Annotated in this window: 43 protein-coding genes, 1 rRNA gene and 1 pseudogene (1 of these 45 only partly in view); 35 read left to right on the top strand and 10 right to left on the bottom strand. The window is 38.1% G+C overall.

The features are described 5' to 3' along the window. From rrf to hisC, 8 genes are all read left to right on the top strand, one after another. Nucleotides 1-107, top strand: a 5S ribosomal RNA gene (rrf, locus tag A7A69_RS06845); the annotation flags it as partial. Between the two features lie 215 nt (nt 108-322). Next, the gene (locus A7A69_RS06840; protein ID WP_152876689.1) at nt 323-1,771 is read left to right on the top strand and encodes an RNA polymerase factor sigma-54; all 1,449 of its coding nucleotides are present in this window, start codon (nt 323-325) and stop codon (nt 1,769-1,771) included. A gap of 166 nt (nt 1,772-1,937) precedes the next feature. Continuing rightward, the gene (hpf, locus tag A7A69_RS06835) at nt 1,938-2,276 is read left to right on the top strand and encodes a ribosome hibernation-promoting factor, HPF/YfiA family (RefSeq protein ID WP_120370875.1); all 339 of its coding nucleotides are present in this window, start codon (nt 1,938-1,940) and stop codon (nt 2,274-2,276) included. A 132-nt stretch (nt 2,277-2,408) separates the two neighbouring features. Next, nucleotides 2,409-2,660, top strand: a complete 252-nt coding sequence (ibaG, locus tag A7A69_RS06830) for a BolA family iron metabolism protein IbaG (protein ID WP_044437304.1) — start codon at nt 2,409-2,411, stop codon at nt 2,658-2,660. A 6-nt stretch (nt 2,661-2,666) separates the two neighbouring features. Beyond that, nucleotides 2,667-3,923, top strand: coding sequence for a UDP-N-acetylglucosamine 1-carboxyvinyltransferase (gene murA, locus A7A69_RS06825; RefSeq protein WP_120370874.1), 1,257 nt, complete (start codon nt 2,667-2,669; stop codon nt 3,921-3,923). Then, nucleotides 3,923-4,612, top strand: a complete 690-nt coding sequence (hisG, locus tag A7A69_RS06820) for an ATP phosphoribosyltransferase (RefSeq protein WP_120370873.1) — start codon at nt 3,923-3,925, stop codon at nt 4,610-4,612. Before murA ends, hisG begins: the two co-directional genes overlap by 1 nt. A gap of 214 nt (nt 4,613-4,826) precedes the next feature. Next, nucleotides 4,827-6,131 carry a histidinol dehydrogenase gene (hisD, locus tag A7A69_RS06815; protein ID WP_151982512.1) on the top strand — a complete coding sequence of 435 codons (1,305 nt, stop codon included), beginning with the start codon at nt 4,827-4,829 and terminating at the stop codon, nt 6,129-6,131. Between the two features lie 164 nt (nt 6,132-6,295). After that, nucleotides 6,296-7,378, top strand: coding sequence for a histidinol-phosphate transaminase (gene hisC, locus A7A69_RS06810; protein WP_152876688.1), 1,083 nt, complete (start codon nt 6,296-6,298; stop codon nt 7,376-7,378). 19 nt (nt 7,379-7,397) lie between these two features. On the opposite strand, the gene pabB is transcribed toward hisC, so the two are convergent. Next, entirely contained in the window at nt 7,398-8,729 is a 1,332-nt protein-coding gene (gene pabB, locus A7A69_RS06805) for an aminodeoxychorismate synthase component I (protein ID WP_187349186.1), read from the bottom strand. 261 nt (nt 8,730-8,990) lie between these two features. On the opposite strand from pabB, the gene filA reads away from it, so the two are divergent. From filA to filF, 6 genes are all read left to right on the top strand, one after another. Further along, nucleotides 8,991-9,968: a putative pilus system protein FilA gene (gene filA, locus A7A69_RS06800; RefSeq protein ID WP_152876687.1), complete on the top strand. Its 978-nt coding sequence runs from the start codon at nt 8,991-8,993 to the stop codon at nt 9,966-9,968. Nucleotides 9,969-10,187: 219 nt separating this feature from the next. Further along, nucleotides 10,188-11,021 carry a putative pilus system C39 family peptidase FilB gene (filB, locus tag A7A69_RS06795; RefSeq protein WP_120370868.1) on the top strand — a complete coding sequence of 278 codons (834 nt, stop codon included), beginning with the start codon at nt 10,188-10,190 and terminating at the stop codon, nt 11,019-11,021. Nucleotides 11,022-11,050: 29 nt separating this feature from the next. After that, nucleotides 11,051-12,220 carry a putative pilus system protein FilC gene (filC, locus tag A7A69_RS06790; protein ID WP_152876686.1) on the top strand — a complete coding sequence of 390 codons (1,170 nt, stop codon included), beginning with the start codon at nt 11,051-11,053 and terminating at the stop codon, nt 12,218-12,220. A 14-nt stretch (nt 12,221-12,234) separates the two neighbouring features. Continuing rightward, nucleotides 12,235-13,899 carry a putative pilus system OmpP1/FadL family transporter FilD gene (gene filD / locus A7A69_RS06785; RefSeq protein WP_120370866.1) on the top strand — a complete coding sequence of 555 codons (1,665 nt, stop codon included), beginning with the start codon at nt 12,235-12,237 and terminating at the stop codon, nt 13,897-13,899. A gap of 2 nt (nt 13,900-13,901) precedes the next feature. Next, nucleotides 13,902-15,179, top strand: a complete 1,278-nt coding sequence (gene filE, locus A7A69_RS06780; protein ID WP_241675224.1) for a putative pilus assembly protein FilE — start codon at nt 13,902-13,904, stop codon at nt 15,177-15,179. Nucleotides 15,180-15,198: 19 nt separating this feature from the next. Further along, complete coding sequence (filF, locus tag A7A69_RS06775; RefSeq protein ID WP_152876684.1) at nt 15,199-17,133, top strand: putative pilus system protein FilF; 1,935 nt, start codon at nt 15,199-15,201, stop codon at nt 17,131-17,133. A gap of 72 nt (nt 17,134-17,205) precedes the next feature. Here the strand turns inward: filF and A7A69_RS06770 are convergent, their stop codons facing one another. Continuing rightward, the gene (locus tag A7A69_RS06770; protein ID WP_120370863.1) at nt 17,206-17,754 is read right to left on the bottom strand and encodes an NUDIX hydrolase; all 549 of its coding nucleotides are present in this window, start codon (nt 17,752-17,754) and stop codon (nt 17,206-17,208) included. A gap of 122 nt (nt 17,755-17,876) precedes the next feature. On the opposite strand from A7A69_RS06770, the gene A7A69_RS06765 reads away from it, so the two are divergent. From A7A69_RS06765 to fghA, 7 genes are all read left to right on the top strand, one after another. Beyond that, entirely contained in the window at nt 17,877-18,482 is a 606-nt protein-coding gene (locus A7A69_RS06765) for a CoA pyrophosphatase (RefSeq protein WP_152876683.1), read from the top strand. Nucleotides 18,483-18,515: 33 nt separating this feature from the next. Then, the gene (locus A7A69_RS06760; protein ID WP_171500791.1) at nt 18,516-19,043 is read left to right on the top strand and encodes a gamma carbonic anhydrase family protein; all 528 of its coding nucleotides are present in this window, start codon (nt 18,516-18,518) and stop codon (nt 19,041-19,043) included. A 125-nt stretch (nt 19,044-19,168) separates the two neighbouring features. Beyond that, nucleotides 19,169-19,840: a tRNA (adenosine(37)-N6)-threonylcarbamoyltransferase complex dimerization subunit type 1 TsaB gene (gene tsaB / locus A7A69_RS06755; protein ID WP_152876681.1), complete on the top strand. Its 672-nt coding sequence runs from the start codon at nt 19,169-19,171 to the stop codon at nt 19,838-19,840. An 8-nt stretch (nt 19,841-19,848) separates the two neighbouring features. Next, on the top strand, nt 19,849-20,673 hold the full coding sequence (locus tag A7A69_RS06750; protein WP_151981514.1) for an undecaprenyl-diphosphate phosphatase: 825 nt from the start codon (nt 19,849-19,851) through the stop codon (nt 20,671-20,673). Nucleotides 20,674-20,695: 22 nt separating this feature from the next. Further along, nucleotides 20,696-21,496 carry a class I SAM-dependent methyltransferase gene (locus A7A69_RS06745; RefSeq protein ID WP_152876680.1) on the top strand — a complete coding sequence of 267 codons (801 nt, stop codon included), beginning with the start codon at nt 20,696-20,698 and terminating at the stop codon, nt 21,494-21,496. A gap of 119 nt (nt 21,497-21,615) precedes the next feature. Next, the gene (locus A7A69_RS06740; protein ID WP_152876679.1) at nt 21,616-23,052 is read left to right on the top strand and encodes a C13 family peptidase; all 1,437 of its coding nucleotides are present in this window, start codon (nt 21,616-21,618) and stop codon (nt 23,050-23,052) included. Further along, nucleotides 23,021-23,860 (top strand): S-formylglutathione hydrolase, encoded by an 840-nt coding sequence (fghA, locus tag A7A69_RS06735; RefSeq protein ID WP_152876678.1) that lies wholly within the window; start codon nt 23,021-23,023, stop codon nt 23,858-23,860. Before A7A69_RS06740 ends, fghA begins: the two co-directional genes overlap by 32 nt. A 35-nt stretch (nt 23,861-23,895) precedes the next feature. Here the strand turns inward: fghA and A7A69_RS06730 are convergent, their stop codons facing one another. Next, nucleotides 23,896-24,171, bottom strand: a complete 276-nt coding sequence (locus A7A69_RS06730) for a DUF2218 domain-containing protein (protein ID WP_152876677.1) — start codon at nt 24,169-24,171, stop codon at nt 23,896-23,898. Nucleotides 24,172-24,364: 193 nt separating this feature from the next. Here A7A69_RS06730 and rpe point away from each other — a divergent pair, with 193 nt between their 5' ends. From rpe to A7A69_RS06690, 8 genes are all read left to right on the top strand, one after another. Continuing rightward, entirely contained in the window at nt 24,365-25,051 is a 687-nt protein-coding gene (rpe, locus tag A7A69_RS06725; RefSeq protein ID WP_120370854.1) for a ribulose-phosphate 3-epimerase, read from the top strand. 635 nt (nt 25,052-25,686) lie between these two features. Next, nucleotides 25,687-26,142 carry a hypothetical protein gene (locus A7A69_RS06720; protein WP_152876676.1) on the top strand — a complete coding sequence of 152 codons (456 nt, stop codon included), beginning with the start codon at nt 25,687-25,689 and terminating at the stop codon, nt 26,140-26,142. A 47-nt stretch (nt 26,143-26,189) separates the two neighbouring features. Further along, nucleotides 26,190-28,013 carry a copper resistance system multicopper oxidase gene (locus A7A69_RS06715; protein ID WP_152876675.1) on the top strand — a complete coding sequence of 608 codons (1,824 nt, stop codon included), beginning with the start codon at nt 26,190-26,192 and terminating at the stop codon, nt 28,011-28,013. Continuing rightward, nucleotides 28,000-28,878 carry a copper resistance protein B gene (locus tag A7A69_RS06710; RefSeq protein ID WP_152876674.1) on the top strand — a complete coding sequence of 293 codons (879 nt, stop codon included), beginning with the start codon at nt 28,000-28,002 and terminating at the stop codon, nt 28,876-28,878. Before A7A69_RS06715 ends, A7A69_RS06710 begins: the two co-directional genes overlap by 14 nt. A gap of 82 nt (nt 28,879-28,960) precedes the next feature. Further along, nucleotides 28,961-29,905: a hypothetical protein gene (locus A7A69_RS06705; RefSeq protein WP_152876673.1), complete on the top strand. Its 945-nt coding sequence runs from the start codon at nt 28,961-28,963 to the stop codon at nt 29,903-29,905. 148 nt (nt 29,906-30,053) lie between these two features. Beyond that, nucleotides 30,054-30,374: a DMT family transporter gene (locus tag A7A69_RS06700; RefSeq protein WP_120370849.1), complete on the top strand. Its 321-nt coding sequence runs from the start codon at nt 30,054-30,056 to the stop codon at nt 30,372-30,374. An 11-nt stretch (nt 30,375-30,385) separates the two neighbouring features. Beyond that, on the top strand, nt 30,386-30,880 hold the full coding sequence (locus A7A69_RS06695; protein ID WP_152876672.1) for a methylated-DNA--[protein]-cysteine S-methyltransferase: 495 nt from the start codon (nt 30,386-30,388) through the stop codon (nt 30,878-30,880). Between the two features lie 17 nt (nt 30,881-30,897). Further along, nucleotides 30,898-31,527: a nuclease-related domain-containing protein gene (locus A7A69_RS06690; RefSeq protein WP_152876671.1), complete on the top strand. Its 630-nt coding sequence runs from the start codon at nt 30,898-30,900 to the stop codon at nt 31,525-31,527. 59 nt (nt 31,528-31,586) lie between these two features. Here the strand turns inward: A7A69_RS06690 and add are convergent, their stop codons facing one another. From add to A7A69_RS06650, 7 genes are all read right to left on the bottom strand, one after another. Further along, nucleotides 31,587-32,603, bottom strand: coding sequence for an adenosine deaminase (add, locus tag A7A69_RS06685; protein ID WP_152876670.1), 1,017 nt, complete (start codon nt 32,601-32,603; stop codon nt 31,587-31,589). A 167-nt stretch (nt 32,604-32,770) separates the two neighbouring features. After that, on the bottom strand, nt 32,771-34,054 hold the full coding sequence (locus A7A69_RS06680; protein WP_152876669.1) for a carbohydrate porin: 1,284 nt from the start codon (nt 34,052-34,054) through the stop codon (nt 32,771-32,773). A 512-nt stretch (nt 34,055-34,566) separates the two neighbouring features. Next, nucleotides 34,567-35,793 carry an acetamidase/formamidase family protein gene (locus tag A7A69_RS06675; RefSeq protein ID WP_152876668.1) on the bottom strand — a complete coding sequence of 409 codons (1,227 nt, stop codon included), beginning with the start codon at nt 35,791-35,793 and terminating at the stop codon, nt 34,567-34,569. Nucleotides 35,794-36,340: 547 nt separating this feature from the next. Next, nucleotides 36,341-38,533, bottom strand: a complete 2,193-nt coding sequence (locus A7A69_RS06670) for a S8 family peptidase (protein ID WP_152876667.1) — start codon at nt 38,531-38,533, stop codon at nt 36,341-36,343. Between the two features lie 2 nt (nt 38,534-38,535). Next, a complete protein-coding gene (locus A7A69_RS06665) occupies nt 38,536-39,636 on the bottom strand; it encodes an AAA family ATPase (protein WP_152876666.1) in 1,101 nt (366 codons plus the stop codon). Between the two features lie 101 nt (nt 39,637-39,737). Then, entirely contained in the window at nt 39,738-40,031 is a 294-nt protein-coding gene (locus A7A69_RS06660) for a hypothetical protein (protein ID WP_152876665.1), read from the bottom strand. Nucleotides 40,032-40,452: 421 nt separating this feature from the next. Then, entirely contained in the window at nt 40,453-41,331 is an 879-nt protein-coding gene (locus tag A7A69_RS06650; RefSeq protein ID WP_152876664.1) for a TIR domain-containing protein, read from the bottom strand. Nucleotides 41,332-41,636: 305 nt separating this feature from the next. Between A7A69_RS06650 and A7A69_RS16790 the strand changes: the two genes are divergently transcribed. The 6 genes and pseudogenes from A7A69_RS16790 to A7A69_RS06620 form a co-directional block, all read left to right on the top strand. Further along, nucleotides 41,637-41,807 carry a hypothetical protein gene (locus A7A69_RS16790; RefSeq protein ID WP_241675223.1) on the top strand — a complete coding sequence of 57 codons (171 nt, stop codon included), beginning with the start codon at nt 41,637-41,639 and terminating at the stop codon, nt 41,805-41,807. Nucleotides 41,808-41,816: 9 nt separating this feature from the next. Continuing rightward, nucleotides 41,817-42,260 carry a hypothetical protein gene (locus A7A69_RS06640; RefSeq protein ID WP_152876662.1) on the top strand — a complete coding sequence of 148 codons (444 nt, stop codon included), beginning with the start codon at nt 41,817-41,819 and terminating at the stop codon, nt 42,258-42,260. A gap of 82 nt (nt 42,261-42,342) precedes the next feature. Further along, nucleotides 42,343-42,822, top strand: a complete 480-nt coding sequence (locus A7A69_RS06635; RefSeq protein WP_152876661.1) for a hypothetical protein — start codon at nt 42,343-42,345, stop codon at nt 42,820-42,822. Next, nucleotides 42,819-43,238 carry a hypothetical protein gene (locus A7A69_RS06630; RefSeq protein WP_152876660.1) on the top strand — a complete coding sequence of 140 codons (420 nt, stop codon included), beginning with the start codon at nt 42,819-42,821 and terminating at the stop codon, nt 43,236-43,238. The genes A7A69_RS06635 and A7A69_RS06630 overlap by 4 nt, the downstream gene beginning before the upstream one ends. After that, nucleotides 43,238-45,289: a hypothetical protein gene (locus A7A69_RS06625; RefSeq protein ID WP_152876659.1), complete on the top strand. Its 2,052-nt coding sequence runs from the start codon at nt 43,238-43,240 to the stop codon at nt 45,287-45,289. Before A7A69_RS06630 ends, A7A69_RS06625 begins: the two co-directional genes overlap by 1 nt. Before the next feature lie 7 nt (nt 45,290-45,296). Continuing rightward, nucleotides 45,297-46,120 (top strand): annotated as a pseudogene (locus A7A69_RS06620) (lytic transglycosylase domain-containing protein); it runs 1,639 nt beyond the window's last position.

Genomic DNA, 46,120 nt, shown 5'->3' with positions numbered 1-46,120 from the left:
CAATAGCAAGAGTGAACCACCTGATCCCTTCCCGAACTCAGAAGTGAAACCTCTTCGCGCTGATGGTAGTGTGGCCTTGGCCATGTGAGAGTAAGTCATCGCCAGCTTTTAAATCTAAAGCACCCTAATCTTTAAACAGGTTAGGGTGCTTTTTTTTGTTCAGATGGTGAGTCGAGAATGGAAATATAATTTTAAAAAATGACTTATCAGGGTAATGGAATGTTATTCGATCATATTGTTTGTGTAGGATATCGTTAAAAATTATGCTATAAATAACTTCATAGGCACATTTTTTGCTTGTTAAATATAGTTAGGATGTCGTATGAAGTTATCTGTTGGATTGAAAGTTGCGAATAGTTTATCGCTCACCCCTCAATTACAACAAGCAATTCGTTTATTGCAATTGTCTAGTCTTGAACTGGAACAAGAAATCCAAATACAACTTGATAGTAATCCATTACTCGAAAAAATAGAAGATGAAAGTATCGCAGAAAGTTTAAATCATTTGGAAACCAAAGATACTAACGATTTAACACAAGATTTGAATGCAGATCATTTACCTAATGACCTTCCTGTCGATACAGATTGGGATGATGTTTATACCCATCAATCAACAGCCTTAGCTTCACCAGAGTTTGAAGAGCGTGAAGATAATCGTCAAGCTCATCATACTTTAAAAGAACATATTCTAGAGCAGGTCAATTTATTGCATTTTTCTACAGTCGATAAGTTGATTGCCTATTGCATTATCGATTGTTTGGATGAAAAGGGTTTTCTTGATGCAGAAATTGAAGAGGTGTTATTGGCAGCACAGCATTTACTTGCTGAAGCTGATTATGACGAAGAAATTGAGCATGATGAAATATTAGTCGTTATTAAACATATACAACGACTTGACCCAGTCGGTGTTGCCTCAGTAAATTTGGCTGAATGTTTAAAAATTCAATTAGAAGTGATGGATGCACACACACCATCAAGAAAAGAAGCTTTAAGTCTGTTGCAAAACTATGAATTATTTATTGCCAATGATTTAAATAAGCTTTTAAAAGCTTCAAGTTTAAATATGAATCAATTAAAAGAGGCGATTGGTTTATTAAAAACATTAAAACCTTATCCCGGCGCGGATTTTGAAAATCAGGAATCTGACTATCAAATTCCTGATGTAGTGGTTAATAAAAAAGACAATAGCTGGCAAGTGCAATTAAATCCAGATGTTTTGCCAAAGTTGAGAATAAATTCTTTTTATTCAAATATGATTCGAAGAGCAGATCAGAGCGATGAAAATCTTTATCTGCGTAACCAAATGCTTGAAGCCAAAAATTTTATTAAGAGTATTGATGAACGTCATAAAACTTTATTAAAAGTTGCGACTTGTATTGTAGAACATCAACGCACTTTTTTTGAAATTGGTGCAGAAGGGATGAAGCCACTTGTACTACGTGATGTGGCGGAAGAGGTTGAGTTACACGAGTCCACAGTTTCAAGGGTTACGACCAATAAATATATGTTAACGCCACGTGGTTTGTTTGAATTGAAATATTTTTTTTCAAGTCACGTGGGCACAACATCTGGCGGCGAATGTTCGTCAACCGCTATTCGTGCGCGTATTAAGAAAATGATTTCAGCGGAAAATCCACGTAAGCCTTTGTCTGATAATGCGATTGCAGAATTATTAAAAGAAGAAGGTATCGATGTTGCCCGTCGAACAGTAGCAAAATATCGCGAATCGTTACATATTCCTTCATCTTCTGAACGAAAAGTCTTGATCTGATTTTTAAAGTATGACTATTCTAGATGTTCATTGTTGCAAAATAATGAATTTTTTTTACCAAAGGAGTAGCTGAAATGATTTAATGATTGTGATGCAGAATTCTGTTTTGTCATTAGATCGTCTTGGCTATGACTTTATATCCTGAAAGAAGGTGAGGGATAGAATTATGCAAATAACAATTCGTGGACATCATTTAGTTATTACCCCTGCAATTGAAAACAGTATTAAAACCAAGTTTGATCAATTGACCAAACATCTGGATCAGGTCAATAGTATGCAGGTCAAGCTTTCTAAAGATCATCAGATCGATAAAAGAACACATAAAGGAAGTTCAAATCATATTGCAGAAGCAATTGTACGATTGCCTGGTGTTGAACTTTTTGCACAGGCTTCAGCGGATGATATGTATATGTCGATCAAAAAACTGACTGAAAAGTTGAAGCGCCAATTACAAAAACATCGAAAAATACAGTGTAATCATCAGCAAGTTATTGTTGATATGTAGTTTTTTCTTTAAAAGAGGCTAATAATTAGCCTCTTTTTTTATTTGTAAAATATCAACATGTGCTGAATTATATCGATGATTTATAGTAAAATAATGCGTTTTTACGCCTAAGCTTGTATATGAGGTCTAGCAATGAATAGTGAGCAGCTCACTCAAATTTTACAAGAAGCTTTTCCAGATGCGGAAGTGGCTGTCACTGGTCAGGCGGGAAAATTTGACCTGCGTATTGTAGATGATCAATTTGAAGGAAAGCGTAGTGTTGCACGTCAGCAAGCCGTTTATGCGCCTTTGAATTCTTATATTGCAAGTGGTGCAGTCCATGCAGTTACAATTCGGGCAATGACCAAAGACGAATGGCGCAAAGCAAGCCTTTTCGGAGCATAATAATTAATGGATAAATTTTTAATTACGGGCGGTGTTAAGCTCGAGGGTGAAGTACGCATTTCAGGTGCAAAAAATGCGGCATTACCATTACTGGCTGCTATGATTTTAGCGGATTCGCCAATTACTTTGACGAATGTTCCAAATCTAAAAGATGTAAATACGCTGGTAAAATTAATTGCTGGTTTAGGCATTACCATGGAATATCAAGGGGATACGGTTAAGGCTGACACTTCAACTTTATCTAATCAGTTTGCACCGTATGAATTAGTCAAGACAATGCGCGCTTCTATTCTGGTTTTAGGACCTTTATTGGCACGTTATGGTAATGCTCAAGTGTCTTTGCCAGGTGGCTGTGCGATTGGTTCTCGTCCTGTTGATCAGCATTTGAAGGCATTAGAAGCTTTGGGTGCACATATCGAAGTTGAAAATGGTTATGTGCATGCGACCGTCAATGGTCGTTTAAAAGGTGCAGATATTACCTTTGATATGGTCACAGTTGGTGGAACGGAAAATATCTTGATGGCTGCTGTTTTGGCAGAAGGCGTGACTATACTACGTAATGCGGCCCGTGAACCTGAAATTACTGACCTAGCTAATCTGTTGGTGAAAATGGGTGCAAAAATCGAAGGGATCGATACTGATACACTTGTAATTACAGGTGTTGAAAGTTTACATGGTTGCGAATATGCGGTGGTCGCAGATCGTATTGAAACAGGTTCTTATTTAGCAGCAGCAGCGATTACAGGTGGTCGTATTAAGACCACACATACTGATCCAAGTCTATTGGAGTCAGTACTTGAGAAGTTTGAAGAAATGGGTGCAGAAGTAACCCGTGGCGATGATTGGATCGAGCTAGACATGCAAGGCAAACGTCCTAAAGCCGTGAGTTTTAGAACCTTACCGCATCCAGAATTTCCAACTGATATGCAAGCACAACTGATGGCTGTCAATGTGATTGGACGAGGTTTTGCTACAATTTCTGAGACGATTTTTGAAAATCGTTTTATGCATGTACCTGAGCTTGCGCGTATGGGTGCTAATATTCAAGTTGAAGGTAATGATGCTGTGGTAACTGGAGTTGAAACTTTACAGGCTGCTCCTGTGATGGCAACAGATTTACGTGCTTCTTTCTCTTTGGTTTTAGCAGCATTAGTTGCAGAAGGCGATACGCTTATTGACCGTATTTATCATATTGATCGCGGTTATGAAAATATTGAACAAAAATTGCAAAGTTTAGGCGCGAATATTAAGCGAGTCAGTTAATGAATGATATGAGAAACGATGATCCAAACTTTAACGTCATGGGAAATTTTGATCATGGTTTAACATTGGCACTCAGTAAAGGTCGAATTTTAAAAGAAACTCTGCCTTTGCTGGAAGCAGCGGGCATTAATTTGCTTGAAGATCCTGAAAAATCACGTAAGTTAATTTTTCCAACCACGCACAAACAAGTTCGTATTCTAATTTTACGGGCTTCCGATGTGCCGACTTATGTAGAAAATGGTGCAGCCGATATTGGTGTGGCGGGTAAAGATGTGCTGATGGAACATGGCGCACAACACGTTTATGAGTTGCTGGATCTGAAAATTGCGAATTGTAAATTGATGACAGCAGGTAAGGTTGGCATGCAACGTCCGCAAGGTCGATTAAAAATCGCCACAAAGTATGTCAATTTAACTCGTCAATACTATGCAAGCTTAGGTGAGCAAGTTGATGTGATTAAGCTGTACGGTTCTATGGAATTAGCGCCTTTAGTGGGTTTGGGTGATTATATTGTCGATGTAGTCGATACTGGAAATACCTTGCGTGCTAATGGTTTGGAACCACTTGAAGAAATTATGAAAGTTTCTTCACGCTTGATTGTTAATAAAGCAAGTTTTAAGCGAAAGCAGGCTTTACTCGATCCGATTTTGTCTCAAGTTGAGCAAGCGGTAAGTGATCGCCAGAAATAATCTTTTTATAATTAAAACCGCTGCTCACAACAGCGGTTTTTCTTTTGGGGTTTAATTACTGATAGCGATTAAAGATGATTAGCAGTTTTTCCTATTTTCTTGTTCATGATTTCCTATAAAACTAGATACGAATAAGCACAGAACTTGCCCACAAACCACATGAAACAGGGTAAACTAAGTTTTTCTTTTCACTCAAAACCTTGTAGGTAAATTGATGCGACGTTTATCGACTCAAGATCAAAACTTCAAACAAGTCTTTTCTGATTTGTTGGCGTTTGAGACTGTTAATGACCCTGAACTTTTAAAAACTGTAGACCAAATCATTGCTGATGTTCGTCAGCATGGTGATGATCATGTTCTTAAGCTCACTCAACAGTTTGATCGACATCCAGCGCATCAATTTTCAGACCTAGAACTGACTCAAGAGCAATTAAAAGCAGCATTTGATGCTTTAAATCCTGAAATTCGTGAAGCATTAGAACTTGCTGCCGAGCGTATTCGTAGCTTTCATCAGGTGCAAAAGCAGGAAGGCTGGAGCTATGTGGATGCTTTAGGCAATACACTAGGTCAGAAAGTCACGCCTTTAGATCGAGTCGGAATTTATGTCCCTGGTGGCTTGGCTTCTTATCCTTCTTCGGTTTTGATGAACGCGATTCCTGCACACGTTGCAGGCGTACCCGAAATTATTATGGTTGTTCCAGCACCGAATGGTGAACTCAATCCATTGGTTTTAGCAGCGGCATATTTGGCAGGTGTGAGCCGTATTTTTACCATTGGCGGCGCTCAAGCGGTAGCAGCATTGGCTTATGGAACTCAGACTATTCCTGCTGTCGATAAAATCACAGGACCGGGTAACCGTTTTGTGGCTGCTGCAAAACGTGCGGTTTTTGGTCAGGTTGGCATTGATATGATTGCAGGGCCTTCAGAAATTTTGGTTTATGCTGAAGGTCAAAATAACGCTAAATGGTTAGCGATGGATGTTTTATCTCAAGCCGAACATGACACCGTTGCACAGGCAATTTTTATTACTCCAGATGCCGATTTGCTCGAAGATGTAGCTCAGGCTATAGAAGAACATTTAGCTGCATTGCCAAAAGCGGATATTGCGCGAACTTCAATTGCCAATCGTGGTGCATTGGTTTTAGTGAAAGATCGGGCGGAAGCTGTTGAACTGATCAATCAGGTTGCACCTGAGCATTTAGAGCTTTGTCTGGATGATGCTGAAGCCATGAGTCAAGAGATCCGTCATGCAGGTGCAATTTTTATGGGGCGCTATACACCAGAAGCGATTGGTGATTATTGTGCAGGGCCTAATCATGTTTTACCAACATCAGGTACAGCACGGTTTTCCTCACCTCTAGGTGTATATGACTTTCAGAAACGTTCAAGCCTGATTATGTGTTCAGAAGCGGGTGTTAAAACACTAGCCAAGACAGCAGATCTATTGGCACAACAAGAAAATTTGGATGCCCATGCGCGTTCTGCACGTTATCGATATTGCCCTGAAACAAATTTTTAAAGATTAAAGGGCTGAAAATTCAGCCCTTTTTAAAGAGATGACAATAGTGAAATTTATAAAGTTGATTTGCTTGAGTAGATAATCTTAAAGATGGTGTTATCTGTCCATCACCCATTAAGATAAAAAAAGCGAGTCGATTTTGATGAAATGGAATGAATATCTAAATGAAAATTAGCAATGAACAAATGCGTTTCTGGAGTCCAGAAGTTCGTGAATTAGAACCTTATACGCCAGGTGAACAACCTAAAATCCAGAATTTATTGAAATTAAATACGAATGAAAATCCATACCCACCTTCTCCAAACGTGGTAGAAGCTGTGCAAGCAATACTTAGCCATCAAGCAGATGTATTGCGTTTATATCCAGATCCTGATGTAACGCAACTCAAACAGGCGATTGCAACACAGCAGAATGTCACGGTTGAACAAGTATTTGTTGGCAATGGTTCAGATGAAGTGCTAGCACATATTTTTAAAGCATTTTTTATTCAAGATGAACCGATTCTCTATCCAGATATTACTTATAGTTTTTATCCCGTATATAGTCAGTTTTTTGCGGTAAAAACTCAGCAAATTCCGCTGAATGATGATTTCGAGATTGAAGTTGATGATTATCGTCAAGCCAATGGCGGTATTATTATTACTAATCCAAATGCGCCGACAAGTATTGCACTGTCACTTGTAGAAATTGAACAGATTTTGAAAGCAAACCCTGATCGCGTAGTTGTGATTGATGAAGCTTATGTTGATTTTGGTGCTGAAACTGCGGTCGCTTTAGTTGATCAATATGATAATTTGGTTGTTTGCCAAACCACTTCAAAATCACGTTCATTAGCGGGTCTGCGAGTTGGTTTTGCAATTGCACAACCACATTTGATTGCTGCTTTAGAGGCGGTAAAAAATAGCTTTAATTCATATCCAATCGATCGTTTTGCCATTGCAGCGGCAGTCGCATCTTTTCAAGATCAGGCATATTTTGAAGCACAGTGCCAAAAAGTCATTCAAAGTCGGGATCGGTTGGTGGAACAATTGCAAGGCATTGGTTTTAAAGTGTTACCATCTAAAGCCAATTTTATTTTTGCAACGAATCCCGCACATGATGCTGCTGAATTAGCGTTAAAATTGCGCGAGCAAGGCGTGATTGTGCGCTACTTTAATAAACCACGTATTGATCAATATTTACGAATTACCATTGGTACAGATGAACAAAATCAGCGTCTGGTAGATACCTTAAAAAATCTGCTTTAGGATCAATTACACCTGAAATTTAATCTTTGAGCTGCCATGTATTCAGTAAATTTAACATGGCAGACACTTTATCAAAGCACTCCTGATATTCTGCATCACAATCAGATGCAATGGTAATTCCGCCACCTGCCCAAACCGAAAGTTCATCCTGAAATTTTTGGATACTGCGAATGAGGATATTCCAGCGACCAGAACCATCGAAATTAAAATAACCTAGTGAACCACAGTAAGCACCACGTGGAGCACCTTCGAGTTCATCAATAATTTGCATTGCACGGATTTTAGGTGCTCCCGTAATAGAACCTCCTGGCAGAGCAGACATTAATACTTCAAATGGATGGACTTCAGGCTTTAATCTGGCCTCAATTTCACTCACCATATGATGAACCTGATTAAAGCTTTCAATTTCAAATAGTTTAGTGGTTTTTACAGAGCCAGTTTCAGCATAAACACTTAAATCATTACGTAATAAGTCCACAATCATGACATTTTCAGCTTGATCTTTTTCAGAAGATTGCAGTTTTTGTTTCGATAATGCATCTAATTTAGGATCAGCAAAACGTGGCATCGTACCTTTAATTGGGCGTGTAATAAGCTGCTTTTGATTAAACTCAATAAAGAGTTCAGGAGAACAACTAAGCAGTTCAAAATCATCCAGTTTTAAATAACCTGCATAAGGAGCATCGGTAAGATTCCATAATTCTTCAGCACGACTTAATAACTCACCTTTACAGCTTGTTGTAAATTCCTGTGTGAGATTAATTTGATAGCAGTCACCTGCGAGAATATAGTCTTGAATGCGTTGGAAGGCATCGGCATACTGTGATTTTGACCAACGCGAATGGCAGGCTTGATTCAATACTAGGTTTTCAGTTTTTATCGGTTGGGAAAGTAATATTTCCAACTCATTCAATTGTTGTTTGGCATTATTTGCATGGCTATAAAAGTACCAGCCGTCATCTTGCTGCTTTAAAAAACTTTCATATTGTCCTAAATAAAAAGCAGGTTGGGAACGTTCTTTGCTTGAGACAAATTGTTTAGCTGCATAGTCGTAAGAAATAAATCCGATATAGCCACCCGAAAAAGTTGTTGATACTTGAATATTCTCTAAAGGATGAAATTGAGGGAAATTGTCAATAGTGAATTTATCCATCATTTCATAAAGATTGTTTGCATTAATTTTAAAATATTTAAATTGATTGTTTTGATAAACTAAATAATTTGAGGGATTAAAAGCAATGATAGGTTGGTCTTGATCTTTCAGATACACCAGTCCATGCGTACTATGAAGTTTTAATAATATTTCAGAAACAGAGCTAATGATTTGATTTAATTTACAAAAAAACTTCACTAAGATAAACCTAAAATCATAAATAGAGTCGAAACCGTGATTTTACTACATAACTTAAACTGACATAAGTTAATGAACCGTTTATCGGGTAGTTAGTCAAATTTGACTAACAGCAGTTGAACAAAAATTAACAGAGTTGTAATTTAGAGAGGCAAATTCAGCTACTCATGGATAGGACGTTTCTACTGGGGAAATTATAAAACCGTAGAAACATAGAGTAGTGAAAACCAAAAAAAATAAATGCTCTTGGGAGAGTACGGAATGAAAATGTTCACTAAACTTGCTTTAGTTTCTTCAATCGCGATCAGTGCAAATGCAATGGCAATGCAGTCAATGGATGATGCTGCGCTTAGCTCGACCACAGGTCAAGATGGTCTGAATATTGGTATCGGTATTTCTAAAATTACCATTGATAAATTAGCAATTCACGATAATGACGGTTTGGCTCAAGTAGGTAATCCTGCTACTACAAACCCTGATGCGCCTGCTTCAGCTAATTATAATGGTGGTACTTCAACTGCTGGTGCAATTGTAATTAAAGGTAATGCTATAAGTGGTGATGTCAATGAAACGAGTGGTTTGGTAATTACTGCTCCAATTAAAAATGGTGCATTAGATACAACGCGTGCTTTGGCTTCTCACAATATGGCTGATTTGGTTATTGATACAGATGCTGGTGGTGCAAACGGTGCTTTTTTAAACGTAGCTGCAGCAGTTTCAGGTCTTGATATCTATATTGGTGAAGTAGGTGTTGCAAAAAGTAAGGCTTATACTGTTGGAGCAGTAAAACGCGGTGTAGAAGATACGGGTTACAATAAAATCTTAAATGGTTTGACTTTAAAAACCGGTAAAATGGATGCGAATATTCAATTAGGTACAGCTCCACAAGGTGCGATGATCAAATTGAATACTACTATGCAAGGTGGATTAGAGTTAGCGAATTTATCCATTCATGATGGTTCTGGTAATGGTGATATCGTATTAGACAGTATCAAAGTTGCCTCTACTGGTAGCACAACAGGTGACTTAAATGTTGATGCATCTGTGAAAGTATTAACGACTGGTCTGCAAATTACTTCAAATGACGCTGCTGGTAACGATATTTATATCAAAGGTATCCATCTAGGTACTAAGACGGCTACAAATTCAATTGGTGATGTGGAAGTTAGCGGTTTAAAAACTTTCTACGGTGCAACTATGTCAACTCCTGGCTCACAAATTACAATTTCTGGTCACTAATCTAATTTAGATTAAGCCATAATAAAAAAACGCGCATTGATGCGCGTTTTTTTATTTACATCAGTTACAAAAAAAGACGCATTCCGTCAAAAAAATAAAAAAAAAGCTGTATTTTTTTATAAAAAAAGGTATCTTCAACAGACAAGGAACGTAGAGTACTTACTCTAAAAATAATAGCAACGTAAGGGCATCAGATGCCAAAAGTAGAAAAGTCAGATTATGTTAGAGATTACATTGGGGTCGGCACTGATTTATTACTTTGCGACTCAAGCCTTTGATATTAAGGAAAAGCCGCCAGGTACTGTTAACTACACAGAGGTTCTCGATTCACGTGAACCTTCATTCACTCGTTTCCACCGTGAGCAGGTCAATATTAAACCTGCGGTTGAAGATCAATTTCGTGGCATCGTACGTCAGGCCTATGATTATAGTTGTGGTTCAGCAGCGTTAACGACTTTGTTAAATGGTTATGTGGGCACGCGCTTAACTGAGCAGCAAACCATGAATGGTTTATTGCGCTTTGGTGAATATAACCGCATTGTAGAACGTCGAAGCTTTTCATTGCTGGATATGAAACGTTTCGTGACAGCATTGGGTTTGGAAAGCGGTGGTTATCGCGGAGAGTTCTCTGATCTAATTAAACAGGGGCAGCCTGCAATTGTTCCTATTTCTTACGCTGGTTTTAAGCATTTTGTCGTTTACAAAGCCTATAAAAATGGGCGTGTTTATGTAGCTGACCCCGCGCTTGGAAATATCAGCTTTGATCAGGAAAGATTTAAACAGATTTGGGAAAACAATACTTTATTCTTAATCAATGTCCCAGAAGCTCAAAGACAGAATTTATTGGCCTTACAAGATTCTGATATGCGCCATGTGGAAGATGCAACAGTCAATAAATATGCACTCGTAGATATCCAATATCCAACTTTTTATATGGAAAAGATTGCAGATAAAGCATCGACTGTACGCAGAGGGCCTGATCTAAATAAAGAATCAGATACTTATGGTCAGAACGTTAATACTTTTATGCGCTTGTATTACAAGCGTAAATAGTCAGAAAAAAAATAAGTGGTGGGAATTAGATGATGAGAGCTCAATGGATGAATAAAACTCTACTTGCAGTCAGTATTCAAATTTTTATGGTGGGTGGCGCATATGCGGCCGATGTAAAAGCACAGGATGTGCCAGCAGCATCTGAGCCAGCAACTGCATTTACAGAACCTGATCCAAATGCAACAGCTGTACAACCTGAGGATACACCTGCAATTGAACCTGCTCCAGTTGCGCCACCTCATACAGCTCAAACTGTTCAGTCAAACGGTGCGGCTGAGGCATTGCAGAAGCAAGAAGGCGATGCAACACAAGAAAGTAACCTGCAAGAAGTATTTACTTCAAATGAGCGTCAGTACTCTTTGATCAAAAGAGGCGAGATCTCGACGTATTATGATATCGATTACACCTACTATCGAGATAGTCAACTTAACCTTGCGATTCAGGATGGTAGTGTTGCGCAGTTAAGGGTTGATGAAGATGCAACCCATACTTTGACTAACACATTTACCTTGCAATATGGTCTACGTGATAATCTTACATTATCGACCTCTCTTCCTTTTGTCGCGAAGTCAGATAATTTAAAAGACACTACAACAGCAGGATTAGGTGATATTTCGTTTGGCGCGCGTTGGGAGCCGTTTCCTTTAAAAGCAGGGCGTTTACCTCTGATTTTATTTGGTAATATTTCGACTAAAACAGGTGATAGTCCATATGAAGTAAATCCAACCAAGGATTTATCAACAGGTAAGGGATATTACTCAGCAGGTATTGGTGCAAGTACACGAAAATATATTGATCCAGTTGTGTTATTCGCCTCAGTTTCAGCAAATTATGGCTTTAAGGAAACAGGTCTAAACCAAATTCGTGGTACACGAATTATCGATGAGTTTGATCCAGGTATCAGTGGTGGTTTTGCTTTCGGTTTCGCTTACTCGTTTAACTATGATGTTTCTTTGACGATGTCTTATCAGCAAAGTTTCAATACTGAGAGTGAATTTACCTACAATACAGGTGAAAGCTATAAGCCAGCAGATCAAACCAGCGCGACCTTCTCCATTGCTTTGGGTGTTCGTGTTTCCCCAGATACTATTGTGAACGGTACATTGGGAATAGGTTTAACTGAAGACACACCTGATGTTTCACTGGGGTTATCTTTCCCATTGGATATTATTGGTTTTGCTAAAAAAATTCGTAATTAAAGGGAGTAGTCGGTATGTTATACCTGAGACTACGCCCGTTAGCTGCTGCAATTTTTTTAACGGGCTTTTCAAGTGTGGCTTTCGCTCAGCTTGGACAAAACTTATCGGTTGATATTCGATCATTATCAATGGGAAATGCGGTTACGGCTGATCCACCGGGCATTAGTGCGATTCACTTTAACCCAGCAGGATTAGCTAAAATTGAAGGTTTGCAAACTGATGTACAAGGCATTGTTGCAAACTTTAATGTAAAACGTGATCTTTCTGCACCCGCAGGTTATAACGTATTTGGCTATTCTGATGATCCTATCGTGTGTAATGATGCACCTGAGAATCCATCCAGTTTATGTACCGATTTTAAAGGTACAGTTAATGCAGATGTCGAGTATGCCAGTATCTATGTACCTATTTTAAAGAAAATGGTAGATCTGGGCGAAGGTGTTCCTATTGCAGCGCCTACGGCTGGTGTCGCGTATAAACCACCAGGTTCAAAAGTAACTTATGCAACAGCGATTTATGCACCATTAATTGTGGGTTATGGCTCTGAAAATGGCAATCCTGGTAATTTTATGGGACAACAGATGGCGTTTGAGCGCATCACCTATTTATCACCGTCATTTGCTTTTCAGGTCAATGATGAATTGTCGCTTGGTGCGTCATTAGGTATGTCTTATCAGGCCATGTCTTTAAAAACTGACTTACGTTTTCCCAATGAACTCATTGGTGTATTGCGTATGGTTGATGACGTAGTCTGCTCACCATTTCGTGATAACTCAGATATTATTACTGATCTTTTACTTTTGGGTTTATGTAATGCCAATGAAGGCCTAAACCCATTTGGTAAGTTTGGACAGTTAAAAGCGACGATGGAACAATCATTAGCTCCAAGTTATAACCTAGGGTTAATGTGGGAACCATCAGATGATTTTGCTTTTGGTATGGTTTATCAGAGCGAAAGCAAAATGCGCTTAAAGGGCAAATATTATATCGATAATGCCAATGCACCACGTGAGTTAATCCGTGCATTAAATTCATCTGCAACAGGACAAATTTTTGCTGCTATTTTAGGATTTCCATCGTATATTCCAGCCAGTGAGTCTGGTTTGGTCTCAATGGATTTAAAATATCCAGCGCATTTTCAGGCAGGTATCAAATATAAAATTTTGCCAGATTTACAAATTAACTTTGATGTAGGCTGGACAGATTACAAACAGTGGGATCAATTCAAATTCGAATTTGATCGACAAGTTTCGGCACTTAAAATTGCAAAATTACTTTCAAATGGTGTAACTGACAGCACTTTAGCAGTCCCTTTAAAATTTACTTCTCCATGGAGTTGGGGAATTGGGATAGAGTACTCTGCAACGGATCGTTTAAAACTACGTGCTGGATATGAACCTCGCTCATCTGCAACACCAGATGACAAACGTAACACTATGATTCCAATTAATAACGCACAGTTATTTGGTCTGGGGTTGGGTTATCGGTTTGATGCAGATACGGATATTGACTTAACCTTAGCCTTTTTACGTAGCCGCGATAATATCCCAGCAAATACTAGTAGTTTATCGAATGCAACAGGTGTTGATAATTTAATTCTGAACCCATATGCAGGTTTAAATGTTCGTACCAATACGCAAGTCACTCTTTTAGGGATTAACTACAGAACAAGATGGTAAATATGTTTAAAAGTAAGAAATCAATTGTCTATTTATCGTTGGTACTGTTTTCAATAGGAACAGGGTCAATGGGATATGCTGCCGATTTTTTTACTATTATTGGTCCTGATGGTCGTCCGTTGGTGATTCCTCGTGATCCAACGGAACATAAAAAGACGACCAATCGCAAAGTGGTTAATGAATCTGATCAGATACCTGCATCTGTTAAATCTAGCCAATCTCAGCCTACACAAACGACTCAGCCACAATCTATAAATCAAAATCATTTACAGGAACAAGCTACCAATACAGCACAAAAAAATGTGAGTGAAGCTTTGCCAGAAGTACATGTTCAGCAAAAAAAATCTTCTGAATCAAAAATAGTCATTCCAGTCCAAACTCAGCCGAAGCAAAAACAAGAAAATAAAGCATCATCTGAACAGGCACGATATATTCAGCCTCAGCCTCAGCCTCAGCCTCAGCCTCAGCCTCAGCCTCAGCCTACGGCAAAACCAACGATGCCTTCAACTCAGAAAGCTCAGGTGGAAACTCATTCAAAGCCTATTGAACAGTCATCATCTGCCTCTGAAACAGATGAGCATATTGTTGAATTAAATGGCGAAAAATATATTGATAGCGAATATTTAGAAGACAAAGAGTTTAATCTTGAAGGTAAAAAACGCTTTTACATGATGCCAGAAGGTATTGTCGATGCCCGACTTGGTGCGGTGCGTATGCAGCCAGAGCAACGTGAAAAAGGGGTGAGTAAATCCTTTTTACAATCAATGCTGAAAAAGAATCAAGATGAAAAAGCAGAAGAAGTATTAGCTTTGTCTCCGACTTATTATCGGATTCCTAAGGAGCAAGTCGTTGAAAGTTTGGAAACAGCATGCTTCACAGGTAAAAAGATCAAAGATGCAAAATTATTTAATGTTGAAAAGCAGGTAGGTTTATGGCCAAGGAAACCGCTAAAAGACACTTTTGATTATGATGTGGTTAAGCTTTCTGCACCCTTAAAACAATTGAAACTTACTTCTTATGCTACGACTGAACAGAATCCAACCTTTTACTGGCCTTTTGTGGTATTTCTAGATCAGAAAGGATGCATACTTGAAGGTGTAAGTGGTTACAAAAATCAGGAATTTCCAGCCACAATGTTACAACATGCGGCTATTGAGGGAACGATAAGACTTCCAGATCAAACATCCTATATATTGTTAACACCGTTAGCTTCAGCATTAGATGTTCAGGAAAAATCTTTATCAAATCAAGGACAAATAAAATTAACGGCGATCCGTTAGGAAATAAAGTGATTGTATTATGAAAAAACAAATATTAATTCCTTTTACATTAACCGCTCTCATGGCTGCTTTAAGTGGATGTGGTGGAGAGGGTGGAAATATTAATGTAGATTCATCAGGCAGTAGTACTGGAGTCACGGCAAGTACCAGTTGTTCTACCACCAGTAGTGATTGTCTGGAATTTGTTTTCGATTATCCTGTGGCAGGTCTAAATTTTGATTGTAGCAGTGATACAACGAATCACTTTATTACCCAAAATAGTTCTAATGCAGTTGCAGGTGCCTGTAAATTAGGCGATACCGTGACGTTCTCCATCAAGGGGCAAGGTACGGATAAGCAGATTAAATTAGGTACGGTGGATTTAAAAACCATTACCTCTCTGAAAATTTCAGATGCACCTATTTCTTTAGTCGATATTGCAACTGCAATGGTTGGTAAAGCACCTGCCAGTCTAGATCAAAATGATGAAACCATTAAAGTCGCAATGGCTTTGGTTAAAATTTTTCAAGCTGCGGGCGTTGTGAATGAGAAAAATGCAATAGGTGATCTTCAGCCAATAACACTAGATGAAGATTATAAAAGTAATTTGAAAAATATTAGCCAATCGATTGATGTTACAAATTTCAAAGATGGTAGTTATGCTGCAATTTTAAAACCTTGGGTTGATGTTTCTGGAGTGAGCGATCAGACTGCTTTTGATGTTGTCAGCAAGATGCTCAATATGCAGAATGCAGGTAGTTTCCAATCTGATTTTTTACCGTGGCCATTACCTGCTGAAAGTGGTGTCGATCAACAATATATTGAGGGTTTCCACGGTAAGAGCTTACTAGGCAATGAAATTATAGCCAATATGTATTTATTATCTGATCGTACTGGGCATACTTTTGGTTATGGTTTGCAGTGGAAAGGTAAGCCTGATGATAAGACCAGTGCAGGAACAATCATTAGTGATTCACTAAAACGTATGACGCTCATTAGCAAAGTTGCACCACAAAAAATGAATGCTGAGTCACAAACCAATTGGATTAGTCCAATTACCAAAAAACTGGGAAGTACGCCTTATGTATTTTCAATGGCAGATCAAACGAGTGCTCCATTAAAGATTAATCAGGGACGTTTAATCAACGGTTATATTATTACGGGAACAGAAGCTGTATATAAACAAGCCACTGGTTCTAAAGAGGGTGATCCTGCAAGTTATGGTAAGTGGACACAAGACTTTAGTCCTGAACAGTTTGAAGGAACGATTGATATCTCCAAAACAAACCCGATTACTTACCTTGATAAGAAAATTTTAACTACACAAAACAACACCAATTCAGGCGAATATTATGTATTCCCGATGTATGCGACACTGAATTTCAAATTTAGCGATACCACAATTAAAGATGTCAAACTAGGTGTTGTGATTGATGAAAATGGAGATATTCGTTCGGATATCAAACCAAATGCGACTGCTAATGATATGTCAGGGACATGTGCGACTGTAAACCCTTCTACTATGATTGATAGTAACGGTGTTCAACAGTTTAGAATAGGAACTACTGGAACTGCCAATTATGCGGAAACTGATAAATCTATCACTATCCGTATGATTCTAACCAATGCGAAATTTGGTTTGCTTGAAGGTGCGATTTTGGGACTTAATCAGAGTTTGACTGTGAGAGCCAGTAATGATGGAAGTGTGTCTTCTCAGACCTTAACTTCTGGTGGTGTAAAAATTAACTTGCATAATCTCTTGACCGACCATAACACGACTCGTGGTGTAAATATCACTGACTTTAGTAATGCAGAAGCGAGCTGGATTAATATTCATGCGGCTTATCAAAAAGTCTATAACAATATTAAAGATGTTTCTCCTGCACCAACACAAGCTCAGCAAGAGCTAGCAAAACGTATTTACGGTACTTTGAGTATTGAGCTACCAAGCTGTTATACGATTAAACAGAAATAATCTCTGATTAAAAAAACAGGGGAATCATGATGGTTCCCCTGTTTTTTATATTTAAACTGATGTTAAGTTATACTATCCAGTATGATCTAATCGTGTACCCAACGTTTCCAGATGCACAGGAAACTTTTGAATCTTTCGGTCTTCAAAATAATGTCTTAGTGTTCGTTCTACACTTGGAAAAGCCAGTTCATCCCAGGGAATTTCATTTTCTTCAAATAAACGACATTCAATACTTTCTTCGCCCGCACCAAAGACACCATCTTTTAATTTTGCTTTAAAAAGAACATAAATTTGTCCAATACGTGGAATATTGTAAGTACAATATAGCTGTTCTATGTCAATTTCTGCTTCAGCTTCTTCTCTGGTTTCGCGCGCTGCACCTTGCTCCATGGTTTCAAAGAGTTCCATATATCCCGCAGGAAGTGTCCATAAACCATAACGAGGTTCAATGGCACGACGGCATAATAAGACTTTATTTTCCCAAATTGCCAAAGCACCACAAATCAGTTTAGGATTTTCATAATGAATATGCCCACAATGTGTACATACACGACGAAGCTGATGATCGCCTAACGGAATTTTATCTTCAGTTTCATGTCCGCAAACGGTGCAAAAACTCATAATGATCATCGGCTATAAAGATGACTCAGCATAACTGAAATTTTGGACTTTCGCATCATTTCTATACGAACGCCGCTATTTTTCGGCTATGATGAAATAGATAAGGAAATAGAGAGAGAAGCATGGTAGAGCAAGAATTCACGCATCTTTTGCAGCAACGCTTACGTTTCTCAAAACGTACTTCGCCTGCACAGGCAGCGGTATTAATTGCGATTACCAATGAACAGAATCCTAAAGTTTTATTGACACGTCGCTCAACTCAATTAACTAATCATGCAGGTGAAGTGTCTTTTCCTGGTGGGAAACGTGACGCGGGCGATACCAGTAATATTGTGGTCGCTTTAAGGGAAGCTCAGGAGGAAACGGCACTCAATCCTTTTGATGTTGAGTTGATTGGGGATTTGCCGATGCAACGCGCACGTAGCGGTATGCTTGTCAAACCTGTTGTGGGCTTAATTCCTCCAAATGTAAACTTAATTGCTCAACCTTCAGAAATTGATCGTATTTTTTTTGCATCTTTAAATCAATTGTTGGCTGCGCCTGCAACACCCTATGAGGTGAAATATGCACATCAATCCCTTTATTTCCCAAGCTTACAAGTGGAAAATGAAGTGATTTGGGGATTGACCGCAAGAATGCTTATTTCATTATTTCATTATGGACTGGATTATCAGAAGGATTGGCCTTTTCTCTTAAATTCACCTAACTTTAAACCCCGAAAACTCTAATTTCACAAAACTCAACAGGATGTTGCCAATATGATGTATAGCTTTGAAGGACATTCTCCAAAAGCCTTGATTGAACCATGGGATGGATGGGTTGCAGATAATGCGACAGTCATTGGTCAGGTTGAATTGGGACAACAGGTGAGCGTCTGGTTTGGCGCCGTGATCCGAGCAGATAATAGTCCAATTCGTCTAGGTCATTTTACCAATATTCAGGAAAATGCCGTACTGCATACCGATGCAGGTATTGAGCTTAATATTGGAGATTATGTAACGGTTGGACATCAGGCGATGTTGCATGGTTGTACTATTGGTGAAAATAGTTTGATTGGCATTAATGCGGTGGTATTGAATCATGCTGTGATTGGTAAAAATTGTATTATTGGTGCAAATGCCTTAATCCCAGAAGGCAAGGTGATTCCAGATAACTCTGTGGTAATGGGTTCCCCAGGTAAGATTGTTAAAACGCTAGATGAATTTGGTGCTGCAAAATTACGTTTGAGCGCTCTACATTATGCGGAGCACTATAAACGGTTTACCAAATTACAGCCGTTCTCATTTTAGCTATTTATTTGAATTAGACGGCTAAAGCTCAGATTTTTGTATCAGTAAAATTGAAAATCTCGCCTAAATAAGCGTTGTAGAGTATGATAGCTCACGTTTTTTTAAAGATAATAGCGTGAAGTTGCATGAACGTGCTGGCATTGGAAACGGCAAATGATCATTGTTCTGTTTGTTTGATAGACGAATCAAATGAGCTTTTTTTTCAACTGGATACACAGGCTAAAGCTCAAACACGTACCATTTTGCCGATGATTGAGCGGGCATTGCAACAGGCACAACTCAGTTATAGCGATCTAACTGCAATTGCATTTAGTCGTGGGCCGGGTTCATTTAGTGGTGTCCGTATTAATGCGGCAGTGACCCAAGCCTTGGCTTGGGCCAATGATTTTCCCGTGATTCCAGTTTCTACCCTGCAAGCTTTGGCGCAAGCTGCCTATCGTGAATTACAACTTAGTCGGGTCACAGCCGTATTAGATGCTCGGATGCAGGAAGTGTATCTGGCAAATTTTAGTTGTGATGCAGATGGCATCATGCAACTTCAAGGTGAAGAGCAACTTTTAAATTATGAGTTGGCACAGTCCTACGCTCAATTTGCTTGTGTAGGGTCGGGAGCCAAGCTTATTTCTTCTTCGGTTTCTGAGCAGACAAGTACGATTAGTCCCTCTGCACGAGATATTGCAATATTAGCCAGACATTATGCCAAACAAAAGCGTTGGGTCAGTGCAGAGCAGGCATTACCCGTCTATTTAAGGGACAATGCTTGGAAAAAAATTGCAGAACAAGGTAAGCCGAACTAGGAAAAATTATGGATCTTTTACTGCTTTTAAAAGCGGCAATTATGGGAGTTGTGGAGGGAATTACAGAATTTCTTCCAATTTCTAGCACTGGACACTTAATTTTAGCCTCTGAATTACTGAATTTTTGGACACCTGAGAAAAGTGCAGTTTTTGTTGTTGCGATTCAAATGGGTGCAATCGCCGCAGTTATTTATGAGTATTGGTCACGTCTGTGGGGTGCCGCGACTGGCATGGTGACAGGGGAAGCCAAAGGTCGCCATTTAGCCATTAGTTTGATTGTTGCATCGATCCCTATTGTATTGGTGGGTCTAACTTTTGGACAAACGGTTAAAGATTTATTATTCAATGATGTTGCAGTTGCATTAGGGTTGATCATTGGCGGTTTAATCATTATGTGGATTGAAAAAAATCCACCTAAGGTAAATGCGGTTGAAGTTGAAAATATCACACTTAAACAAGCGATCTGGATTGGTTTAATTCAAGTACTTTCTTTGATTCCTGGGACTTCCCGTTCAGGTGCAACCATTATTGGTGCGATGTTTTTAGGTGTATCACGTAAAGCCGCAACCGAATTCTCTTTCTTTCTTGGAATTCCTGTCATTATTGGTGCAGGGTTGCTTGATTTATATCAAAGCCATGATGTCTTTCAAGGACAACAGGACTGGATCGTTTTAGCTGTAGGTCTGCTAGTTTCATTTATTTCTGCGTTACTATTGATTCGTGCTTTAGTGGCTTATGTTGCTAAACGTGACTTTATGATTTTTGCGTGGTATCGAATTTTCTCTGGATTAATTATTTTACTTTTCGCCTTTACAGGTTGGAAATTATGGTAATTGGAAGTGTGAGTTAATCGTCATGCAATTATTTTTTGCTGCCTCTCATTTAGAGTCTGCACAAAACTTTCAGCAAGTCTTATGTGAGCGAGGCGTAGAGATTGATTTGTATGAAGTTGAACAACTCAATGCACGTTTTTTTAGGCAACATACTGATTTGGCACTTTGCGTAGATGAACAAGGTTTGTGGTTATGTGCCAATGGCATGCGAATGCAACCAGACTGGAAAGCGGAAGTTTCTCGTTTAAAACGAGCCAGTATTAAATCAGAAATGATTGCTCGAGCCTGTCAGTTGAGTGAAGCGCCAAAACTGATCGATGCAACAGCAGGTTTGGGTCACGATAGTTTACTGATGGCACATTTGGGTGCGCAGGTGATTTTGCTTGAACGTCATCCGATTTTATTTACTTTGCTTGAAGATGCACAAAGGCAATCAAGAACAGATGCATTTTTAACTAAAGTTGTAGATCGGATTGAATTGGTCTTTGCAGATTCAGTTGACTATTTACAATCATATATTCAGCATAATAAACAGGTAGATGTGGTCTATCTTGATCCCATGTTTCCGCAGCGTGATCAACATCAACAGGCGATAAAAAAACAGGCACAGGTCAAAAAGCAAATGCAACTTTTGCATTTACTCTTACCAGAGCAGGGTGAAATGGATTTAGGCGATTCACTGCTACCTTTAGCACAACAAATTGCTAAACGGGTGATTGTGAAACGTCCACGGCATGCCGTGTTTCTTAATGAGCAAGCCCCTGATCATCAGTGGATTGGTGATGCCTGTCGTTTCGATGCCTATTTTCAGCTTGCTCTGTGATGAATTGTGATCATTGCTTCAATAATCGGCAAATATTTGTTATATAGATAAAAGCATTATTGATATAATTCCACGCAAGCATAAACTGATTATGCATTATAACTCCCGAATAATTTTCTATGATTGACCTTAAACCTTCCATCAATTTTTGGCATGATTTCAAAAGCAACCAAATTGCGGGTATGTGGTTATTTTTAGGGTCACGACGTTGTTTACAAATTGTCCACCCCTCGATTCTTCAGCTTCTGGTTTGGGGCGTACTAGGTGGTGCTGCCAATACATTATTTAGCTGGTTGGTTGCAGGGCAGGATGGTGAGTTTAATTCTCAAGGTTTAGTGAGTTATGCACTTTGGCCTTTTCTTGCTTTAATTGTTGGAATTTTTCTGTCACAACGTACCAATAATGCACGATTGATGTTGGTGCCTGCCATTTTGTGGTTGGTATTAGACACCAATATCGCGTTACTCCAAAGTTTTATTCAATTTTTGGGGCAATTGGATTATCTACCTTATTTTACTTATGACTACCTGCCGACATTATTTATGGTGTTGTTTGTCTGGCAAAGTCTGGCAGTGGTCTGGGTATTTTCACGTGAGCTAAAATGGCCGTGGTGGGAACGTGCTTTGATCATGACTGCCACACTAGTTACACTTGTGGTCTGGCAAGGTTCAGTGCGTAGTCAGCCCATTTGGAAAGTGGAAGATGTTCCGCCGACATTTGCAGAAGATGCTTTTTATGCCCAAAGTCGCTTACTGAATAAATCACTTGAGCAAATCCAGTATGGTGAGTTTGCGCAAAGTCATTGGTATTTTCTGGGTATTGCAGGGGCGAGTTATCAGGATGTATTTAAGTCGGAAATTATGCGTATTAAGGAGCAGTTTGATACCCGTTTCGGTACGTTCGGACGTTCTTTGATGTTAATTAATAATCCAGATACGCGTACAGAGGTTCCGATTGCCTCACAAACTAGTATGGCTATTGCCTTGCGCCGTATCGGTCAGCAAATGAATAAAGAAAGCGATGTATTATTTTTATATATGACATCGCACGGTGCGCCAAATGAATTTGAGATGGAAAATGCACCATTAGATTTAAATCAAGTCGACCCAAAATGGTTAAGGGAAACTCTTGATAAATCGGGTATTCGCTGGCGTGTTATTGTGATTTCATCGTGTTTTTCAGGAAGTTTTATTCCTGCATTGCAATCCCCTGACACTTTAATTATCACGGCTTCTGCCGCAGATCGTCAGTCTTTTGGCTGTACCAATGAAGCAGATTATACCTATTTTGGTCGTGCTTTCTTTGATCAGGCGATGCGTGATCAACATTCGATCAAAGATGCGTTTAAGCAAGCTCAGGAAACAGTTGCGACGTGGGAATCGGCACAGGGTTTTGAACCTTCAGAACCACAATGGGTGATTGGTAAAAATATGGAGTTGATGTTGCCGCAGTTAGAACAACATTTATTTCCTCAACAGAATCTACCTCAAACCACTACTACTGCCAAACATGAGGAAAAAACACATGGAAATGTTGCAAAAAAATCGTTGCTTTGATGGTGAACAACGTATTTATCAATGTGATTCGCAGGCGTTGAATGGAATGAGTAAATTTGGTGTTTTTTTACCACCCGCAGCATTAAAAGGTGAAAAATGTTCGGCACTGTTTTATCTTGCAGGCTTAACCTGTACAGAGGAAACATTTGCAATTAAAGCACATGCACAGCGTTTGGCAGCACAACTTGATCTTATTCTTATTACACCAGATACCTCACCTCGTGGTGAAGATGTTGCCAAAGGCGATAGTTGGGATTTAGGCTTAGGTGCAGGATTTTATATTAATGCGACTCAAGCGCCGTGGGCAGCGCATTATCAAATGGAACATTATGTTGTTGATGAACTTTATTCAATAATCCAAGCTGAATTTCCAGTGATTCAAGATCAAATCGGAATTTTTGGTCATTCTATGGGTGGGCATGGGGCATTGACGCTCGCATTGAAATATCCTGAAAAGTTTAAATCAGTTTCTGCTTTTGCTCCGATTTGTGCACCAAGTCAATGTCCTTGGGGAGAAAAGGCATTTTCAAACTATCTGGGAAATGACCGTAACGTATGGACTCAACATGATGCGACTGCATTAGTAGAACAAAAGGGTGCTTTATTTTCTGAAATTTTGATCGATCAGGGGACAGACGATCAGTTTTATAGTCAGTTAAATCCCGATTTATTTGAGCAAGCCTGTAATAAGGTTGGACAAAAACTAAGCCTCAGACAGCATGCTGGATATGATCATGGCTATTATTTTATTCAGAGTTTTATCGATGATCATTTACAGTTTCATGCTGTGCAATTAGAGCGCGTATAGACTACGCTCTTTATACAAAATGGTGATGAGTAAGTTTATTGACGTACCCAATCTGCTTGAAATTCTTGCTGAGCCATGCGGTTTAAATGATCTAGTACTACGCCTTCCAAACGGATATCATCTTGATTTTCACTGCTGATCAGCACATCTAAATGCTGTTCAAGCGGTGTTAATGTTACGGTTGCAGTCGGCATAAAAATTTTAAAATCCTGATCTGTCTCAGTAACTTCAAATTTATGTTTCCAATGGTTGAGCAGACGTTTAGCAATTCTTCTTGCTTCTGTGGTCGTAATTGAAGTTGAACTTTGCATATCGGTTTTTCCTAGTGAAGATATTTCATAAGATGGTCATTACCCTAACAAATTTAACTCTGAAATTGATAGAGAAAATCATACAGAGTGTTATTTTTTGCAAATGATTAAAGGCTTGAATAAAGAGTCTGGTCCACAGCAAAGATACTTTTTGTTATAATCATTTTTTGTTTTTTTATTTGCCAGGTCCAGCATGTCCAAGCCTTATTTAATCGCACCTTCTATTCTTTCGGCTGATTTTGCACGTTTAGGTGAAGAGGTTGAAAAAGTTCTGGATGCTGGTGCAGATGTGGTTCATTTCGATGTGATGGATAACCACTATGTGCCGAATCTAACTTTTGGTGCAGGTGTGTGTAAGGCACTAAAAAACTACGGTATCAAAGCCCCGATTGATGTGCATCTCATGGTTTCACCTGTAGATCGTATGATTGGTGATTTTATTGAAGCAGGTGCGGATATTATTACGTTTCACCCTGAAGCTTCGGATCATATTGATCGTTCCTTACAGTTAATCAAGGCAGGTGGAGCAAAAGCAGGTTTGGTCTTTAATCCTGCGACACCATTACATTATCTGGATTATGTAATGGATAAAGTTGATCAGATTTTACTAATGAGTGTAAACCCTGGATTTGGTGGTCAGAAATTTATTCCGATGACGCTAGAAAAATTACGTCAAGCACGTCAAATTATTGATGCCAGTGGTCGCGATATTCGTTTAGAAGTAGATGGTGGTGTTGGGCCTGCCAATATTCGTGAAATCGCGGAAGCAGGCGCAGATATGTTTGTAGCAGGTTCAGCAATTTTTGGTCAACCTGACTATAAAACGGTGATCGACGAAATGCGTGCTGAATTGGCTAAAGTCGGTGCTCAAGAAGTTTAATCCTGATTTCGATGTGATGTTTACATTTTAATGCACAGCACGATTATTTGTGTTGTGCAAAAATAAAGCGTTGTCTGTTTTCTTCACTCAAAGCAAAACTATTCGTCTTACGCCAGAAATAAAGCAATGCTTAATTGGATCTTGCGCGGTCAATAAAGCGATGCTTTATTTGCAGCTCATGTGGATAACTTTGTTTATAACTCTCTGGATAACTATGTTGATAACGCGGTGGATAAGCTGCTGATAGAATAATCAAAATGATATCAATCGTTTAAAAAATCCATTAAATTTGTATAGAAATAAATCAAGATGCATCTTTTTTATGCATTTTAAGTGATTTATTTTGCTTTATTTTTGATCTGTGATGTATGTCACAACAATTGTTCAAAAAATAGAAAATGATAAGAAATAAAAGGTGATAAATATGCTCTTATTCAACTTTAAGTGTTATCCACAGATTATTTAAAATTGATATTGTTGATCTTAAAGAAACAAATTTCTTGGATAAATTGAGTAACGAAGATAAAAATGACACCCTAAAGAAAAAAGGCCTATATTTGTATCTCCCTATAAACTTGGGTATGCTGTACAGTATTCATCAAATTATGATGAGCATATTTAAGAGGATTTCCAGTTTGCATCAACTTCAGCGCAAACAGACGTGGTTTGTGTTGCTTATGGTTTTTATCATGAGCTGGAGTGGTGTGGCTGTTGCTTCGGTCAAAAATATGCATGCGGGAATGATACAAAACGGTGTTCAACCGATACAGCATTCATCGAATGGTTCGCCATGTCATAACAATGCAATGCAGCATATAAATGCACAGAATATGCAGCAGGGTTTAAAACATCTTAACCAAACCATGATGCATTGTGATCAACAAACTCAGTTACATTCTTCTACCATCTCTCAATCTTGTCAGGATTGTCATCAATTACATTGCCAAAATCTAAATAGTTATGCTGAACATGTGATTCCAGCATTACCGCAACAAACTGCCTTTGCTGCTATCTCAGATTCTCATACTGATTATAGAGGTCAGCATTTTTCTGGTTTTTGGCAAGAAATCCTCAGACCACCCAAAGCCTAATCTCAAATTCAAACTAAATATTCAGTTTTTAAATTTTGAGGTTAGTCATGTCTATTTTATTAAGAAATGTTCTTTTTGCAGGACTGTGTGTGGCTATTTCGCCGTTCAGTCTAGCAGCGGTCAAAGAATACCATTTGGATATTGCTGAAAAAACGGTCAATATCACGGGGAAATCTGTTCAGCGAATTACAGTAAACGGTCAATTTCCCGCACCCAAACTTGAATTTGAAGAAGGCGATGAAGCGGTTATTTATGTCCACAATAGCCTCAAAAATCAGGATTCTTCGATTCATTGGCATGGTTTATTGCTGCCCGGCATTATGGATGGTGTACCTGGGTTTAATGGGTTTCAGGGGATAAAACCTAATGGTTCATTTGAATATCGTTTTAAAATTCGCCAAAACGGAACGTATTGGTATCACGCGCATAGTAAGGGGCAAGAGCAGGACGGTTTATATGGTGCTTTTATTGTCTATCCAAAAAATAAGAAGCCACTGACAGTACAGGAACAGACTGAACAAGATTATGTAGTGATGCTGTCAGATTTTCATGAATCATCGAGTGATACACTCATGAAAAATCTGAAAAAGTCTGCCGAATATTATCAAAATCAGCGTGAAACACTGGGCGATGTATTGCAACAGGTTAAACAACAAGGTTTGAAAGCCACGTGGCAAGACCGAAAAATGTGGAATCAGATGCGGATGCTTAAAACCGATTTATCTGATGTCACAGGCTATACTTTTTTGGTGAATGGTAAGACGCCTGAACAAAACTGGAGTGGAGCATTTGGCTCAGGTGAGAAAGTTCGTTTACGTTTTATTAATGCCTCAGCGATGTCATTTTTTGATGTACGCATTCCCAACTTGAAAATGACAGTGGTCAGTGCTGATGGGCAACCCGTTAAACCTGTTACTGTTGATGAGTTTCGGATTGGGACAGCAGAAACTTATGATGTGATTGTTGAGCCGAAAGCTGCACATTATCAAATACAAGCAGAATCAATCGATCGGAGTGGTTTTGCATTAGCAAGTCTACAAAATGCGGCGATGCCTACACCACAGCAGATTGAGATTCCAAACGCACGACCACGTGCATTACTGACGATGCAGGATATGGGTCACGGCAATATGTCTGAACGTTCAGAACATACAGATCATTCTTCTATGTCTATGTCGAAGAATATGCAGGACACCTCTGAAGCTTCTCCATCCATGCCAAGTATGTCTGAACATATGAGTCATGATGCGATGTCACATGATGAGATGAGTCATCAGAATATGATGCATCCAGAAATATCCAATCATTCATCTGAAGTTCAATCAGCAAAAACTGTGCAAGGTTGGGCAAATGCTTCAACACCAATAGGTTTAAGGGCATTGCAATATCAGGATTTACAAGCATTAACACCACAGTCAGATATTCGTCAGCCGACCAAAGAGTTAGTTATCCGTTTGGGCGGAAATATGGAGCGTTATATTTGGACGATGAATGGAAAAAAATACAATGAGGCAGAACCACTAAAAGTGAAATATGGCGAGCGGATTCGCCTGAAATTTATTAATGACAGCATGATGGCACATCCAATGCATTTGCATGGCATGTTTGTGCAATTGGAAAATGGCCATTCTCTGGAAAATCTACCGAATAAGCACACGCTTATTGTGCCGCCCGGTAAAACGGTGACTGCATTGCTCACAGCAGATGAATTAGGAGAATGGGCAATTCACTGTCATTTGTTGTATCACATGTCCGCAGGCATGATGAATAAACTGATCGTGGCGAAAGTCAATGATGATGGATTGCCAAGTATTTCGTCTGAAAAAAATACGCTTCAGCCTGCTCAGGGAGATCAACATGCACAGCACTAAATTGATGAACATGTTAGTTTTTTCTGGCGGCTTGACTTTAAGTTCATGGGCATTTGCACATGAAGGGCACGACATGATGATGGCGAATATGCCAATGTCAAATATGCAGCATCATGCAGAAATGCAAATGCCAGAAACAGATACTTCAATGGAAAATCATCAAATGCCCTCAGATGTTTCTTTTGATGATCATTCAGATCATGATCATCGCCATGAACATGGAGGGCAAATTTATCAGGCAACGAAATTGGACAATCAATGGCGATTGGATAAACACGGGCAGGGTGAGTTTAATACTGAACTGGAAACACGGATTGGCACAGATGAAAATAAACTTTTCATTAAAGCACATCATGAAAAGTCAGAGTCTCAAAAAGCAGATTACGCGATTTCTGCGTTATACAGCCGTAATATCGCTGAATTTTGGGATGCTCAAGCAGGGTTGCGCTATCGTAGTGAAGCCTTTGATACACATCGTCAGGAAGCGGTTGATGCAGCATTGGGTTTACATGGTTTAGCCCCATATTTTTTTGAAACCGATGCGTACCTTTACGTTGGACAAGATCAACATATAAGTTTAAGTCTGGAAACTGAGCGTGATCTTTTACTGACGCAAAAGTTAATTACGCAGCCTTATATCAGCGCAGAGGTTTTAATTCGGGATGAATCTGATTATGCTCAAAAAACAGGATTAAGCTCTTTGCAAATGGGGATTCAAACCCGTTATGAAATCAATAAAAAAGTGATGCCATTTGTCGATGTTGCCTATCGTTATGAAAAAGGTGATCGGGAAACCAGTCGTCAAGTTGCAACGGGCTCAGAATCAGGCTGGCTCTATGGCGTAGGGATTAGTTTCAAGTTTTAATTGATTCGTCAAAATAAAGCTGTATAGAATGTCATCACAACTAACCTGATGACATTCTTTTTGCATCTGATCTGGTGCGTAAATGAGCCTAAAACAGCAGTACCAACGTTTTTTACTTTCCAATGCTTTTTTTCAATCACAAAGGGAGTTACACGCAGACGTCAATTTTTTTACAGATGATGAGTATGATTTTTCAGAGCAAGACAACATCCAGTCAGAATGGGTCAGTTATTACTATGTTCCCAAACTGGATATGACGCATGAGCGTGAATTACGCAAGGCTTTGGCACAATGCCATCAGGTCAAATATGTCGAGATGGATCATGAAACTCAACATATGGCAATTTTCCATGATGGTACGGTTGAGAGCGTGACCAATTTATTCAAAAAATATGTGGAACAGTTTGATTATCAGCAAACTTTATCCAATTTTTTGCCTGTTACTACGACTTTAAAACCTGTGATCAAAACCACGCAAATTTTATCGTGGTTATCTTCGATTTATATTATCTTATGTCTGGTCACTTTTTGTGTAGCAATTCTGGCGACATCATTCAGTCTATTTGCGATGAGTTTATTGATTTTGATGGATGCACTGATTTATTTAGTTGCGAATAATGCCATTTTAATTGAGCCATTACTCAGAAATAGAATGATTCAAACTTTGGCATGGTTTGAGCTGATTGCAGCAACTGGATTAATCATTGGCATTGTATACGATTACTTTAATCCACATGTTCCATTGGCGGGTTTTATTATCTTAGAAGGATTGGTTATTCTAACGGCCTTTATTTTATCGCGTTATTTAATTGCCAAAGATTATATGAAGAATCGGCCTTTGCACTGGAGTCATCTGGTGCAGAATATCGATGTAAGTGTTGCAATCGCTTTGGTCGTGACTGGATTGCTACTTCAGCTCACACAGAACACCAATATTGATTTGATGATGGCCATGTTGGTGATATTTTTAATTTTTTTAAGAGTGTTTAATATTCTAATTTTAAATAAACTTGCATTAAAACCATAAAAATATTGAGCATACAAAATGCGAAAAAGAATGTACTTTGGTTCACGCTAGCAATCGCGTGGAGATGTGAGACAACATGGAGGAACGACCTCCCCCAGATGAGGGAAAGAAGGTCAGGACGGCCTGACGCCTGATGATGGAGATTAAAATGGCTTGGGCAATATTAATTTTGGCGGGACTTTTTGAAGTCGTTTGGGCCTATTCGATGAAAATGTCGGAAGGTTTTACCCGTTTGGTGCCAAGTGTTATTACCATCATATTCATGGTGTTGAGTGTCGTATTATTATCAATCTCAATGCGAAGTTTGCCTCTTGGTACTGCCTACACAGTCTGGACAGGAATTGGTGCAATTGGATCTTTTATTGTAGGGATCCTCGTTTTGCATGAACCTATGGGAGCGATGCGCATGATGGCCGCGATTTTGATCGTTTCAGGTCTTGTATTGATGAAATTGTCATCACCTGCTTAAGGTTATTGAATATGCAGTTATCTTATCTTTATATGTCATCGCCTGTCGGGCAACTTAAATTAGTCGCGAATGAACAGGCTCTAGTCGCCATTCTTTGGGATAATGAAAACCCGAAAAGAGTCCGTTTGGCTGAACTTACTGAAGATTTAAATCATCCGATATTAGTAAAGACCAAAATGCAACTGATCGAGTATTTTTCAGGTCAGCGTAGTGTATTTGATATTCCGCTTGATTTTGAGGGAACTGATTTTCAGAAAAAAGTTTGGGCTGCATTGCTCACCATTCCCTATGGGGAAACCCGCAGCTACAAATACATTGCCCAATACATTGGCAATGAAAAAGCAGTACGTGCGGTGGGAGCTGCCAATGGTAAGAATCCAATTTCGATTATTGCGCCGTGCCATCGTGTGATTGGAGCAGGCGGAGCTTTGGTTGGCTTTGCAGGTGGACTCGATAAAAAAGAGATTTTGTTGAATTTGGAAATGAATAATATTTTAGTCTTATAAAATATAAGGATAATTATATGTTTTTATATGTCATTTTTTTTATTGTTATTATCGGGCTTCTATCCTATTTATCTTCCCCAACTTTTAAAGGGAAAATGGGGGAGAGCGTGGTCATTGATCAGGCCAAGCGTTATTTAGGTGAAGAATATATCATTCTGAATAATTGTACGATTCCTGATGAGCAAAATGGAACAACACAAATTGATCATATTTTGATTAGCCCATATGGGGTGTTTATTATTGAAACCAAAAACTATACTGGCTGGATTTTTGGCAGTATTAACCAAAAACATTGGACACAAAAAATTTATAAGAAAAATTATCGTTTCCAAAATCCAATCCATCAGAACTTCAAGCATTTAAAAGTATTGGAGCAAATTCTTGAGGATGTAGTTGTTCCTGAGTATCTACATTCAGTCATTGTATTTACATCACGTAGCGAGTTTAAAACCGTCATGCCCGAACATGTTTGTCGTGGTAAAGATTGGATCACACATGTGAAAAAATTTAATCAGGAGGTGATTCCAGCTATGAAGCAAAAAAGAATTAAGTATCGAATCGAAAAAGAAATATTGGAGCCATCATGGAAAACTCATCGTACGCATATTGCAAACCTACAACAGAAAAATACGCTGTCGATTGATTAAGTCTACAAGATGGCTATTTTCATAGCCACTTCAAACTCGAACCACTGAAATTTAAAAAATTAGGCAACTTCGTGTTGGCGGGCTAAAGCTTGATTCTTTAATAGCTGTTTTTCCTGTTCAGATAAAAATGCCACTTTCAAACCATTTTCTTGCGCGGTGCGGATTTGATTCTGAGTTAAACCCGCTTGTGGTGCTGCAACTTGATATTCATGTTGAATTTCAATACCTTCTACCGCAGGGTCATCAGTATTGATGGTTGCCAATATTCCATGTTGTAAAAACTCCTTAATTGGATGTTTTTCGATTGAACTGACTGTGTTGGTTTGTACATTTGACGTTATACAGGATTCAATTGCAATCTCATGTTCAGCCAGATAATCCATCAGTTTAGGATCTTGAATCGCTTTTACACCATGACCGATCCGTTCTGCCCCAAGTTCCTGTATAGCTTGCCAAATACTTTCTGGCCCTGCAGCTTCACCCGCATGTACCGTAATATGCCAACCTGCATTTCGAGCCTGTTTAAACTGGTCTAAGAAAAGAGTTCCAGGAAATCCCAGTTCATCACCTGCCAAGTCCAATGCGGTGATATGAAGTTTATGTGCCAGTAAGGCATCGAGTTCAGCTTGACAGGCTGCTTGTCCAAAAGTACGACTCATGATCCCAATCAAATTGGCTTTTATGCCCAAATCTCGACATCCTTGTTGTACACCATCAATAACGGCTTCAACAACACCAGCCAACGGAAGATGATGTGTCATTCCCATATAGCCTGGAGAAAAACGCAGTTCAATATAATCCAGCCCTTGTTGTTTTGCATCTTCGATATTTTCATAGGCAATACGTTGGCACGCCTCCAGACTTGCCAAGACCTTGACGCCCCAATCTAATTTCGCTAAAAAACTGAGCAAATCTGGCTGATTATCCGTGACTTGTACATGTGGGCGTAATTCTTCAAGTGTTTGAGCAGGTAAAGTAATTTGGTATTGTTGACCTAAATCTAAAATTGTTTGCGCACGAATATTACCGTCCAAATGACGATGGATATCGGTGAGGGGGAGGTTTCTTGAAATCATTGGCATTACCTCTCTATCATTGTTTTATTGCATTTTTATCTTGGCAGAGATTGGTTCAATAAAAAAGTAAGGCGATGTTATTTTTAGTGATCAATTTTAAAATAGTTTATTTAAAAAAATATGCTGTCAGTATGAAACTCACAGCATATTTTAGAATGGGATAGACTTTAGAAAATCACTTTGGTGGTAAGACCGAGTACCAATGCATTATCTACTTTATCGGTCGCACCAGGCTGAACCACATATTGCACAACAGGGCGTAGCATGAGCCATGGCGTGACATAATGTGAGTAATTAAGTTCGATGTTATATTCTGCATCTTCATTAATCGCGGCTTTTTTATTATAAACTCCATCGCGATAACGATCATTGACATGAATACGGTTAACACCTAAGCCCAAGATATCGTTTGGATGTTCATCGAATAGTCCAAGATAACGAATCCCGATTTGTTGGGTGTTGTCGATTTTATTGACGGTGGTGTCATGAAATGAAATATTGGTAAATCCATATAAACCACGTTTTCCACCATCAACAGAACTGAGTTGCTGATCTGCGGTAAACCATCCTGCATACGCCCGGTCTTTTTGTTCACCTGTTAGCACATCTTTGTTTTGTGTTTTATCGGCATTGTTATAAAAAACACCCAGACGATAACTTCCTGGTAACTGGTTAATTCCCTGTTTTGGTTGATAATGTAATTCAACTGGAACAGTGACTCCATCCATTTCATTGGACTTTAAGTTCCAGCCCTGATTTTCCTTGATATTGGTCGGATTAAACTCAAAAACACCAATTTGTGCAGAAAGCTCAGGGGTAAATCGGTATTTTACGATACCTGCCCATTGTGCCACAGGCTCGTTATACCAGACATTGCCCATCCATTTTCCATTTTGTGCTGTACAAAATGAAGTGCTCTGAAAGTCACAGCCCATGGCATTAAAATATGATCCCATGCCGATACGTCCCACACGGACACTCCAGCCTGTATCTGTAAAGATTTTTTCAATCGAAAACTGTGTTAGACGTGAGTCAACATTGCCCCGTCCCCAAGTGGCTTGAGTGTTTGCCATTTGGGGTGCACCAGGGTATGAAATGTTATCTACACTGGTGCTTTGTCCTTGACGAGCAGTAACGATGGTACGAACGGACACACCTTTCCAACCAAGTAACTTTTCTAAATCCAGACTACTTCCTAACCAGAGCTGACTAGCAAATGTTGCCCCATCTCTTGGTTTGTAACCACCATCTGCCAGATAGTCTGTATCGACATATAGGTTAGCATCAAAATTAATCCCTTTACTCGCCAATTCAGTACGTTGGCCATTCCAGTCGCCCAATAGATACTTGCTCTGAGGGCTAAAGGCATCGTCTGCATAACTTAGATTAAAACTGGATATTGCTGCAACACAGCTCACAATACTGAATTGTTTCAGTCCCTGAATTTTCATTTAACTCGACCACATAGGTTTAAAAAATTGTCCAGTCATTGTTTATCAACAATGAGTTTGAAAAATCTAACCATGTTTTAAAATTTAATCAACAAAAATTCACTTGAATTTTCATGCTATTTTTTTGAACAGTTAGTCTAAATTTATTTAGGTGTGCAAATCTCTATCGGCTAAACCATTAAAAGTGATTTCGATTCATTAGATCTAATCCACCTCTACGGTATTTTACAAATAAGACTAAAAGTTAAATTTTAAATATTTATTTAATTGAATAGACTTCTTTTATAAATCACTTTTACGCAGCTCTAAATTATAAGTTCCTGTAATCAAATAGAATCTTGGACTGAGTTTTTTACCTTTATTCCGATAACGCTCCGTAAGGATTTTGACAGTCTTTAATGTACCAATACCACTTAACGTGGTGCTTTATCGTGCGGTTATAGTATAGAGCATGCAATTATTGAGATTAGTTTAATAACCTCGCCTAAACGAGGTTATTATTGACTTTGAAATTACTTTTTCGCTTCCTCAATAAACTCTTTAAAATCAGCCTTACGAATCATGGCATGGATACCTTTTGTACGATCTACTACCTGTGAAACCTGAAAATCAGTCGCTGCACTTAAGTATGCGTAGGCAGTGGCTTCATCGATGCCAAATTCATTCTTTAAAAAGGCAATAGCTTCACGAGTTGATTTCTTCATTGCTTCATCAAGATCTGGATCTAAACCGGGAGTAATCCAGAATTCTGCATTTTCAGCTAAAGGCTGTTTAATCTCTTTACCTGGTATTTTATCGCGTCCAGATTTAAGTACTGTAATTTTCAAAGTAGCACGAGCAGACCCTTCAAGCGCCGTTAATGCAACTTCGCCATCACCTTGCACAAAATGACTATCCCCAGTATAGAACATTGCACCAGGAACTTGCACTGGATAATAGGCTGTCGCTCCAGCACCAAGCTCATTAATATCAATGTTTCCGCCAAAGAAAGCAGGTGGAATGGAATTTACTGGTTCGCTGGTATTCGGTGCAACACCCATAGTTCCCATGAATGGGTAAAGTGGGAAGCGTATAGATTTACCAGAATCTGTTTTCATTACACCTTCATATTCACCTTTTGCATTCTTCTCAATAGGGGTGAATATTGAAACATTTCCAAATGATGCGGGATCATTTACTGAGGGATTTGGACTAGCTGGGGTTTTAGGAAATTCGCCAGCTAAAGCACCCTTGCCATGTCGATTCGATATGACCCCGTAAGGTACTCGTGGCTCGACTTTAATAATCTCAACTTTTAAAATATCACCTGGCATAGCCCCTTCAATAGCGACTGGACCTGTAATGATATGAGGACCATCTTTGACGAAATCATGTTTTAAGTTAGATTTTGTAATTAATTTTGCTTCATCTAAAATATAGTCCGATTTAACACCTTTAGATTTAAAATATTTTTCAGCATCACGCCCTTGATCTTCAAGTAAACCTTCATGTGAAACTGTATCAAATGTGATAGTGCTTCCAGATGGTACGGTTAAAACTGATTTTGTATCTTTATTTGGCAAATATCCCCATTTAATTGTTGAAAGAGTGGAGGGGATATAATAATTTCCAGAATAAGGTCCACTTTTAAGTAAGGTGGGTTTATCAGATATTTGTTTTAAAACTGTGAAATCATCAGCATATACTGTAGCAAATGCAGAACACCCCAAAACAAGTATTGATAAAAGTGATTTTTTCAAAATAACCGCTCCATTTTAAGTAAAATTTAAGGAAAGTGTTAATTTGAATGCAATTTGAATGCCAATATGATTAAAAAAATTATCGAATAGGAGAGTGGTGGCAGTCCAGATCTAACTTAATGGTGTCTACAAAATCGGTGGCTATTCAAACAATTTTTGGCATTTTTGCGGTATCAGTTTCACGGTAAAATAAGTTTGCCGTATAAATTACCGTAAAAAACGTAGATTTTGATAGATCAATAGAGACAATTATTTATTTTGAATTTTATTAAGTTATTGATTTTTAATATTCGGATAGATTTGAATATTCTTCTAAATACTAAATTATACAATAAAGTGGTGCGCTCGGCGGGACTTGGATTTTTAATTTAAGCAATTGTTTTATATTTAAATATTTTAAAATTATATTGAGTTGTATCCCTAATTGTATCCTTATTTTCTTAAGTACTATTAACTGAATTTTATTCAATTAATAGTTCTAGTTCGAATCCTTATTTAGGATTCGAACTACTAAAATAATTTAATCTGATCTGATAAATTATTAGCTTTAAAGTTGAATTCGGTTTGAAACTTTTACGGGTAGAAGAGTCTGATTTTTTTGCAGAATACTATTGTATACGTTCACATCACCCACAGTTTGAATTGATAAAACTAAAGAATATCTAATAGGAGATAGTTCTGATATTTCAGTCGCAGCACCTTGTTCTCTAGCATGGTATTTAACATCAAATAAAGGATCTTCAAGAGTAGATAATTTAAATCTTTGGCTTCTAGATATTGTTGTTTCCCATTTATGTGCATCTTCTCTTAATTCTTCTTCAGTTAGATATAAGCCTTTACTTGAGAAAAAAGTTTTTGCATCAGGATGTTGTTGTTCATCATTTTTCTTATTTTGATTAGCTCTAAAAGTAATATCCAAACCTGATCGGGTGTAGTGCAGTGGATGTTCAGGATCTGTAATAGCATTAATACTGAATGTTGCTTTTAAAATAACCCATGTACAATCCGCGTCTTTAGGAACTGGAATAGGTATACGCAAATGTTGGTCTGGTTTAAGTTCTCCCTGAAATAGAATTGTAGCTTCATCATCTAAGCATTCTAATACTTCTTCTGGTTGATGTGGTAATTTACCCCAACCTACATTATTTTGTGAATGTTGTTTTGGTTTAGCCTTATGAATCATTAAGGCTTTAATTGAATTTGTTGTTAACTCAAAATCTGTTAATGCATCAATACCAGCTGCTACACGCATGGCAAGTGGGGAAGCGAAGCTAGTGCCCATTGTCGAGATTATTGAATGAGTTAATGGTGAGTAAACATGGAACATCTCCTTTTCACTTCCACCAAATAAAACTCCATCAGGTTTAATTAAGCCAGGACTTCTTCCAGGACCCGTACAGCTATAAGGGGCACGTTCCCAATCTTCGCTTTGGCAATCAATTGCTCCAATAGCAAGGCTGTTAACCATGTCACTTGGGGGTTGGATGCGTCCTAATTCTCCAGGTAGGTCGCCATCATTTCCAATAGCAATTGTCGCTAAACAATGTCCATCTTGTAGATATTGGTCGAGGACAGAGGTCCATACATGTACATCATCATCATCAACAGCTATTTGAGGTCCTAGACTCAAATTAATATATTTATACTTTTTTTCTTTAAGTACATCTTCAATTCTTGATAAGACATTAAATAAATCAGGATCATGCTCATCTTCTGGTGAAAGAACTCTAACTACATCCACACTTGTGTACGGAGAGCCTAACAACCCAGAACCTGGTTGATATGGTCCAAATAGATAAGTTGAGCATACTTCACTACCATGTGCTAAAAAATGGGGATGAGATGTAGAAACATCAACAGGTATAATTTCCTTAGCTAAATCTCCCAGAAGATGAATGCTTCCAAGGCCACCATCGAAAATACATACTTTAAACTTATCAGAGAGTTGATAATTTTGAGGAAAGGCAAAAGCTTCTTTTAATTGTGTCCTTGTTAAATTAGGCTTATTGAAACGTAACTTGGGAATACTTCTTAACGCTCGCAAATGAGAAAATTCAGCAAGCTCCTCTTCAAGACCATGTTCAATAGTTACAGGTAAGAATGTTAAGCCTCCAACAAATTTACTTTTATTTTTTTCCGCATTTCCTCCTAGCTTATCAACATATTTTAGAAAAGCTTCTAGAATACTTTCTTCTTCTTGGGATGCGTGAATTACCACTTCAAGTTTATTGATTTGTCTAGTCGGATCTAAATTTTTAATCTTTTCTTCTGAAGTAAAAATATCAACACGTTCAATTGTTCGAATAAAGTCTAAAGTAACTTGATCTAAATCATTTTCTTCAACATTTTTAAGCATTTTTTGATAATCAGTTTTTTTTCCTGATACATATATGCAAGAAGTTATAGCAATATCTGGATGTTTACGTGTAGCCCAACTATCAGGGGAAATTTTTATAGATTTTGATCCTATATCTTTCATCCCAAATTTTTTAAACAGCTTACGAGGATAATAAGTTTTAGCTAAATATGAAGGGTGTTGAATAAACTTGACCACGACCTCATCATTAGCACATGCATCCGCAGGTTTATTTTCGATTTCCCACATAATTTCCTCTAAATTATGTTGGAATCTTAATCTCCCTTCTTCTATGGAATAGGGATGTTTCTTATCGCCACCGCCAGTTTTTATGTAAACTGGATTTGTAATGGTTTCACCATAACCTATGAGGAAGTTCTTCATATTTAATTACTCTCAATTGTTTGTAAAGTGGTAATAATTTTTTTAATCGTTGGTCTACTTAAGCCTGTTTCTTCAGCGATTTTTCTTTGAGAAAGACCTTTTCGATATAGTTTAAGCACAATTTCATTTCTTTCGGTTTTAGAAATTTGCTGTTGAGAAGTATTAGAAACTGATTCTAAATTTTCATTTCTTCCTAAAAGAATATTAATGAGTGCTTGGTCTTTTATAAAGGCTTCTTTTCTAGCTAAGTTAAATGTTCTTTCAATATCGCTAAAAGATTTTCCTGAAAAAAGGTCACATAAAAGTTTTTTATGTTTTTTTAAGTCAGAATGTTGCTGTTCTATATAAGCTTCGATCATTTGTGGAGTTGGATTACTGAACTTAAGTTGTAAGTCAAATCTACGCCAAATTGCCGGATCAAGTAATTCGCTATGATTTGTAGCTGCTATTAAGATGGATGATTCTGGCCAGTCATCTAGTGTCTGTAAAAGCACCGTGACTAGACGTTTCAATTCTCCTAGTTCTCGCTCATCATCTCTACGTTTTGCAATTGCATCAAATTCATCTAATAGCATTACACAAGGGAACGAAGAGGCGTAATCAAGAACTGCTCGAATGTTGCTGCCTGTTTTACCAAGATAACTACTTATAACTGTAGCTAAATCTAAAACAATTAATGGCAGTTCTAATTTATTTGCCAGCCATCTAGCTGACATTGTTTTGCCTATGCCTGGAGGACCTTCAAATAAAATTGTTTTAGTAGGAGTTAATCCGAGTTCTAACAATTTTTCAATTAAAGAGCGTTCTTTAACTACTTGAAATAATTTACTTTCAATATTTTCTGACAGAATAGGAGTTGAAGGCATAATAACTGGATTTTCGACACGAACTAGTTGTAATCGTGAATCAGTGTCAACAGGAAGTATTTTTGAATTATCTTTCGAACGTAAAAGGTTCGATTGCAATCTACTGTTAATAAAATGGTACAACTCTGGATCATCACTCTTAATTTTAGGAGCGATTTTTTTTAATGCCATTTCAACTGATCTGATATTACCAGTTAGAGCGGAATCAATAAGAAGTTGGCTAAGTTTTAGTTCCATTTTGGTAAACTTTTTTAATATAACAAGTAGATTTTATCCTAAAATTTACCGTTTTAAAAATTTTTTACCAATTTAAGTGTTTTTTTACCATTGGTTGGTGTTTAGTTTTTTCTAGGTCTACCGGTTCGATTTCTTAAATCATTTTTTAGAAAAGGAACAACAAGATTTGGATCATAGAGTTTCTTTCCAGAACCACCCACATTAAATAGTTCTAATTTTTGTGAGAGCATTTCTCTTGATAGAGGAAAGCGTTTAGTGAGCCATGCTAAATCTACAAGATCGGGATATTGCTCTACTTCTAATGAAATAACTGTGGCGCCGTGAATTTTATCTCCTAAGCATATCTGAGGTGGAGATTCGCTTTCTACAGTGATGATATATTTTTGCTTAAACATATTAGAGACTACTCCAGTTTATCTTTAAACTTTTCAACTTCTTTTTTTTAAAACTGACTCATACCAGAAAACATCTTTTTTGTTAATACGGGTTGGTTGGGAATTTCACCACTATTTACCCGATCATAGAAGGCATCCTTCTTTATTGAAAGAAGGGCCCTAAAATCTTTTGCACATACTCGTCTGTCAATATTCATCGTAATTTAGAGTTAAGTTTTTATCCTAAGTAGATTTATCTTTTAATAAGGTAAAATCAATAAAAATTATTTTGATAAAGTTACGAAAACTAAGGTTGATAGAAGATATCAGGTATTGAATTCATGATTTTGTTTATTTTATATACGCTGATCATGTTATTACATCAAAAAATATTGAGAGAAATAGCTGTTATTTCTGTCTTATTCTGAATGAAAACCTATGATTATTTTTCTAAAATAACATCTGCTAACTGTTCAGCAATTTCTTGGATAGTACTAATAGCAGTATTCAAAGCAACTTTATCAGCAAGATTGGAACTGTAGTTCATTACCTCTGTTTTTGATATCTTATGCCAGATCGGTAATATCATTTTATGACCGTTCATTTCTCTGGCAACAAGTCCATCCAACTCATAATTAGTCCACTCTTTTTTTATGAAGTCTGCTGAAAGTACTACAGTCCCATATTTAGAGTTCCTAAGACCACTGTCGATATTCCGTCGTAAACTGTCACCAACTTTCAAAGTAAATTCGTCGTACCATACTTTTACGCCAAGCTCCTGTAATGTCTCAGCGAGAGGCCTAACAAAGTCATCTTTATCCTCTGAAGCATGTGAAATGAAAAGGTCATATTCAGGCTCTGATTCAAAATTGGGATTAATGGATGTTGAAGCGGTGACTCCACTAATGTATTGAGTAGATGCTTTTATGCTATCAATCTCGCGTTTCAATTTTCTCTGATGTTCTATCGCTTCTTTTTGCTGTTTTTTAACCAATGCATCTAACTTTTTACGTTCATCTGATTCAGCCTTCATTAAGTTCTGATTTTCTTTAAGTAATTTATTTTGAATATCTGTTTTTTTCTTTTGGAGGTCTGAGAGTTTTTTCTGTATCTGCGCATTTTCTTGTTCTTTTCTACTGATTTCAGAAAGCTTAGATTTTAGTGTGTTAGCTGTAGTGGTCTTAGTGATGGATGTTTGAATCTGGATAGTTTTGGTGGTGATATCGCTTGCTTTCTTCTGTTCTAGACTCATTCTATGAGTTACATCGGCCAGCTCTTTATTGAGCCTTGAAATAGTTGATGATATAGACTGAATTGACATGTTTTTTTAGTATTAAGAATAAAAAAATAAGGTTATTCGCTGATCAATGAAAATGCAAGTATATGTTTAAAAAAACAGCATATTTCACTCTCCCTCGCGCGCGCGCGCGTTTTGTTGAGAATTTACCCAATTTTTGTAAGCGGAGTTTAATCCTTAATACCTTAATCGCAATAAGATGAATTCCAATGCTTACTGAACTTTATTGTTTTTCTTCTCAAGAAAAACTGTTCATCAATAAAAAGATTAGAAGATATTCAACCCCCAATTTTAGTTTGATGATAGAGGAGCTCAGAGAGAACCACGATATGTCAGTCGAGAAGATTGCATTCATATTACAGGACAGTGAAAGTGCAGTATTTGGTTGGTCGACTGGCGCAAAGCCGTTCTATGAACATGGCGAAAACTTTGTGGACTTATGGAAGACTTTAACTGAAAAATCTGATGAGCAAATTCCGCGTATTACTCGCTTTTATTGAGAGCAATTTATGACTTCTAGATTTAAATTACGGGAACCAATTATTGGTGTGGAAATGGATCGATCTAAAGAACTATGTGCTATGGTTGTAAATGGTATTGATCAGTTCCAAGCGGACATTCATTACCTTGATTCTAATCAACTTTTTAAAAAATGTTTCGTTGACCAGTTGATATTAATTGCGAAAAATTTAGATGAGCTGATTTATTTATTATTGGGTTTAGTTAAGCCGAATAGTATTTACTTTCGTGTCCTGAAAGAATCAGTTGGATTGATAAATATGACACCCAATGTATTTATTATCACGGCGCATTACCTTAATCCAGAAAATAAATATAAGAGGTTATTGAGTAAATTTTATTTTGATCAAGAACTTGAGCAGGTAAAATCTAAAGTTAATTTAGTGAATAAGTATTTAAAAAAAATTAGCAAAATTAAAAATTTAAAAAGATAGCTTATCTGAGATGTCTTAATTCACTCATTTTTTTAATGCAGAGTAAACATAAAATTAAATTTTACAGAAAGATTTATCATTAATGACAAAAATTATTTCACCAGACAATACCGAGCTTCTAGTGCAAATCTTGGGTGATATTCAAAACAAAGCCTATATCGATGTTGTGTGTGATGTTCAGCAACAGGTGAGTGAATTACCACAACTTGAATTACCAGTTTTCCACCATTTCGCACCTAATGTTTATATGCGCCAAATGGATGCACCAGCAGGAACTTTAATGGTTACGAAGATGCATAAAACAGAGCATTTCTTAATTATTTTAAAAGGTAGTGCAACAATACAAAGCGCAGATGGAATGAGTCAAGTTTATGCACCGCAGATCATAAAAACTATGCCGGGAACCAAACGTGTTATTTACTTTCATGAAGACTCATCATGGCTAACTGTACATCCAACTGAATCAACTAATTTATTAGAAATTGAGAATCAAATGATTGTTCCTGATAATCAAATACAAAACTTTTTAAAGTCTCTTGAGGATAAAGGAGATCTACAATGACATGGTTTGCAGTAGCTGCGGCAGCAGCAGCAGCAGTGGGTACCGCAATATCAGGTTACTCTGCATACGAAACAGGAAAAACGCAAAGTGAACAAGCGAAAGCTGATGCAGATGCATCAAAGGCACAAGGACGTTTAGAAGCCGAGCGTATCCGTAAACAAAAGGAAAAAGTTCAATCAGCAGCACGAGCAGCCGCCGCCGAAAATGGTTTGAGTGTGAATGAAGGTACAGTGGTTACGATTAACGATCGTATTGAACAAGATGCACAATACGATGCTGCCATGGCTGAAATAACAGGATTTAATTCTTCACAGCGGTTACAGGCTGAATCCAGTATCTACAAGAGCAACGCCAATACCGCATTGGCGACTGGTGCTGCTAATGCTGTGGCTGCTGGTGCAAAGGGGTGGAAATAATGGCTAGAATCCCAATGGGTAACTTCGGTAATGCGTTGCCACAAACCCAGCGTATCCAAATGCCTGAAAATCAAAGTGGCCAGATGATTGGCAATGCTTTGCAAAATATTAGTAACGCTGCTGAACAGGCCCATCGAAACCAAATTAATAAAGAAGTAGAAGCTAAAAAAACAGAATTACTTATGAATGATCAGCAGTATAAACAAGATACTGCTCAATATATTCAACAATCTGCAAAGTTCTCAGCTGATATTGATTTAATGGATGCTGATATTACGGCGAGAGTTCAAAGTGGCTCATTGCTAATAGAAAACGCTGTTCAAGAGCGTCAAAGTAATTTGGAAAAAATTAAAAGACAATATATCTCGAATATACCCAATACGCGAAAAATGGATTTTGATCAGCATATTGATAAAACGTCATATCAAAGTGCATCCAAGTATATGCCAGTCGCATTTCAAGCTGCACGTTCACAAGCATCTGCACAGTTAGATGAGCTATCTAATAATCTTTTAAAGTCCAACACCACTATAGGAGATGGTGAAAAATCTATTCGTGAGTTTGGTATATCCAAAAATTTACCAATCGGCACTGTAGAAGCAACAGTAAATAAATACAAAAATACATCTGCCACGAATGGCGCAAATGCTTGGTTTGCTGGAAGTATGGATAATAATGAGCAATTATCAAAAATGACCGCAGCAGAGGATGTTTTAAAAGCCTATCCAAACTTAACTCAAGAACAAGCAATCTATTACGCGCATAAAAGCCTGACGCGCATTGATCAAAACAATAAAGCTGCTGAAGTTGCGCAGAATCGTATTGAAGCGGATGCGAAAGATGCAACCACGGAAATGCGTCAAATTACCGAAATAGGTATTGTGCCGGATGATTCTAAAATTCAAGGCTTATATAGTCGAGTGAAAGGCACAAAACAAGAAGCAGAGTTCCAAAAACTTGCATCTAATACGGTTGAAGTTCAGAAGTTTATGAGAATGCCGCCAGATGCTCGTCAATCGTATTTGTCAAAGCTTGAATCAGATGCACATAGCGCACCATCAGATGATCCAAAAGGTTTAGGGTTCCGCTTGGACCTATTAAAAAAAGCCAATACAAATATGCTTGGCAATGAAAAGAATAATGCAAGTTTGGCTTATTCCATTAAGACTGGACAGAATTTACAAGTTGTTCCAACGACTTTGATTGCTCAGGGTGATGCTAGTGCAATTCAAACGCTTTCTAATAACATTAAGGCCATTGCTGCGAGTCATCAAACAGATGGGGTTACAGGATCATTAAATCCGCTATCACAACAGCAGCAGCAAGAAATGCAGCAGTATGTATCGACTGCCAATTCAGCACAAAAACTGCAACTGGGATCAAGTTTGTTTAAGGCTAGTGCAGGGAATGCCAATGCTGCGAGAGATATGATTAACTCGGTATTTGGTGACAAAAACTCAATTCGCTGGGCGATATCATTAAACAATAGAAATCTACCAGTAATTGCAAATCAAGTAGTTTCTGGACAGGATTTGTTAGATAAAAACTTAGTCAAGCTGAATGACAATGGGCTTAATTATCAGGTCACTGAATATTTAAAAGGAGTAGCTTCACCTGGTTCACCAGAATACAAAGTTTATTTTGATTCGGTTAAGGCGAACTATGCATATCTTGCTCAGAAGTCTGAAAAACTAACAGACAAGTCTGGGAAATTAGATGCCAAAAACATTGATCCTGACTTATTTAATAAGGCAATTCTTGAGATTACTGGCGGTAAGTTCACTTCGCGCGGGTGGGGCAGCAAAAGTACTGTACTTCGACCACATACAGTAAGCGAAAAATCATTTCAAGATCAGCTAGAAGTCTTTAACTCTCAAAACTCCCGCACTTATGGTGGCTCCGATCGTGATTTCTTTTTAGATTTACCATTAGAACAAAACCCTAAAAATCCATATCAGTATTTTTTTAAAAATGGTTCTGGCTATATCTTAGATAAAAACAGCAATAAAGACCCTAAGAAACAAACACGCCTAACGCTTGAATTACATTGAGGTGAGCATGGACATTTTAGCAGATGACGAATTAAGCCTAAATCAAGATGACCCACGATATAAACCAAAATCCCAACGTAATGCTATTGCGGATGGTGGGCTTGGTGTTGTATCTGGTATTGCGATGGGTACAGTTGAGACTGCAACTTCGGTTGATGCTGCATTTCGCGGGAATAAGAAAGCAGCAGCGCTGCGGGCGCAAAACCTTTCCATATTTAAACCTGATGATTTAGGGGTAGCGGGTGAATTTACTTATGGATTAACACGCGACTTCACGAAAGTTGGGTGGAATGCATTAGCCACAATTAGCACAGGTGGTATTAGTGGTGTCGCCACACAAGCAGGGCTATTTGGATTCCAGTCTTATGAGTCGGAAAAATCAGATCTAATTAATATGGGGGCCGATGAAAGCACCGCAACTAAAGGTGCTGCAATTCGTGGTGCCACCGATGCTGCAACTTTTGCCATCCCTGCCCACGGTATTGCAAAAAATGTTGTAGCTGACGCAGTTGCAACGACTGGGCTTGCGATTGGTGGTGGTATTACTGGTGATTATGTCGAGGGCAACTACCTTTAAGACAATGATGTTAAAAAAGTTGCTCTATATGGGGAGGGATTACAGGAAAATGCTATAAGCCCTACAACGATTGCTGCAAATGGTGGAATGGCATTACTTTTAAATCTATGGGCAAATAAAGGGAAATTGCAACCAGAGCAAGCCAAACAAATTAAACAAACAGATGCCGCAACTGATGCTGCACATGTTCAAGCCAATATTGAACACGCTGAAAAATCAAATATTTTTGAGCCTGAGAATGCTAAAGATGCAAA

The organism is Acinetobacter guerrae (assembly GCF_009372255.1).
GTDB classification, from domain to species: Bacteria; Pseudomonadota; Gammaproteobacteria; order Pseudomonadales; family Moraxellaceae; genus Acinetobacter; species Acinetobacter guerrae.
The sequence above is the reverse complement of the archived record's forward strand: the minus strand, read 5'-3'. Positions and strand labels throughout refer to the sequence as shown.

What these genes read in the sequence shown, in the direction of transcription:
- ibaG (WP_044437304.1), top strand. Translation starts at nt 2,409, where the DNA reads ATGAATAGTGAGCAGCTCACTCAAATTTTACAAGAAGCTTTTCCAGAT.
- add (WP_152876670.1), bottom strand. Translation starts at nt 32,603, where the DNA reads ATGATTTCAAGAAACCTCCCCCTCACCGATATCCATCGTCATTTGGAC.
- A7A69_RS06770 (WP_120370863.1), bottom strand. Translation starts at nt 17,754, where the DNA reads ATGAGTTTTTGCACCGTTTGCGGACATGAAACTGAAGATAAAATTCCG.
- A7A69_RS06660 (WP_152876665.1), bottom strand. Translation starts at nt 40,031, where the DNA reads ATGTTTAAGCAAAAATATATCATCACTGTAGAAAGCGAATCTCCACCT.
- murA (WP_120370874.1), top strand. Translation starts at nt 2,667, where the DNA reads ATGGATAAATTTTTAATTACGGGCGGTGTTAAGCTCGAGGGTGAAGTA.
- A7A69_RS06745 (WP_152876680.1), top strand. Translation starts at nt 20,696, where the DNA reads ATGCAATTATTTTTTGCTGCCTCTCATTTAGAGTCTGCACAAAACTTT.
- A7A69_RS06640 (WP_152876662.1), top strand. Translation starts at nt 41,817, where the DNA reads ATGACTTCTAGATTTAAATTACGGGAACCAATTATTGGTGTGGAAATG.
- fghA (WP_152876678.1), top strand. Translation starts at nt 23,021, where the DNA reads ATGGAAATGTTGCAAAAAAATCGTTGCTTTGATGGTGAACAACGTATT.
- A7A69_RS06670 (WP_152876667.1), bottom strand. Translation starts at nt 38,533, where the DNA reads ATGAAGAACTTCCTCATAGGTTATGGTGAAACCATTACAAATCCAGTT.
- A7A69_RS06710 (WP_152876674.1), top strand. Translation starts at nt 28,000, where the DNA reads ATGCACAGCACTAAATTGATGAACATGTTAGTTTTTTCTGGCGGCTTG.
- A7A69_RS06700 (WP_120370849.1), top strand. Translation starts at nt 30,054, where the DNA reads ATGGCTTGGGCAATATTAATTTTGGCGGGACTTTTTGAAGTCGTTTGG.
- A7A69_RS06705 (WP_152876673.1), top strand. Translation starts at nt 28,961, where the DNA reads ATGAGCCTAAAACAGCAGTACCAACGTTTTTTACTTTCCAATGCTTTT.
- filA (WP_152876687.1), top strand. Translation starts at nt 8,991, where the DNA reads ATGAAAATGTTCACTAAACTTGCTTTAGTTTCTTCAATCGCGATCAGT.
- A7A69_RS06690 (WP_152876671.1), top strand. Translation starts at nt 30,898, where the DNA reads ATGTTTTTATATGTCATTTTTTTTATTGTTATTATCGGGCTTCTATCC.
- hpf (WP_120370875.1), top strand. Translation starts at nt 1,938, where the DNA reads ATGCAAATAACAATTCGTGGACATCATTTAGTTATTACCCCTGCAATT.
- hisC (WP_152876688.1), top strand. Translation starts at nt 6,296, where the DNA reads ATGAAAATTAGCAATGAACAAATGCGTTTCTGGAGTCCAGAAGTTCGT.
- A7A69_RS06760 (WP_171500791.1), top strand. Translation starts at nt 18,516, where the DNA reads ATGTATAGCTTTGAAGGACATTCTCCAAAAGCCTTGATTGAACCATGG.
- tsaB (WP_152876681.1), top strand. Translation starts at nt 19,169, where the DNA reads ATGAACGTGCTGGCATTGGAAACGGCAAATGATCATTGTTCTGTTTGT.
- A7A69_RS06750 (WP_151981514.1), top strand. Translation starts at nt 19,849, where the DNA reads ATGGATCTTTTACTGCTTTTAAAAGCGGCAATTATGGGAGTTGTGGAG.
- filB (WP_120370868.1), top strand. Translation starts at nt 10,188, where the DNA reads ATGTTAGAGATTACATTGGGGTCGGCACTGATTTATTACTTTGCGACT.
- filF (WP_152876684.1), top strand. Translation starts at nt 15,199, where the DNA reads ATGAAAAAACAAATATTAATTCCTTTTACATTAACCGCTCTCATGGCT.
- A7A69_RS06715 (WP_152876675.1), top strand. Translation starts at nt 26,190, where the DNA reads ATGTCTATTTTATTAAGAAATGTTCTTTTTGCAGGACTGTGTGTGGCT.
- A7A69_RS06695 (WP_152876672.1), top strand. Translation starts at nt 30,386, where the DNA reads ATGCAGTTATCTTATCTTTATATGTCATCGCCTGTCGGGCAACTTAAA.
- filD (WP_120370866.1), top strand. Translation starts at nt 12,235, where the DNA reads ATGTTATACCTGAGACTACGCCCGTTAGCTGCTGCAATTTTTTTAACG.
- rpe (WP_120370854.1), top strand. Translation starts at nt 24,365, where the DNA reads ATGTCCAAGCCTTATTTAATCGCACCTTCTATTCTTTCGGCTGATTTT.
- A7A69_RS06635 (WP_152876661.1), top strand. Translation starts at nt 42,343, where the DNA reads ATGACAAAAATTATTTCACCAGACAATACCGAGCTTCTAGTGCAAATC.
- A7A69_RS06665 (WP_152876666.1), bottom strand. Translation starts at nt 39,636, where the DNA reads ATGGAACTAAAACTTAGCCAACTTCTTATTGATTCCGCTCTAACTGGT.
- filC (WP_152876686.1), top strand. Translation starts at nt 11,051, where the DNA reads ATGATGAGAGCTCAATGGATGAATAAAACTCTACTTGCAGTCAGTATT.
- A7A69_RS06650 (WP_152876664.1), bottom strand. Translation starts at nt 41,331, where the DNA reads ATGTCAATTCAGTCTATATCATCAACTATTTCAAGGCTCAATAAAGAG.
- A7A69_RS06740 (WP_152876679.1), top strand. Translation starts at nt 21,616, where the DNA reads ATGATTGACCTTAAACCTTCCATCAATTTTTGGCATGATTTCAAAAGC.
- A7A69_RS06840 (WP_152876689.1), top strand. Translation starts at nt 323, where the DNA reads ATGAAGTTATCTGTTGGATTGAAAGTTGCGAATAGTTTATCGCTCACC.
- A7A69_RS06765 (WP_152876683.1), top strand. Translation starts at nt 17,877, where the DNA reads ATGGTAGAGCAAGAATTCACGCATCTTTTGCAGCAACGCTTACGTTTC.
- A7A69_RS16790 (WP_241675223.1), top strand. Translation starts at nt 41,637, where the DNA reads ATGTCAGTCGAGAAGATTGCATTCATATTACAGGACAGTGAAAGTGCA.
- hisG (WP_120370873.1), top strand. Translation starts at nt 3,923, where the DNA reads ATGAATGATATGAGAAACGATGATCCAAACTTTAACGTCATGGGAAAT.
- A7A69_RS06680 (WP_152876669.1), bottom strand. Translation starts at nt 34,054, where the DNA reads ATGAAAATTCAGGGACTGAAACAATTCAGTATTGTGAGCTGTGTTGCA.
- A7A69_RS06730 (WP_152876677.1), bottom strand. Translation starts at nt 24,171, where the DNA reads ATGCAAAGTTCAACTTCAATTACGACCACAGAAGCAAGAAGAATTGCT.
- hisD (WP_151982512.1), top strand. Translation starts at nt 4,827, where the DNA reads ATGCGACGTTTATCGACTCAAGATCAAAACTTCAAACAAGTCTTTTCT.
- A7A69_RS06630 (WP_152876660.1), top strand. Translation starts at nt 42,819, where the DNA reads ATGACATGGTTTGCAGTAGCTGCGGCAGCAGCAGCAGCAGTGGGTACC.
- A7A69_RS06625 (WP_152876659.1), top strand. Translation starts at nt 43,238, where the DNA reads ATGGCTAGAATCCCAATGGGTAACTTCGGTAATGCGTTGCCACAAACC.
- filE (WP_241675224.1), top strand. Translation starts at nt 13,902, where the DNA reads ATGTTTAAAAGTAAGAAATCAATTGTCTATTTATCGTTGGTACTGTTT.